Source organism: Streptomyces sp. NPDC005775, from assembly GCF_042871565.1.
Taxonomy (GTDB): Bacteria; Actinomycetota; Actinomycetes; order Streptomycetales; family Streptomycetaceae; genus Streptomyces.
This window is the reverse complement of record NZ_JBIAIU010000005.1, coordinates 399,174-452,168: the sequence shown is the minus strand read 5'-3', so window position 1 is coordinate 452,168 and position 52,995 is coordinate 399,174. Positions and strand designations below refer to the sequence as shown.

Genomic DNA, 52,995 nt, shown 5'->3' with positions numbered 1-52,995 from the left:
CCCCGCCCACCACACCAACCACCCCACACACCCCCGGCGCCCCCCCCCCCCCCCCGCCCCCCCCCGGGCCCCCCCGGGGGGGGGGGGGGCCGCCGCGGGCGCCCCCCCCCCCCCCTTCTCCGTTCCCCGTGGAGGGCCCGGCAACCCCTTGCGCGGCGTTCGGAGAGGCGTTCACCCGCCGCCGTGGCGACCAGGACGAGCGCGTGCGACCGGCCGCGCTGTTCGAATACGCGCGAGGACACGGCTGTTCTCCACAGATCTGGGAAGAATTTTCCCTCCACAGCCTGGGGATCCAAAAGTTGTCCATACTGCATCCACAGGCGCGACAGCCGATACTCCATCAGGCCAGCTCAGAGGCCTGGGGATTTGTGGTCAACAATGATCCACAGCCTGTGGACAAGTTTTTCGTCCACAGGGGCCGATCCGCGTTGTCCACCGTCGGCCCACAGGCAGGGGGCTGTTTTCCCCAGATCGGGAGGGCTTCTCCACACCGCTGTCCACTGTTCGGCAACGTGACACCCGCTTTCACCGCCCCGAGTGAAAGCCGTCACACCGAGAGGGTCGGTTGGGCTGTGGGGAACGTGGGTAAAGCTGGGGACAGTCCTGGGGAGAAACCCCCCTGCCCTGTGTATCGGGTGTGCACAACTTTCGGGTGTCCACAGAAACACCAAGTTGTCCACCGGTGCCACCCACAGGGTCGGTGGACAAAAAACCGGGTCTGACCTGCGAAAACGACGTTATCCACCGTTTCCACAGGCCCTACTACTACTGCCACCTATAGTTAGCCCGGAATCCGCTTCGAAGTGGGGCCTGTGCACAACTCGGCGCCGGAGCTCCCCGGACCTCTCGTCGCGACTTGACCCCGAGCAGCACCGAGTGTCGGTGCCGTACGTCAGACTGGTCCCGGCGTCCTCCCCCCGGCATCGGTGGAGCGACCCGACCAGACGACGAAGGCCAGCAGGGCGAGCGAGCAACAGCAGGAGGCGGTTCCGGTGAAGATCCGGGTGGAGCGCGATGTACTCGCGGAGGCTGTGGCCTGGGTGGCCCGTAGCCTCCCGGCCCGTCCGCCGGCGCCCGTTCTCGCGGGCCTTCTGCTGAAGGCCGAGGACGGTGCCCTCAGCTTCTCGAGCTTCGACTACGAGGTCTCGGCCCGGGTCTCGGTGGACGCCGAGATCGAGGAGGACGGCACGGTGCTCGTCTCCGGCCGGCTGCTCGCCGACATCTGCCGCGCCCTGCCCAACCGGCCGGTGGAGATTTCCACAGACGGTGTACGGGCGACGGTGTCCTGCGGCTCCTCGCGGTTCACACTCCACACCCTTCCTGTGGAGGAGTACCCCGCGCTTCCGCAGATGCCGACCGCGACCGGCACCGTCCCCGGTGAGGTCTTCGCCTCGGCGGCCGCTCAGGTCGCCATCGCCGCCGGCCGCGACGACACGCTGCCCGTGCTGACCGGTGTGCGCATCGAGATCGAGGGCGACACCGTCACCCTCGCCTCCACCGACCGCTACCGCTTCGCGGTCCGCGAGTTCCTCTGGAAGCCGGAGAACGCCGACGCCTCGGCCGTCGCGCTGGTGCCCGCCAAGACGCTGCTGGACACCGCCAAGGCGCTGACGAGCGGTGACACCGTGACGCTCGCCCTGTCGGGCTCCGGCGCCGGGGAAGGGCTCATCGGCTTCGAGGGCGCGGGCCGGCGGACGACGACCCGGCTGCTCGAAGGCGACCTGCCGAAGTACCGCACGCTGTTCCCCACCGAGTTCAACTCGGTCGCCGTCATCGAGACCGCCCCGTTCGTCGAGGCCGTCAAGCGCGTGGCCCTGGTGGCCGAGCGGAACACCCCGGTGCGGCTCAGCTTCGAGCAGGGCGTCCTGATCCTCGAAGCGGGTTCGAGCGACGACGCACAGGCTGTGGAGCGCGTCGACTCCGTGCTGGAGGGCGACGACATCTCGATCGCCTTCAACCCGACCTTCCTGCTGGACGGCCTGAGCGCCATCGACTCGCCGGTCGCCCAGCTCTCCTTCACGACGTCCACCAAGCCCGCGCTGCTCAGCGGTCGGCCCGCCGTGGACGCCGAGGCGGACGACGCGTACAAGTACCTGATCATGCCGGTCCGCCTCTCCGGCTGATCCGGTCACCGGTCCTGCCGACGCTCGAGGAAGCGCGGCAGGACCCGACGGGCACGTTCAGCGCCGAGCATGCCCGGCGTCCTGTCCCCTGCCGGGCGTAGGCTCGGTCCTGGGTACGAATCGGCACAACGCTTAAGGAATCTCTGATGGAGATCGGTCTCGTCGGCCTCGGCAAGATGGGCGGCAACATGCGCGAGCGCATCCGCCGCGCTGGCCACACCGTCATCGGTTACGACCGCAACCCGGACGTCGCCGATGTCCACAGCCTCGAAGAGCTTGTGGGCAAGCTGAAGGGCCCGCGCGTCGTGTGGGTCATGGTCCCGGCCGGTGCCGCGACCCAGTCCACGGTCGACGAGCTGTCCGAACTGCTCTCGCCCGGCGACGTCGTCGTGGACGGCGGGAACTCCCGCTGGACGGACGACGAGAAGCACGCGGTCGAGCTGGGCATCAAGGGCATCGGCTTCGTCGACTGCGGAGTCTCCGGCGGCGTCTGGGGCCTGGAGAACGGCTACGCGCTGATGTACGGCGGCGACGCCGAGAACGTCGCGAAGGTCCAGCCGGTCTTCGACGCCCTGAAGCCCGAGGGCGAGTTCGGTTCCGTCCACGCGGGCAAGGTCGGCGCCGGCCACTTCGCGAAGATGGTTCACAACGGCATCGAGTACGCCATGATGCAGGCCTACGCCGAGGGCTGGGAGCTGCTGGAGAAGGTCGACTCCGTCACCGACGTGCGCGAGGTCTTCCGTTCCTGGCAGGAGGGCACGGTCATCCGTTCCTGGCTGCTCGACCTGGCGGTCAACGCGCTGGACGACGACGAGCACCTGGACCAGCTCCGTGGCTTCGCCGCGGACTCCGGTGAGGGCCGCTGGACCGTGGAGGCGGCGATCGACAACGCCGTGCCGCTGCCCGCGATCACCGCGTCGCTCTTCGCGCGCTTCGCGTCGCGCCAGGACGACTCCCCGCAGATGAAGATGATCGCCGCGCTGCGCAACCAGTTCGGTGGCCACGCGGTCGAGAACAAGAAGTAGCGGTCGGGAACACGAAGTAACCGCGACGTGGTGCGGGCCTGACCGGACGGTCCGTCCCGCACCACGGAGCAGGAAGCCGGGAAGGTCGGCGTACACCATGCACGTCACGCATCTGTCGCTGGCCGACTTCCGCTCGTACGCCCGGGTCGAGGTGCCTCTCGACCCGGGCGTCACCGCGTTCGTGGGGGCCAACGGCCAGGGCAAGACGAATCTCGTCGAGGCCGTCGGTTACCTCGCGACGCTCAACAGCCACCGCGTCTCCTCGGACGCCCCCCTGGTGCGCATGGGCGCCGACCGGGCCGTCATCAGAGCCGCCGTCACCCAGGGCGAGCGGTCCCAACTGGTCGAGCTGGAGCTGAATCCGGGCAAGGCCAACCGAGCCAGGATCAACAGATCGTCGCAGGTCAGGCCTCGTGACGTCCTGGGGATAGTGCGTACGGTGCTGTTCGCCCCGGAGGACCTGGCGCTGGTCAAGGGAGACCCCGGCGAGCGTCGGCGGTTCCTCGACGAGCTGGTCACGGCGCGCTCGCCGCGGATGGCCGGGGTGCGTTCCGACTACGAGCGGGTGCTGAAACAGCGCAACACGCTGCTGAAGTCCGCGGCGATGGCGCGCCGGCACGGCGGGCGTTCCATGGACCTGTCGACGCTCGATGTGTGGGACCAGCATCTGGGCCGGGTGGGCGCCGAGCTGCTGGCACAGCGGCTGGACCTGATCGCGACGCTTCAGCCCCTGGCCGACAAGGCGTACGCGGACGTGGCGCCGGGCGGCGGGCCGGTGACGCTGGAGTACCGGAGCTCGGTGGGCCCGGATGTGGAGCCCGCGCGCACGCGCGAGGAGCTGTACGCGCAGCTGATCGCCGCCCTCGCCGAGGTACGCAAGCAGGAGATCGAGCGGGGTGTGACGCTGGTCGGCCCGCACCGCGACGACCTGGTCCTCGGTCTGCGCGGAATGCCGGCCAAGGGGTACGCGAGCCATGGGGAGTCCTGGTCGTACGCGCTGGCCCTGCGGCTGGCCTCGTACGATCTGCTGCGCTCCGAGGGGAACGAGCCGGTGCTGGTGCTGGACGACGTCTTCGCCGAGCTCGACGCACGGCGCCGGGAGCGGCTGGCCGAGCTGGTGGCCCCCGGTGAGCAGGTGCTGGTGACGGCCGCGGTGGACGACGACGTCCCCGGAGTGCTCGCGGGGACGCGGTACGCGGTGTCGGCCGGCGAGGTGGAGCGGCTGTGAGCGGCGGGGACGGCAAGGACCCGGCCGGGGATCCGGCGAGGCAGCCCGAGCCCTCGGGGGTCGACCTGGCGCGGGTGGCCCTGCGCGCGGCGAAGGAGCAGGCGAAGGCGCGGGGTGCGGCCGCACAGCAGAAGAAGCAGGCGCGGAGGGGCGGCGGGCTGCGCTCCGGGGCGCGCGCGGACGGCAGGGACCCGTTGCCGCTGGGGGCCGCGATCAACCGTCTGATCACCGAGCGGGGCTGGGAGACGCCGGCCGCGGTGGGCGGTGTGATGGGCCGCTGGCCGCAGATCGTGGGTGACGATCTGGCCAATCACTGTGTGCCGTTGCGCTACGACGAGGACCCCGACGAGCGGGTGCTGACGGTGCAGTGCGACTCCACGGCATGGGCGACGCAGCTGAGGCTCCTGGCCCCGCAGCTCGTGGCCCGGCTGAACGCGGATCTGGGGCACGGCACGGTCCGGTTGATCAAGGTGATGGGGCCGGGCGGCCCGCCCCGCCGCTACGGGCCGCTGCGGGCGCCGGGGAGCACCGGCCCGGGCGACACCTACGGCTGACCTGCTCCGACCTGGCCTTTTCCTCCTGCCGTACGACGGTCCCGGCGCTGCGCGCGAGGGGCCCGGGCAGCGGTGTGCCCCTGTTGTCGCCGATGACCGCGGTACCCGTGTTGTGGGGGTGTGCGGGGGTTGAAACCGTACGGCGGGGAGTACGCGTCCCTCACCGTAGTGGGAGGCTGACAGGCCGAAGCGCTCAACGCCCGTGTGAGCCTCTTGAGGCCCCTTCCTGGATATGGGGAGTCGTCAGGCGCTCATTCAGGGCGGCACATGCGGACTCAGGTACCCGCAAACCCCCATTCGGGTCGGCGCTACCGGTAGACTGGTGGACAATCCCGCGTCCCTGCGGGATTCGTCGATACAAGCCGAACGACGCAGCCGCTCCCGCCTGCCCGGAGAACGGCCTGTGCTGTGCCAGAAAGGGCGCTTCGTGGCCGATTCCGGCAACCCCAACGAGAACATTCCGTCCACCCCCGGTGAGAGCAGCGTCGCTCCCGCCTCGGGCGAGGTGAAAGCCTCGTACGACGCCAGCGCGATCACCGTGCTCGAGGGTCTGGACGCGGTCCGCAAGCGACCTGGCATGTACATCGGCTCGACCGGTGAGCGCGGTCTCCATCACCTCGTCCAAGAGGTCGTCGACAACTCGGTCGACGAGGCCATGGCCGGGCACGCGGACACCATCGACGTCACGATCCTCGCCGACGGCGGGGTGCGCGTGATCGACAACGGCCGCGGTATCCCGGTCGGCATCGTGCCGTCCGAGGGCAAGCCGGCCGTCGAGGTCGTCCTCACCGTCCTGCACGCGGGCGGAAAGTTCGGCGGCGGCGGTTACGCCGTCTCCGGTGGTCTGCACGGCGTCGGTGTGTCCGTCGTCAACGCCCTGTCCACCCGGGTCGCCGTCGAGGTCAGGACGGACGGCTACCGCTGGACCCAGGACTACAAGTTCGGCGTCCCGACCGCCCCGCTGGCCCGCAACGAGGCCACCGACGAGACGGGCACGACCGTCACCTTCTGGGCCGACGGCGACATCTTCGAGACGACCGAGTACTCCTTCGAGACGCTCTCGCGCCGCTTCCAGGAGATGGCCTTCCTCAACAAGGGCCTCACCCTCAAGCTCACGGACGAGCGGGAGTCGGCGAAGGCGACCGCGGGCGCGGACAGCGCCGAGGCGGTCGACGTTCCCGAGGAGGAGCCGGCCCGGACGGTCACGTACCACTACGAAAACGGCATCGTCGACTTCGTGAAGTACCTGAACTCCCGCAAGGGCGACGTCATCCACCAGTCGGTGATCGACATCGAGGCCGAGGACAAGGACCGTCTCCTCTCGGCCGAGATCGCCATGCAGTGGAACACGCAGTACAGCGAGGGTGTCTACTCCTTCGCCAACGCGATCCACACGCACGAGGGCGGTACGCACGAGGAGGGCTTCCGTGCGGCGCTGACCTCGCTGGTCAACCGGTACGCGCGCGACAAGAAGCTGCTGCGCGAGAAGGACGACAACCTCACCGGTGAGGACGTCCGCGAGGGTCTGACGGCCATCATCTCGGTGAAGCTCGGCGAGCCGCAGTTCGAGGGCCAGACGAAGACCAAGCTGGGCAACACGGAGGCCAAGACCTTCGTGCAGAAGGTCGTCCACGAGCAGCTGACCGACTGGTTCGACCGGAACCCGAACGAGGCCGCCGACATCATCCGCAAGGGCATCGCCGCCTCGACCGCCCGCGTGGCGGCCCGTAAGGCGCGTGACCTGACCCGTCGCAAGGGGCTCCTGGAGAGCGCCTCGCTGCCGGGCAAGCTGAGCGACTGCCAGTCCAACGATCCGACGAAGTGCGAGATCTTCATCGTCGAGGGTGACTCCGCCGGTGGTTCTGCGAAGTCCGGCCGTAACCCGATGTACCAGGCCATCCTGCCGATCCGCGGCAAGATCCTGAACGTCGAGAAGGCCCGGATCGACAAGATCCTGCAGAACACCGAGGTCCAGGCCCTGATCTCGGCCTTCGGCACCGGGGTCCACGAGGACTTCGACATCGAGAAGCTCCGCTATCACAAGATCATTCTGATGGCGGACGCCGACGTCGACGGCCAGCACATCAACACCCTGCTGCTCACGTTCCTCTTCCGCTTCATGCGACCGCTGGTCGAGGCCGGGCACGTCTACCTCTCGCGCCCGCCGCTCTACAAGATCAAGTGGGGCCGGGACGACTTCGAGTACGCGTACTCGGACCGCGAGCGCGACGCCCTCGTGACCCTGGGCAAGCAGAACGGCAAGCGGATCAAGGAAGACTCGATCCAGCGCTTCAAGGGCCTCGGTGAGATGAACGCCGAGGAACTGCGTGTCACGACGATGGACGTCGACCACCGTGTCCTGGGCCAGGTCACGCTCGACGACGCGGCGCAGGCCGACGACCTGTTCTCGGTGCTGATGGGCGAGGACGTCGAGGCGCGGCGCTCGTTCATCCAGCGCAACGCCAAGGACGTCCGCTTCCTCGACATCTGAGTCGGCCCGTTAAGCAAGCCGCAGCGCGAAAGGACTTTGACCAGCAATGGCCGACGAGAACACCCCTGTCCCCGTGACGCCCGAAGAGGTTCCGCCCGTCGAGGGTGTGGGCATGCGTGTCGAGCCCGTGGGGCTCGAGACGGAGATGCAGCGCTCCTACCTCGACTACGCGATGTCCGTCATCGTGTCGCGCGCCCTGCCCGACGTGAGGGACGGCCTCAAGCCCGTCCACCGCCGGGTTCTGTACGCGATGTACGACGGCGGCTACCGGCCCGAGAAGGGCTTCTACAAGTGCGCCCGCGTCGTCGGTGACGTCATGGGTACGTACCACCCCCACGGCGACTCCTCGATCTACGACGCCCTGGTGCGCCTCGCGCAGCACTGGTCGATGCGCATGCCGCTGGTGGACTCCAACGGCAACTTCGGTTCCCCGGGCAACGACCCGGCCGCCGCCATGCGGTACACCGAGTGCAAGATGATGCCGCTGTCCATGGAGATGGTCCGGGACATCGACGAGGAGACCGTCGATTTCAAGGACAACTACGACGGCCGCAACCAGGAGCCGGTGGTTCTCCCGGCTCGCTTCCCGAACCTGCTGATCAACGGTTCGGCGGGCATCGCGGTCGGCATGGCGACCAACATCCCCCCGCACAACCTCCGCGAGGTCGCGGCCGGTGCGCAGTGGTACCTGGAGCACCCCGAGGCGTCGCCCGAGGAGCTCCTGGACGCACTGCTGGAGCGCATCAAGGGCCCGGACTTCCCGACGGGCGCGCTCGTCGTGGGCCGCAAGGGCATCGAGGAGGCGTACCGCACGGGCCGCGGCTCGATCACGATGCGCGCGGTCGTGGCGGTCGAGGAGATCCAGAACCGCCAGTGCCTGGTCGTGACGGAGCTCCCGTACCAGACCAACCCCGACAACCTCGCGCAGAAGATCGCCGACCTGGTCAAGGACGGCAAGGTCGGCGGCATCGCGGACGTCCGTGACGAGACCTCGTCGCGTACGGGTCAGCGCCTGGTCGTCGTGCTGAAGCGGGACGCGGTCGCCAAGGTCGTACTGAACAACCTGTACAAGCACACCGATCTGCAGACCAACTTCGGCGCCAACATGCTGGCGCTGGTGGACGGGGTGCCGCGCACCCTGTCGATCGACGCGTTCATCCGTCACTGGGTGACGCACCAGATCGAGGTCATCGTCCGGCGTACGAAGTTCCGGCTGCGCAAGGCCGAGGAGCGCGCGCACATCCTGCGCGGCCTGCTCAAGGCCCTGGACGCCATCGACGAGGTCATCGCCCTCATCCGGCGCAGCAACACCGTGGAGATCGCGCGCGAGGGCCTGATGGGCCTCCTGGAGATCGACGAGATCCAGGCGAACGCGATCCTGGAGATGCAGCTGCGCCGGCTGGCCGCGCTGGAGCACCAGAAGATCACCGCCGAGCACGACGAGCTCCAGGCGAAGATCAACGAGTACAACGCGATCCTCGCCTCGCCCGAGCGGCAGCGGCAGATCGTCAGCGAGGAGCTGGCGGCGATCGTCGACAAGTTCGGCGACGACCGGCGCTCCAAGCTGGTGCCCTTCGACGGTGACATGTCCATCGAGGACCTGATCGCCGAGGAGGACATCGTCGTCACGATCTCCCGCAGCGGTTACGTGAAGCGCACGAAGACGGACGACTACCGCTCGCAGAAGCGCGGCGGCAAGGGTGTGCGCGGCACGAAGCTCAGGGAAGACGACATCGTCGACCACTTCTTCGTGTCGACGACGCACCACTGGCTGCTGTTCTTCACCAACAAGGGCCGGGTCTACCGGGCTAAGGCCTACGAGCTCCCGGACGCCGGCCGTGACGCCCGCGGTCAGCACGTGGCGAACCTGCTGGCCTTCCAGCCGGACGAGCAGATCGCGCAGATCCTGGCGATCCGCGACTACGACGCCGCGCCGTATCTGATCCTGGCCACGAAGGGCGGTCTGGTGAAGAAGACCGCGCTGAAGGACTACGACTCGCCGCGTTCCGGTGGCGTCATCGCCATCAACCTGCGTGAGACGGCCGACGGCTCCGACGACGAGCTGATCGGTGCGGAGCTGGTGTCGTCCGAGGACGATCTGCTGCTCATCAGCAGGAAGGCCCAGTCGATCAGGTTCACTGCGACGGACGACGCGCTGCGCCCGATGGGCCGCGCCACTTCGGGTGTCAAGGGCATGAGTTTCCGCGAGGGAGACGAACTGCTCTCGATGAATGTCGTCAGGCCCGGTACTTTCGTGTTCACTGCCACTGACGGCGGGTACGCGAAGCGGACCCCCGTCGACGAGTACCGCGTCCAGGGTCGCGGCGGCCTGGGCATCAAGGCCGCCAAGATCGTGGAGGACCGGGGCTCGCTGGTCGGTGCGCTGGTGGTCGAGGAGACGGACGAGATCCTCGCCATCACGCTCGGCGGTGGTGTGATTCGTACGCGAGTCAATGAAGTCAGGGAGACGGGCCGTGACACCATGGGCGTCCAACTGATCAATCTGGGCAAGCGCGATGCCGTTGTCGGTATCGCTCGCAACGCCGAGGCAGGTCGCGAGGCCGAAGAGGTCGACGGGGTCGAGGACGCCGAAGGCGAGGCGGCCGAGGCGGTTTCGGCCGAGGCCACCACGGCCGACGCGGCTGCCGAGAGCACGGTCGACGGAGTCGAGGGCACCACGTCCTCGACCGGGGAGCACGAGGAGTAGAGCGTGAGTGGAGCCACGGGCGCAGGTTCGGCCGCTTCCGGAGCCGGCGGCAACGGCGCCCGTGGCCCTGCCACGGACTCCCAAGGGGGCACTGTGACGGATACCCGGGGCCCTCAGCCCCAGTACGAGGGTTACGCGACCGGGCCGTTGCCCGGTGAGCGGGAACCCGCACCGGGCCAGGCGGGCCCGTACCACCCGCCGCAGGCCTACCCCTCGCCTCCGGGCGGGACCCAGGGTGGCGGGCGGTCCTACGGAGGCCAGCAGGGCGCCGTGCCGGGCGCGGGGACGGCCCAGGCGGCCCGCAGACCGCGGACGGGGGCGCGGACGACTCCGCGTACCCGTAAGGCGCGTCTGCGCGTTGCCAAGGCGGACCCGTGGTCGGTGATGAAGGTCAGCTTCCTGCTGTCCATCGCGCTCGGCATCTGCACGGTGGTCGCGTCGGCGGTGCTGTGGATGGTCATGGACGCGATGGGCGTCTTCGAGACCGTCGGCGGCACGATCAGCGAGGCGACCGGCTCGAACGAGGGCAACGGCTTCGACCTGCAGTCGTTCCTCTCGCTGCCGCGGGTGCTGATCTTCACCTCGGTCATCGCGGTGATCGACGTGGTCCTGGCGACCGCGCTGGCGACGCTGGGTGCCTTCATCTACAACTTGTCGGCCGGCTTCGTGGGCGGTGTCGAGCTCACGCTGGCCGAGGACGAGTAGCGACGCAGGTATCGATTTTGGGACTGGCCCCGACGTGCGCTAATCTTCTTCACGTCAGCGCGACACAAAAGCGCGGCGGGGCTATAGCTCAGTTGGTTAGAGCGCATCCCTGATAAGGATGAGGCCACAGGTTCAAATCCTGTTAGCCCCACAGCAAGAAGCAGCGAAGTCGGAAGGCCGGTAGATCTCAGGATCTACCGGCCTTCCGCGTGTGTGCGGCCACGGGTCGCGTGTCGGTACGGGAGGCGCCTCCTCGGGGATCGCGGTGGGGGTGGCTCTGTGGGCCGGGGTTGTTCTCTCCGGCCGGCCTGGCGGTCTGTCTGCTTCCGTCGCTGATCGCCTTCCACCGCGCGGGACGGACCGCCGGCGGCTCGATCTGGGCGTCGACGTCCTCTTCGGTGGCGCGATGTTCCCGGGCTGGGTGGTGGCCCCTGTGCCCTGCGTGAGCCCTTGGGGCGTGAGGCCCGCCGCGACGTACGTTTCCTGCCCGGGCGGGCCGTCCCGTGGGCATGAAGAAGGCCCCTGCCGGGGAATCCCGGTCCAGGGGCCTCGCGGTGTCAGGCGCTGGGCGCTCAGGGTGGCAGGGGGACGCCGTCCCGGGCCTGTGCGTTGCCGAGGGTGGTGCGGGCTCCGTGCGTGGTGCGGGCGGTGTCGACGGTGTCGGGGGCGAGCGTCCGGGAGGCGGGCGAGGAGCCGTGCGCCTCGGCGCGGATGCGCTGCTTCATCGTGGGAGGCAGTGCCCGGTCACGCGGAAGGGTCCATCGCACCGACGGGGCGGCCGGAGTTGCGGCGGTCGCGGCCCTGTGTTCGTGGCTCGTGGCCGCCGGCTCCGTGACCGTGGCTTCCGTGGCCGCCGCTGCGGAGCTTGCGAGGCCCAGCGACGCGAGGAGTGCGAAGAACGCGGTGATGAAGGCGGTCCAGATGCTCTTGGCCTTGAAGGTGCTCATGGCCCCTCACTTTCAGGTGGTCCGGTTTGCTTACCTTCCTGATGATGTGGATCCGGCTCGCGATTTCGGGGACCGACGCCACCGATAGACCGTTCTTCAGATGAACACCACTCGTATGGTTCAACCGGCCCCGAGATGCTGTGTCCGGGAGGCGGTGCGGAGGGCTGCCGGCACCGTCCGCCGCCGATGCACAGTCCGGCGACGATCGCTCGTCCGCAGGCGCCAGTTGGGTTGCGGGGAGGTCACCGGTCGATATCGGCCGATGTGTATAGTCGGGCAGCAGAACTCCCCAATGCCAAGGAAAGACGAGGTAGCGCGGTGAAGAAGCTTCTCCTGGTCGCACTGGCCGCCATCGGCGGGCTCCTCGTGTACCGCCAGATCCAGGCGGATCGCGCCGAGCAGGATCTGTGGACGGAGGCGACTGACTCCGTGCCCGCAGGTTCGGGTGTGTGAGGCAGAACAAGCCTGTCGCGGGCCCCGGTCGCTGATGCGGCCGGGGCTTCGTGCTGTTGCGGGACCGTGACACCTGTGCCCTTGAGTTCCCTTAAGCAAATCAATAGGTTGCTTGAGCAAAGAACTTGGGGTTCGGGTCGAGGGGGCACGGGTGAAGGCACGCAGTCAGCACCGCACCGCGCGGGTGGGCGCAATGATCGGCGGAGCGCTGTTCGCCCTGGTGGCGGGCGCCCTGCCGGCCCTGGCGGACCCTCAGAGCGCTCCTGCCGTACCGGAGGCGGTCCGGTCCGGCGGAGGCGGCAGTCTGGTCATGGTCCTCGACTCGTCCGGCTCGATGGAGGACGACGACGGCACGGGGCGCACCAGGATGGAGAGCGCCCGCACGGCCGTGGGCACGGTCGTGGACGGCCTTCCCGACGGCTATCCGACCGGCCTGCGCGTGTACGGCGCCGATCACCCGCAGGGCTGCGCCGACACCAGGCTCGTACGCCCGGTGCGGAAGCTCGACCGGGCGGCGATGAAGCGGGCCGTGGCGTCCGTACGGCCCCGAGGGGACACCCCCATCGGTCTGTCGCTCCGGAAGGCGGCGCAGGACCTGCCGCGACCCGCGGGCGGTGCCATCGGTACGCGCACGATCCTGCTGATCTCCGACGGCGAGGACAACTGCGGTGCGCCGCAGCCCTGCGAGGTCGCCGAGCAGCTGGTGAAGGAGGGGATCGGGCTGCGGATCGACACCGTCGGTTTCCAGGTGAGGGGCGCGGCCCGCGAGCAGCTGGAATGTGTCGCGAACGCCGGCAACGGCCGCTACTACGACGCGCCGGACGCCAAGGCCCTGGCCCGTCAGCTGCAGAGGGCCGCCCAGCTCTCCGCCGACGGCTACCGCCTCCGGGGCGAGCGGGTGGCCGGCGCGGCCACCGCCGGCGGGGCGCCCGTGCTCGTACCCGGGCAGTACCTGGACACCATCGGGCCGGGCGAGAAGCGGTACTACGCGGTCGACCTGGACGCCGTGTCCACAGCGGACTTCGCGGCGACGGCGGTGCCGCAACCCGGCGCGGCCGTGGACACGTTCGACGCGCTGAGCACCCGGATCGAGTACGACGACCACGGTTCCTGCGGGACGGACACCGCGCGCTTCCTGCAGAAGGAGGGTGCGGTCCCGCTGACTTCGGCTGTCGCCCGCATCCGCTCGGAGGCGGGCACCCGCACCTGCGACCGGGCCGGCCGGTACCGCCTGGTGGTGGAGCGGGAGAGCAAGCGGGGCTCCGACGCGGCGCGTTGGCCCCTTGAGCTGCTGTACGGGGTGGAGGCACCGCTGGCCGAGGGCGTGACGCCCGCCCAGTCGCAGACGGAGTACGGCCCCGGCGGCAAGGAGGCCACGCTGCCGGCGGGCGATCCCCGCGACGTGCGCGGTGGCACGGGGTTCAACGACGCCGAGACGATCGGCCAGGGCGTGTGGCGCGACCGGATCCTGCCGTCGCAGACGCTCTGGTACCGGGTCCAGGCGGGCTGGGGCCAGCAGGTGCGCTACGACGTGGAGTTCGCGAACGAGCCCACGGTGGAGGGCTCCACGGGCACGTACTCCTACGGTGCGACCCAGCTCTACACGCCGGCGCGCCACCCGCTCACGGGGGGAGGCGAGTTCAACCCGCGCACGCTGTACAGCGGGCGTCCTTCCGCGGTGGCGATGGGCGGCGTTCCGGTCGCCTGGACCAATCGGTTCGAGGACCGGACCGATGTCCGGCCGGTGCACGCCGGGGGCGGCTTCTACATCGCGGTGACGCTGGGCGCGCAGGCCGCCGAGATCGCGGAGAACCCGCAGATCGGTGTGGTGCTGCGGGTGTCGGTGCTCGGCGACGCGCGGACCGGTCCGGAGCACGGCGCCCCCGTGGCCGAGGCAGGCGGGGCCGCTGGCCAGGAGGGGGACGAGGGGGGTGGTTCGATCGCGTCCGCAGACAGCGGTGGGGCGCACGGGGCAGGATGGACCGGCATCGCGGCTGCCGCCGGGGCTGCCGTCATGGCCGCGCTGGTCGCCGTGTTCGTATATGTACGCAGCCGCCGCGGGGCAGCCGCACGGACGACGAGGGGAAGCGCGTGATGAGGCAGCGCAGCAGGGGCCGGGTGGCGCTGGCCGCGGTCGCGGCGATGTGCGCGGTGGCGGCGCTGCCGGGACCGGCGTACGCGGACGGGGAGGCCGCTGCCTACACCTTCGACCCGGGCGCGAAGGCGGTGACGGGGACCGAGGTCAACACCGATGCGGCGGAGCTCGAAGCCGGTTGGGTCTACAGGAGCAAAATCAAGGCCGGCCAGAAGCTGTACTACCGCCTGAACCTGGACGCGACGACGAACGCGTACGTCTCCGCCGTCGCCGTGCCGGAGGGCGGCGGGAAGGTCGCCTACGGGGACGGCATCACCGTCAGCGTCCGGGACTCCTCGGACCTGCGGTGCAGCTCGGAGGACGCCCACTTCGAGTCGGCGGAGTACCCGCGTCCGATCGCCGCGTACGCCTACCGGGTCGTGGAGAAGGACAGCAGCACCTGTCAGGGCCCCGGTACGTACAACGTCCTCGTCGAGCGGGAGAGCAAGGCCACCTCGGGGCCGGAGGACTGGGACCTGGAGCTGCGGTACGCGTCGGAGCCGCAGCTCGCCGATGACGCCGCGATGCCGACCGGGGCGCCGGAGAACTGGCCGTCCACGTCGCCCGCGCCGCCCACGCCCGCCGGCGACAACCGCAGGCACGGCGGGACCGCCTACTACGACGCCACGAGCCTGGAGACCGGCGAGTGGAAGGACGAGATCGTGCCGGGGCAGACCCTCTTCTACCGGGTACCGGTGGACTGGGGGCAGCAGATCTTCGCCACGGCCGGCCTCGGCAACAGCACGGCCTCCGACGAGTTCGTCGGCAGCGCGCTCGCGATGTCCCTGGACAACCCGGCCCAGGGTCATGTCGACGACGTCTCGCCCCTGTCGTATTCGGGCAAGCCGGCCTCCGTCTCCCTGGACCCGGTGCCTCCGGTCGCGTACCGGAACAGGTTCGACTCGAGCAGCAGCGTCAGCGCCATGCGCTTCGCGGGCTGGTACTACCTGTCCGTCACGCTGAGCCCGGAGCTCGAGAAGGCGTACGGCGCCAAGCCGTTCCCGCTGACCCTGGCGGTCAAGGTCCGGGGCAAGGCCGAAGGGTCCCCGTACGCGGGTGACGCCGGGATCTTCGCCGTCACGGACCAGGACAAGGACCTGGCCAGGAGCGGTCGGAGCGGCCCGCAGGCGGCCGAGAGCGAGAGCGACACCATGAAGCTGGTCGGAGCGGCCGGGATCGGTGCGGGAGCCGTGCTGGTGCTCGCGCTGGGTGTGTGGACGCTGCTCGCGCGGCGCCGCGCCGCCGCCGCCCAGGCGGCCGGACAGCCCCCGTACGGAGGCCCGCCGCAGGCGTGGTGACGGGCCCTCCGCTCAGGCCTGGGTCAGCGCCCAGATGCCCACGGCGAAGCAGACCAGCGCCACCAGCAGCACCGGGATCGCCACCTTCGGGGGCGGTCCCGGACGCGTTCTCGGCCCGTTCGGGGTCGCCGCCGGGGCGGGCGAGGGCGCGTGGGGAGCCGCCACCGGGGCGTGCGGGTGCTGGGCGGTGTAGGCGCGGGTGAGCTGCTGTTCGTGCCGCACCGCGGAGGTGGGGGCCTGCGAGGGGTCCGGTACGGCTGCGGCGAACGGTGCCGTCGTGTGGGTCGCCGGGTGCGGGGTGAGGGGATGCGCGGGCTGGGGCGCGGGAGGGGCGGCGGTGTGCTGCGGGGGCGGCGGGAGGTGGAAGCTGCCCGTCTCCGACATGGCGGCCGGGGGCTGTGCGTACGGCTGCCGGCCCGTGTCCTGCGGTCCCGTCACCGGTTGCCCGGCGGGCTGGGCTGTCTGCGGGGTCTGCGGGGTCTGTGGGGGCTGCGGGGTCTGTGGGGGCTGCGGGGTCTGTACGGGCCCGGTGGGGCCGAATCCGGCCGGCAGCGGGCCGATCTGGTCGAAGACCTCGACCGGCTCGTCGGCGGGCCCCGGCTCGGGCAGCATCTCCACGGCGGCCGTCAGGGCCTTGCGCGCGCCCGTGGCCGTACGGAAACGGGCCTGCGGGTCCGGCTGCAGCAGGCCCGCGAGGACCTGCCACAGGGGCTCGGGGATGCCCTGCGGGGCGCTGGGCGTGCCGTACGAGGCGAAGTGCTCCACGAGCGCCTGGGAGTCGGGCTTCTGACCCTGGAGCAGATACAGGGCGACGAGCCCGACCGCGAAGAGGTCCGCGGGGAAGTCCGGCTCGGCGCCCATCATCTGCTCAGGGGCGAAGTAACCCGGCGTCCCCACCACGTAGTTCGTCTCGGTGAGGCGGGGCTCGCCCTTGCGCATGGAGATCCCGAAGTCGGACAGCCGCAGATGCGGCCGGCCCGTGCCGTTGGCCTCCATCAGGATGTTGGCGGGCTTGATGTCCCGGTGCACGACCCCCTCGGCGTGCACCGTCGAAAGACCCGACAGCAGCTGATCGAGCAGCGTGCAGACGAACCGTGGGGGCAACGGACCGTAGTCACCGATGACATGGGCCAGCGAACCGCCGCTGACCAGGTCCATGGTGAACAGGACCTTGTCGTCGTCCGCCGCCCAGCTCGCCGGAGCGAGGACATGGGGGTGTTCGATGCGCAGCGCCTGCTCGCGGACGAAGCGCAGCAGCGTGTGCGCGTCGCTCTGCTGGAGGACCTTGGCCGCCACGTAGCGGCGGCGCCGGTGATCCCAGGCACGCCAGACAGCACCGACCCCACCGCGTCCGATCGGATCGATCAGTTCGTACCGACCAGCGAAGACCTCACCCATTGCGCTGCGCCCGCTCCCGTTCCCGTCTTGGCCCGTGCGTGTCTCTGTGCCTGCGCCCGGTCTAGTTCTGGTGGCCCTCGTAGTGCGCCACCGCGTCCGCGGTGCGCCCGGCGCCGTACACCCTGAGGAACTCTGCCAGTTCCGGGTGGGCCGGGGCGAGGGAGTCGGCGGCATCGATGATCTCACCGGCCGCGGCGACGGACCGCAGCAAGGACTGGATCTCACGCACCACTCGGCGCACGGTGGGGGCACCGCCGGTCGTCGTGGTCTGTCCGGTGCCGGTGAGCACGGAGCCTCCCTGGGACTTCTTGATCTCTTCCATGCGGTCCGTCGCCTCTCCCGCGCTGACGCTGCCGTCGGCCACCTGACTGGCCAGTTCCTGGAGCGCCTGGACACGCTGGACGACCGCGGGGTTGCCGATCTTCGCCCGTTGGCCGCTCATGAGCTGGGAGAGCATGGGAGCGGACAGCCCGAGTACCGCGGCGAGCCGGGCCTGGTTCAGCCCGAGGTCATCTATCAGCCGTCGGAAGAGCGCGCCGAGCGGCTCCCCGTACCAGCTGCGCTGAAGGTCTCTGGCTCTGGCCGTGGCCTCTTGCTGCGCTGCATCCATGGCGTCTCCCCTTCGCTGCGGCTTCGCTGCTGCGAACCTCGACGTGCATCTTACGGAGAGTGGTTGCCGACCGGGAGTCCCTATCTTTTTGGAGGATTCAGGGGGTCACCCGGTACTCTGGTCTGCGGCGGTGACCCACGACGCCGAGCGTCGGGGGCTGCCCGCTTTTCGGGGCCTTAGCTCAGTTGGTAGAGCGCTGCCTTTGCAAGGCAGATGTCAGGAGTTCGAATCTCCTAGGCTCCACGGCACGAGACCCCTCTGAACTGCGAAAACGCAGCCAGAGGGGTCTTTTTGTTCCGATTTTCGGTGTTGACGTGTCAAGGCCTGGGCCAGCCCCCGTCTTCGTCGTCGCGGTGCGCCGAGTGCGACGAGGCGGCGCTTCGCGTCCAGGGCGGCGGCGCAGCCGGAACCCGCGGCGGTGATGGCCTGCCGGTAGGCGTGGTCCGCGACGCCGCCTGCGCCGACGATGCTCGGCAGGCTCGTACGGGTGGAGGGGAATCGGCGGTGCGGTAAGGCTTCGGGCGCCGTGATGTGTTGCCACGCATCGACCCGGACCACCGTGTCGCCGTCCAGGTGGCTTTCAGCGATGGGCGGTTACTCGGCGAGCAGTGCGACCGGGATGTTGCCGCGCGTGGCGTTGGAGTACGGGCACACCTGATGGGTGGCCTCGATGAGTTCGCGACCTGCTTCCCGGGACAGGCTGTCCGGCAGCTTCGTCCGCAGGCTGACGTCCAGCTGGAAGCCGCCCTGCCCGTTGGGGACGAGGCCGACTTCGGCGGTGACCGACATGCCCGCGACGTCGATCTTCTTTTTCTGCGCCACCAGTTGCATGGAGGTGGCGAAACAGGCGGCGTAGCCCGCCGCGAAGAGTTGCTCGGGGTTGGTGCCGTCGCCGGTGCCGCCCAACTCTTTCTGGAGGGTCAGCTCGACGTCCAACTTGCCGTCCGAACTGAAGGCGCGGCCGTCGCGGCCGGTGGCGGTCGCGACGGCGGTGTACAGGCTCATGTCCTGCCCTTCTGGTGGTGGACCCATCGGTCATGTGGCTGGCGCCCTCAGCCTATGGAGGTCAGGAGGCGCTCCCCATGGCTCACCGTCTTCGTTTCCTGTCTGATCGTCTCGCGTGTAGCGGGCTCGCGATACGGTCTGGCAATGGACGTGCTCAGCGATGCGATCGGCGTCATGCGTACGGGGCGCCCGCATTCCACTGAAATCCGCAAGCACGCTCCGTGGGGAGTGCGGTCCGAGCCGTTCTCCGGGGCCGGCTTCCATGTGGTGCTGGAAGGGACATGCTGGCTGATCCCGCCGACGGGCGCCGCGATCGCCCTGCGCGTGGGCGATGTGGTGTGCCTTCCGCACGGCTGCGGGCACGCTCTGGCCGATAGCCCGTCGACGTCCCTGACCGGCGCACACTCGGCCTCCCTGCGGGAGATGGCGCCCAGTGCCGACGACGGCGCGGGGGCTACGACGGTCCTGCTGTGCGGCGCGTACACGCTCGACCGGACCCGGCCGCACCCACTGTTCGAAGAGCTGCCCGAAGTCATCCACCTTCCGTCACGTCTCGGCCACCGGACACCGCTGCATGTTGCCGTCAACCTGCTCGGCGACGAGATCGCCAACCCCGACCACGGAACCGAAGCGGTCGTATCGGCCGTGCTGGACATCATGCTGCTGTACATCCTGCGGGCATGGCTCGACGAGCAGGCCGACGACGGTCTGGCCACCGGGTGGGCCGCGACGCTGCGCGATCCGGCAATCAGCGCAGCACTGCGCCATATCCACCAGGAACCCGCCGGGCCGTGGACGGTCGAAGCGCTGGGCGCGAAAGCCGGACTTTCGCGCGCGGCCTTCTCCCGCCGGTTCACCTCGCTGGTCGGCAAACCGCCGCTGGGCTACCTGACCTGGTGGCGGATGACGCTGGCGGCGCGACTGCTGAGCGACAGCGACAAGCCCTTACAGACTGTCGCGCAGTCCACCGGATACGCCTCCGAGTTCGCCTTCGCCAAAGCCTTCAAACGAGAGTACGGTCTGGCCCCCGGTCGGTACCGCCAGCAGTCGCGGAGGTAGTCCGGTCAGCGCGCCGTGGCGACAACGGCCCCTGTCGGAAGCCATCCTGATCTACCGCTGACCGCTCGAAGTCCGTCATCGATCGACGCCGGTCTCCCCGGATTCGTTTCTCTCTGCTACGTCGCCACTGGAATCGCGGTGCTGCTCCGCGACTACCGGGGGTCTCCACGCCACGGCCGCAATGAGGAGGCCATCGCCCGGTTCGCTGGGACCTTGGGGCCGAGGCGGACGAGTTGGTAGTAGCCGTTCGTTGAACGCGTTGATGGCGGGTTGCCTGGCCGTGCTGCCGGGAGTGCTCCTGGCGTCGATCACGGAAACCAGGTACCGCATCTGAAGATCATCTCCTGTGGTGTGGACAGAACAGCGTCGTTCGGTGGTCGGGGGGCGTCAGGCTTTTGGGGATGCAGGGGGATGGAAACAGGGGCCTATGTCCCGGTGCTCTGGTGTTTCCGCAGGTCAGAGACGTAACGGTTTTGGGTTCGAATCTCCTGGGCTCCACACGCAAAGACCCCCTGGCCTGCTGAAGCGCAGGTCAGGGGGTCTTTTTTTCGCTTGTTCCGCTCCGCCCGTGTCAGGGGCGCTCGTCCGGGTCCTGTCCGTCCAGGCCCTCCGCCTCCGCGTCGGCCTGCTTGGCCTCCACCTCGGGGTCCAGGAGCGCCCGGTCGCTGCCGTCGACCGAGGTCAGCGGGTCACGGTCGTCGACCTCGGTGGGGGCGGGGGGCTCGACCAGCCAGTCGGGGTTGGCCTGCTTGTCCCACCAACGCCATGCGGCGTAGGCGCCGCCGGCCAGGATTCCGGCCACGGCCAGCCCCTTGAACGCCCGGCCGCACTTGGCCCGCCGTTCGTGCCTGCGGGCCAGCTTCCTGATCTCCTTCGCCGTGACCTGCCCGCGCAGGGCGGCCAGTGCGGCCGCGCTGCGAGCCGTGGCCTCCTCGGCGACGGGCTGGGCGGTGGCGACGGCGTGCTCGAAGCGGGGGACGGTGTAGTCCGCGGCGCTCCGGGCTGCCTGGCGGGTGCGCAGCGCGGCGCGCTGAGCCGCCTCGTCGACCTTCGGGGGGACGTGTGCGAGGGCGAGTTCGAGACGTGGGGCGAGGTGTGCGCCGTACTGGACGCGGGCCTGCTGAGCTGCCTTGGACACCTTCGGCGCGAGCAGTGTGCGGGCCTCGTGCGCATAGTGGACGGCCTGTTCCTTGGCCGAGTCGGCGTAGGGCGCCACCACTACCGCGGCGTGCTGCACGCTGTCCCTCGCCGAGTCGGTTGCGGCACGCACGCTGTCGATGCGGGTCACGGGATCCTCCTCCTTGGTGGCGGGTAGATACTCCGCCTTTCCACCCAGTTCGAGATCATGCCTGCAGAGGACCTGTGCGGCACGCGGGGCGGGCATCCGGGTCATTCAGGCCATCAGTGGATGCCTCGGGGCAAGCAGGTGCAAGGGGAGCCTGCCGACGACAATGCCACGGTTCGGTCCGCCGCGCGCCGGTTCGTCACGCACTTGGCCGCATGTGTTCCCCCGCCGCCGCCCTCGCGGGTGAGGTCGCAGGGGGCGCAACGGTGCACGGGCAGGGGGTGCTGCGGCCGGGCCGGGCGCCGGGCGGGGTGGACCGTGCGAGGATCGGCTGACGTCAGATCAGACATACGGAAGGCAGATCGTGGCCGAGCAGCTTTACGCCACCTTGAAGACCAATCAGGGCGACATCGAGATCCGGCTTCTGCCGAACCACGCGCCCAAGACGGTCAAGAACTTCGTCGAGCTCGCCACCGGTGAGCGCGAGTGGACCCACCCCGCGACCGGTGCCAAGTCCAAGGACCGGCTGTACGACGGCACCGTCTTCCACCGGGTCATCAGCGGTTTCATGATCCAGGGCGGCGACCCGCTGGGCAACGGCACGGGCGGTCCGGGGTACGAGTTCGGTGACGAGTTCCACCCCGACCTCGGCTTCACCAAGCCGTACCTGCTGGCGATGGCCAATGCCGGCCCGGGCACCAATGGCTCGCAGTTCTTCCTGACGGTGTCGCCGACCGCCTGGCTGACCCGCAAGCACACGATCTTCGGCGAGGTGGTGGACCCGGCGAGCCAGAAGGTGGTGGACGCCATCGCGGCCACCCCGACCAACGGCCGCACCGACCGCCCGGTGCAGGACGTGGTCATCGAGTCGGTCGTCGTCGCGAAGCGCTGATCGCCCACCGTCACCGTCCGGTCACTCTCCGGTCCTCCCGTCGGGAACCAACCGCCCTGTCCGTCCGTATGTGTAAGAGAGCGGACGCACAGGGCGGTGCCGTGCGCGCTGCCGCCACGACGAGGACCGAGGGGACCGGGATGATGGGACCGATGGACCAGCAGCCGCCGGGCGGCCAGGACCCGACCCCACCCGTCGACGGCCCGGTCGGCTGCTACCGCCACCCCGGCCGGGAGACGGCGATCCGCTGCACCCGCTGCGAACGGCCGATCTGTCCGGACTGCATGGTCAGCGCGTCGGTCGGCTTCCAGTGCCCGGACTGCGTGCGCCAGGGCTCCGGTACGGGCCACCATCCGGCAGCCGCCCGGCCGCGCACGGTCGCCGGTGGTGCGGTCGCGGCCGACCCCCGGCTGATCACCAAGATCCTGCTGGGGATCAACCTCGCGGTGTTCGTCGCCGGGCTGGCCAACAGCGCGCTGATCGACGACCTGGTGTTGCTGGGCCGGGCCAACTTCTACTACGGCGGTCCGCCCGAGGGCGTCGCCGAAGGCCAGTGGTACCGGCTGGTGACGTCGATGTTCCTGCACCAGGAGGTGTGGCACATCGCCTTCAACATGCTGGGGCTGTGGTGGCTCGGCGGGCCCCTCGAGGCCGTGCTCGGCCGGGTCCGCTATCTGGCGCTCTATCTGCTCTCGGGGCTGGCGGGCGGTGCCCTGACCTATTGGCTCGCCGCGGAGAACCAGCCCTCGCTGGGCGCTTCGGGCGCCATCTTCGGCCTGCTGGGCGCCACTGTGGTCCTGATGCGCCGGCTGAACTACGACATGCGCCCGGTGTTCGTGCTCCTGGCGATCAACCTGGTCATCACCTTCAACCCCTGGGGCGGAATCGCCTGGCAGGCGCATGTGGGCGGACTGGTCGCGGGCGTGCTGATCGGGATCGGCATGATGCACGCGCCACGTGAGCGGCGGAGTCTCGTGCAGTTCGGCACCTGTGCGGTGGTGCTGGTCGCGGTGATCCTGATCGTGGTCGCGAGAACGGCTTCGCTGACGTAAGGGGCGAGGCCTCGAACACCGTAAGCCCGATATGGACTGTTTGTGATCGAAGTTGTCCACAGCGTGCAGCTGATCTTGTGCATTCTGCGGGTATAACTGTGCCCCTTGCCGCTGAGCTGGCTTTTTCCAGCTAGGACAAGGGGCATGCCGCCCGCTTCAAGGGTGGCTGTAGTCACACCGGCGTCAACGGCCGAGGAGTTATCCACAGATCGTCTGACCTTTTCCCCCGCCTGTGGATAACGCTGTGGGTAACTCAGGGCAGGGGTTGCGGAACGGGGTCCCGCTGTGGTCCTACGTAGTCCGGGGAACTACTTCCACTGGGTCGACACGCCGAAGCCGCCGGCGATGAAGCCGAAGCCGACGACGATGTTCCAGTTCCCCAGTGACGTGATCGGCAGATCGCCGTCGGTCACGTAGAAAACGACGATCCAGGCCAGACCGATCAGGAACAGCGCCAGCATCACCGGCGCCACCCAGCTGCGATTGGTCAGCTTTATGTTGGTTGCCTGCTTCGCCGGAGGGGGCGTGAAGTCGGCCTTCTTGCGGATACGTGACTTCGGCACGAGGAACTCTCCTGTCGATGCGCTGCGTGACCGCGCAGGGAACTGTGGCTGGCGCCGGGGCGGGCGCGAGGGGGAATGCTGCCTCCCCGGGGCGTCCGTTAGCGTAGTGCTTCCGTGGCACCGAAGGAGATAAGGGTACGTTGAGCAATTCTGCCGACTCTCCCCCCGGCCCGGTCCGGCGCACCTTCCGGCATCCGGCCAAAGTGCTCACGGCTGCCGTTTTCGCCCTGGCCGGCCTCATCTTCGTCACCAGCGCCAATACCGCCAAGGGCACCAATATCCGTACGGACTCCTCGCTGCTGAAACTCTCCGATCTCATTCAGCAGCGCAGCGACAAGAACGCCGTCCTGGACGAGTCGGCCGCCTCCGTACGCGACGACATCGACACCCTCGCCCAGCGCGACGACGGCAGCACCAAGGCGGAGGACGCCAGGCTCAAGGCGCTGGAGCGCGCCGCCGGCACGGCGAAGCTCTCCGGCCGCGCCGTCTCCGTCACGCTCGACGACGCCCCGCAGAACGCCACCGCGAGCCCCGGTTACCCCGATCCGCAACCCAATGACCTGGTCATTCACCAGCAGGACCTGCAAGCCGTCGTCAACGCCCTGTGGCAGGGCGGCGCGCAGGGCATCAAGGTCATGGACCAGCGGCTGATCTCCACCAGCGCGGTGCGCTGCGTCGGGAACACCCTGATCCTCCAGGGGCGGGTCTACTCGCCGCCGTACAAGATCACCGCCGTCGGGGATCCCGGAAAGCTAAAGCGGGCCCTCGACGACTCCCCGGCGATCCAGAACTACCTGCTGTACGTGAAGGCGTACGGGCTCGGCTGGAAAGTCGACGAGCGCGGGGCGGTGACTCTTCCCGGTTACTCGGGCACAGTGGATCTCCACTATGCGGAGCCGGTGAAGTAGCGAGCAGCTGCGGGGAGGCCGACCGGTGTCGGTGCGACTGATCGTCAGGACGTTCAGCGAGCTGTGCATCACGGTCGGCGCCCTGATCATCCTCTTCGTGGTCTACGTCCTGTTCTGGACCGGGGTGAAGGCCGCGGGCGCGACCGAGGGGCAGATCGACGACCTGCAGAACCAGTGGGCGCAGGGGGCGGTGATCGCGCCCGTGCCCGCCCCGTCCGCGTCGTTGCTGCCGTCCGATCCGAAGCCCTCCGTTCCGGCGCCGGCCCCGAAGGCGTACCGCGACGGGAAGCCCTTCGCGATGCTCTACATACCCCGCTTCGGGAAGGACTGGGAGTGGCCCGTCCTGGAGAACACGAAGGTCAAGACCTTGCAGAAGGGTCTCGGCCATTACCGGGGCACCGCGGCGGCCGGCGCGACGGGCAACTTCGCGGTGGCCGGGCACCGGCGCACGTACGGCGACCCGTTCAAGGACTTCCCGAAGCTGCGCCCCGGTGACGCGGTGATCGTGACGGACGGGACGACGTGGTTCACGTACCGCGTCGACAGGAAGCCCTACCGGACCGTGCCCAGCGACGTCGGCGTCATCGACCCGGTGCCCCGCAAGTCCGGCTTCGACGGGCCCGGCCGCTATCTGACGCTGACCACCTGTGAGCCCGAGTGGGGCAGCAGCCACCGGCTGATCGCCTGGGCGCACCTGGACGCGACCCAGCCCGTGACCGACGGCAGGCCGGCAGCTTTCCACAGCTGACCCACGGCTCTCGGGGCAGGCTCTAGTCTGGTCCCGTACCGAATGGAGGGGTCAGCATGTACGGCTGGATCTGGCGGCATCTGCCGGGCAACGCGTGGGTGCGCGGGGTCATTTCGCTCGTGCTCGCCCTGGCGGTCGTCTACGCCCTGTTCCAGTACGTCTTCCCGTGGGCGGAGCCACTGCTTCCGTTCGGCGACGTGACGGTGGACGGCGACGGCACGAACGCGATGGGGGCCGTGCGATGAGCGCCCGGATCCTGGTCGTCGACAACTACGACAGCTTCGTCTTCAACCTCGTCCAGTACCTCTACCAGCTCGGCGCCGAGTGCGAGGTGCTGCGCAACGACGAGGTGACCACGGCCCACGCCCAGGACGGCTTCGACGGCGTCCTGCTCTCACCCGGCCCCGGCACGCCCGAGCACGCGGGCGTCTGTGTCGACATGGTGCGGCACTGCGCGGCGACCGGAGTTCCGGTCTTCGGTGTCTGTTTGGGCATGCAGTCGATGGCGGTGGCGTACGGCGGTGTCGTGGACCGAGCCCCGGAGCTGCTGCACGGCAAGACGTCTCCGGTGCTCCACGAGGGCGGGGGCGTCTTCGCCGGTCTGCCCTCCCCCTTCACGGCGACCCGCTACCACTCGCTCGCCGCCGAACCGGACACGGTCCCCGCGGAGCTGGAGGTCACCGCGCGGACGGCCGACGGCATCATCATGGGGCTGCGCCACCGGGAGCTGGCGGTCGAAGGAGTGCAGTTCCATCCGGAGTCGGTGCTCACCGAGCACGGCCATCTCATGCTGGCGAACTGGCTGGCGCAGTGCGGTGACGCCGGAGTTGTCGAGAGGTCGGCGGGACTCGCGCCGGTGGTGGGCAAGGCCGTCGCGTGACGCCACCCCGCCACGGATCCGACGCCGGACAGGACGGCCCGTACGAACCGGGTACGCCCGAGGCCGCAGGCGCGTTCGAGGCGGGCGGCTTCGAGGCGGCGGTGGACCACTTGGCGGACCCGCTGAACGACCCGCTGCCGGGGCGGCACGCCTCGCCGTGGTTCCGGTCGCAGGACATTCCCGAGCCGCGGGCGGCCGCGGACAGCGCTGGGGCGGTGGAGCGCGGCTCGGGGACGGCGTCGACGCAGGCGTCACAGGGGCCGCAGGCGGCCCAGGAACCCCCGCGCGAGTGGTACGACCCCGAGGGCTACGAACGGGACTGGTACGGCCGTCAGGAGCCCGCGCAAGCTCTGCCCGCCGCGGTGCCGCCCGCTCCGGTGCCGCCCGTGCCGCCCGCCGCGCCCGCCGAGCCGCTTCCCCGCCACGACGAGACCGTCGCGCTGCGGAAGGCGGAACCCCGACGCGTGGTCGTCGCCGATCAGGAGGCGACGGCAGTCCTGCCGGTGACGGTCCCCAGCCCGGGACCGGAGCGGAATTCCGGGGATGACGACGAAGCGGACGTCTCAGCTCCGGCCACCGGCGGCCGGGCCGAGCGGCGCCGGGCGGCGAAGGGCCGGGGCCGCAAGCGCGGCGACGGGTCGCCGGAAGGCGCGGCGGCGGGAGCCGGCGGCGCGGACGGCACACCTGCGAAGCCGATGTCGCGCGTCGAGGCGCGACGGGCTGCCAAGGCGGCCAAGGACAGCCCCGCGGTCGTCGTCAGCCGGGTGGTCGGAGAGCTGTTCATCTCGCTGGGCGTGCTGATGCTGCTGTTCGTCACGTACCAGCTGTGGTGGACCAACGTGCGTGCCGACCAGATCGCCGGCAAGGAGACGCACAAGATCCAGGACGACTGGGCGAAGGGCAAGCGCAACCCCGGTGTCTTCGCTCCGGGCCAGGGCTTCGCCATCATCCACATCCCGAAACTCGACGTGGTCACCCCGATCGCCGAGGGCATCAGCAAGGAGAAGGTCCTCGACCGGGGGATGGTCGGGCACTACGGCGAGGAACCGCTGCGTACGGCCATGCCCTCGGACAAGCAGGGCAACTTCGCCCTGGCCGGTCACCGCAACACCCACGGCGAGCCCTTCCGCTACGTCAACAGGCTGAGCCCCGGTGACCCGATCGTGGTGGAGACGCAGGACGCCTACTACACGTACGAGATGACGAGCGTGCTTCCCCAGACCTCGCCGTCCAACGTGTCGGTCATCGGCGCGGTGCCACCGCAGTCGGGGTTCAAGAAGCCCGGCCGCTACATCACCCTGACGACCTGTACGCCCGAATTCACGAGTACGTACCGTTTGATCGTCTGGGGCAAGATGGTCGACGAACGGCCGCGCAGCAAGGGCAAGCCCGACGCGCTCCTGAACTGAGCGGACCGAGCGGGCCGAACGACATCACGACAGGGGCGGTGCGGTGGCAGCGAGGACCGAGGACGAAGAGCAGACCGGCGAGTCCGCGCCCCCGGTGCGCACCGGGGGCCGTCACCCCGTCGCGACCGCCGTCAGCGTCTTCGGTGAACTGCTGATCACCGCGGGCCTGGTACTCGGGCTCTTCGTCGTCTATTCCCTCTGGTGGACGAACGTGCTCGCCGACCGCGAGGCCACCAAGCAGAGCCACACGGTCCGCGACCGCTGGGCCGGTGGACCGGGCGCGCTGGACACCAAGGACGGCATCGGCTTCCTGCACGTCCCGTCGATGAACAACGGCGAGGTGCTCGTGAAGAAGGGCACCGACACCGAGAACCTCAACGACGGCATCGCCGGCTACTACACCGATCCGGTGAAGTCGGCGCTCCCCTCGGACAAGGAGGGCAACTTCACCCTGGCCGCCCACCGAGACGGCCACGGGGCGAAGTTCCACAACATCGACAAGGTGCGGACCGGGGACGCGATCGTCTTCGAGACCAAGGACACCTGGTACGTCTACAAGGTCTTCGAGGAGCTCCCCGAGACGTCGAAGTACAACGTCGACGTGCTGCAGGCGGTGCCGAAGGGGTCCGGTGCGGAGAAGGCCGGCCGCTACATCACGCTGACGACGTGCACCCCCGTCTTCACGTCGAAGTACCGCTACGTCGTGTGGGGCGAGCTGGTGCGTACGGAGAAGGTCGACCGCGACCGCACGAGGCCGGCGGAGCTGCGCTGAGCCGAGCACCGACAAGCACAGGGCCCCGGTCACCGCTGAGGTGACCGGGGCCCTGTGCTTGTGCCGTGCGCGCTAGTGGCCGCGGTTCCCGCCGAGGAGGCCGTTCCCGTTTCCGCCGATGGTGGTGAGCGTGATCACGGTGGTGGCCGGGTCGGCCTGGGTGCCGGGCTGCGGGTCCATGTTGGAGACCAGGGCGTTGCCGTCCTGCGAGCTGCCCTCCGCGAACTGGATCTGCGTGAAGCCCTGATCGGCCAGCTTCTGCTGGGCGTCGGACACCTTTCCGCCCCTGACCTCGGGGACGGCGACCGTCGGGGGCTGCGTCGGGCCCTTGGACACCTTGAGGACGATCGAGGTGTCCTTGCCCACCTTCTCTTCGGCTGCCGGGTTCTGTTCGACGACCTCGCCCGCGGGCTTGTCGCTGTCGACCTCGGACTTGCCGATGTTCGTGAAGCCGTTTCCGGTGAGCTGAGCGACCGCGTTGTCGTATGAACGGCCGGTCACAGGCGGCACCGAGATCAGCTTCTCCGTGGCGACCGAGAGCTTCACCTCGGAGTTCTTCTCGGCCTTCTCGTTGCCCTTCGGCGTCTGGTCCAGGACGGTGCCCGGATCGGCGTCGCCGGACTCGACCGAGTTGACCGTGACCGTGAAGCCCTTCTCCTCAAGGAGCTTGCGGGCGCTGTCCTCGGACTTCTCCGTGACGTCCGGCACCTCGACCTTCGGCGCCCCGCTGGAGACGAAGACCGTGATGGTGTCGCCTTCCGCGACCATCTGGTCCTTCGTCGGGGTCTGCCGGCAGATCTTGCCCGCGGGCTGTTCCTCGCACTCTTCCTTCGGGCCCTGCTTGAGGACGGTGTTGGTGTTGTCCGCGAGCAGTTTCGCTTCCTTGATTGTCGAACCGACCATGTAGGGAGCCTTGAAGGTGCCGTCGCCGCTGTCGCCGTCGCCGCCGAAGACGGACTTGCCGATGAGGACCGCGCCGATCAGCACCAGGATGCCCGCGATGACCAGCAGGATCGTCGAGGTGTTGCCCTTCTTCTGCCGGCGGCGGTCGGGACGGTCGTCGTAGCCGTAGCCGCCGTCGTCCGGGTTGACCGGCGGCAGCATCGACGTCTGGGCGCCGTACTGGTCCGCGGGGCGCAGAGCGGTGGTGGGCTGGTCGTTGTCGTAACCGCCGTAGCCGCCGTAACCGGCCGCGCCCATCGCCGCGGTCGCCGCGACCGGCTGACCGTCGAGGCAGGCCTCGATGTCGGCGCGCATCTCGTCGGCCGACTGGTAGCGGTAGTCGGGGTCCTTGGTGAGGGCCTTCAGCACGATCGCGTCCATCTCGGGCGTGATCTCGGGGTCGAAGTTGCTCGGCGGCTGCGGCTCTTCCCGTACGTGCTGGTAGGCCACCGCGACGGGTGAGTCCCCGACGAACGGCGGTCTGACGGCCAGCAGCTCGTAGAGCAGGCAGCCGGTGGAGTACAGGTCGGAGCGCGCGTCGACCTGCTCGCCCTTGGCCTGCTCCGGGGAGAGGTACTGGGCGGTGCCGATGACGGCCGCGGTCTGGGTCATCGTCATGCCGGAGTCGCCCATGGCGCGGGCGATGCCGAAGTCCATGACCTTGACCTGGCCGGTGCGCGTCAGCATGACGTTCGCCGGCTTGATGTCGCGGTGGACGATCTGGGCGCGGTGCGAGTACTCCAGCGCCTGGAGGATCCCGACGGTCATCTCGAGGGTGCGCTCGGGCAGCAGTCTGCGACCGGAGTGCAGGAGTTCCCTGAGCGTCGACCCGTCGACGTACTCCATGACGATGTACGGGATCGAGACCCCGTCGACGTAGTCCTCGCCGGTGTCGTAGACCGCGACGATCGCCGGATGGTTGAGCGAGGCGGCGGACTGGGCCTCACGGCGGAACCGGGCCTGGAAGGACGGGTCGCGGGCGAGGTCCGCCCGGAGCGTCTTCACAGCTACGGTGCGGCCGAGCCGGGTGTCGTGAGCGAGGTAGACCTCGGCCATGCCACCACGGCCGAGCACCGAGCCCAGCTCGTACCGGCCGCCGAGGCGACGCGGCTCTTCCATAACTGTTCCAGCCCTCTCCGTCAGTCCTGACCGCACCGGTGTGCGGTCCGGCGGTGTGCTGTTCGCGCATACGCTACCGGCCGCGCACTAGCTGATCGGCCCGCGGGCGATACCTGATATCCGACCGGTATCCACAGCGGCGGATTTGCGGCCCGGTGTGAGCGGTATCACTTCTTGCTGTCGATGACGGCCTTCATGACGTCCTTCGCGATGGGCGCGGCCAGCCCGCCACCGGAGATGTCGTCACGGTTGGCGTTGCTGTCCTCGACGACCACGGCGACGGCCACGGGTGAGCCGTCGTCGGTCTTCGCGTACGAGATGAACCAGGCGTACGGGTTCTCGCTGTTCTTGAGACCGTGCTGAGCGGTACCCGTCTTGCCGCCGACGGTGACGCCGCTGATCTTGGCGCTCGTGCCCGTGCCCTTGTCGACGACGGTTTCCATCATCTGCTGGAGCTTCTGGGCGTTCTCGCCGGAGAGGGGCTGGCTGAGCTGCTCCGGTTCGTGGGTGTAGATGTCGTCCAGGCTGGGCGACTGCCGTTTGGCGACCATGTACGGCTGCATCAGCTTGCCGTCGTTGGCGACCGCCGAGGCCACCATGGCCATCTGGAGCGGGGTGGCACGGTTGGAGGCCTGGCCGATGCCCGCCATGGCGTTCTGCGGACGGTTGTCCTTGGGGTAGACGCTCGCCGCGGCGCGGGTCGGAGTGAAGATCTCCTTGTTGAAGCCGAACTTGTCGGCCTCGTCGATCATCTTCTGGTTGCCGAGGTCATCGCTGATCTTGCCGAAGACGGTGTTGCAGGACATCCGCAGCGCTTCCCGGAGCGAGGCGTTCTCGCACGGGATGTTGCCTTCGTTGGGCAGGGGCTGTCCGGTGGTCAGCGGAAGCCGCCAGGGCAGCGGCGACTTCGTGTCCGCGTCGATGTCCGTGTAGAGCCCGTTCTCCAGGGCGGCGGCGGCGGTGACGACCTTGAAGGTCGATCCGGGCGGGTAGGTCTCGCGCAATGCCCGGTTGAGCATCGGCTTGTCCTTGTCCTTCTGGAGCTGCTGCCAGGCCTTGGAGTCCTTGGAGGAGTTGCCCGCGAAGGTCGAGGGGTCGTACGAGGGGGTGCTGGCGAGCGCCAGGATGGCGCCGGTCTGCGGGTCGAGGGCGGCGACGGCGCCCTTCTTGTCGCCCAGTCCCTCGAAGGCGGCCTTCTGGGCGGCGCTGTTGAGCGTCGTGACGACGTTGCCGCCCTGCTTCTCGTCACCGGTGAACATCGACATCGTGTTGTCGAAGAAGAGCTGGTCATCGTTGCCGGTGAGGATGCCGTCCTCGATGCTCTCGAGCTGCGTGGCGCCGAATGCCTGCGAGGAGTAACCGGTGACGGGGGCCCACATGGGGCCGTCCTTCCAGACCCGCTTGTACTTGAAGTCGCTGTCCTTGGTCTCGGCGGACCCGGTGATGGCGGTGCCGCCGTCGACGATGATGTTGCCGCGCTCGTGGGCGTAACGCTCGATGCGGACCCGGCGGTTCTCGTCGCGGGTGTTGAGCTCGTCGGCCTTCACGTACTGGAGGTAGTTGGTCCGTGCGAGCAGGGCGAAGATGAGGACGCCGCAGAAGATCGCGATCCGGCGCAGGGGCTTGTTCACGGTCGGACCACCTGGGTCATCTCGGCGTCGGAAGTAGGCGCGGGGGCCGGTGCGGGGCGGCGGGCGGTGTCGCTGATCCGGATCAGGATCCCGATCAGCGCCCAGTTGGCGATCACGGACGAACCACCGGCGGCGAGGAAGGGCATCGTCATACCGGTCAGCGGGATGAGGCCCATGACACCGCCGGCGACCACGAAGACCTGGATCGCGAAGGCACCGGAGAGGCCGATCGCGAGGAGCTTGCCGAAGGGGTCGCGCGCGGCGAGGGCCGTACGGACGCCGCGCTCGACGATGAGGCCGTAGATCAGCAGGACGGCCATCATTCCGGCCAGCCCGAGCTCCTCACCGACGGTGGAGAGGATGAAGTCGGCGTTGGCGGCGAAGCCGATCAGGTCGGAGTGGCCCTGGCCCCAGCCGGTGCCCAGGGTGCCGCCGGACCCGAAGGACATGATGGCGTTGCCGATCTGTTCACACGCGCCGTCCTTGGCATAGCAGGCGAACGGGTCCATCCAGGCGTTCACACGCTGCTGCACATGCGACTCGAAGGTGGAGACACCCACCGCTCCGGCCGCCGACATCAGCAGGCCGAAGACGATCCAGCTGGTCCGCTCCGTAGCGACGTACAGCATGATCACGAAGAGGCCGAAGAACAGCAGGGACGTACCGAGGTCGGTCTCGAAGACGAGGATCAGGATCGACAGCGCCCAGATGACGAGGATCGGGCCGAGGTCTCGTCCGCGGGGGAGGTACATGCCCATGAAGCGACGGCTGGCCAGTGCCAGGGCGTCACGCTTCACCATGAGGTAGCCGGAGAAGAAGATCGCGATGATGATCTTCGCGAACTCACCGGGCTGGATGGAGAAGGGGCCCAGGCTGACCCAGATCTTCGCGCCGTTCACCGCGGGGAAGAACATCGGCATGATCAGCAGGATCAGCGCCGCGACCATCGAGATGTAGGTGTACCGCTGCAGGATGCGGTGGTCCTTGAGGACCACCAGCACTCCGACCATCAGCGCTACGCCGATCGCCGAGTACATCAGCTGCTTGGGGGCGTCCGGGGTGTACGCCCCGTACGCGTTCTCGGCCCGCTGGATCAGTCGTTGCGACTGGTCCAGCCGCCAGATCAGCACGAGGCCCAGCCCGTTGAGCAGCGTGGCCAGGGGCAGCAGCAGCGGGTCCGCGTACGGGGCGAACTTGCGCACCACGAGGTGGGCCACGCCGCCGAGCAGGATCAGGCCGAGGCTGTATCCGAACATGCCGGAGGGCAGCGAGCCGTCGATGGCGAGGCCCACGTTGGCGTAGGCGAACACCGAGATGCCGATGGCGAAGACCATCATCATCAGTTCGGTGTTGCGCCGGCTCGGCGCGTCGATCGCGCCGATCGTGGTCGTGTTGGTGACAACGCTCATGGTGCTGAAGGCCCCCTACGGCTTTACTGCTTACCGCACTGCGGGACCAGCTTCTTCTCTTCCTCCGAGAGGCTGGGACCCGGAGTGGGAGTCGTTGAAGTCTGCTTGGTCGTGGTGGTGCCGGACGGCGTGGACGTCTTGGTGGCGTCCGTGTCCGTACCGCCGGCCTGGCCCTCGTCGCTGGGCGCGTTCTTCGCGGCTGCGCGGCGCTGTGCGTCCTTCTTGCAGGCGGTGGCCTGGGCGGCGAGCTCGGTGATCTTCTCGCGGGCGTCGGCCAGGCTGCCCTCGGCGATGGTCGCCTCGACCCGCTTGCGCTGGTAGGGCGGAAGGTACTTGAGTTCGATCTCGGGGTGGTCCTTCTCGACCTTCGAGAGCGAGACCCACGCGAGGTCCTGGCTGATGCCCCGGTACAGCGCGACGTTGTCGCTCTTCGCGCCGACGAAGTACTGGGTCTGGGTCCAGCGGTAGCCGCCGTACGCGCCGCCGCCGATGACGGCGAGGGCGAGCACGATGTAGAGGGACCGCTTGAGCCACTTGCGCCCGCCGGGCTTCGCGAAGTCGTCGTCGGAGTAGGACCCGAAGGCGCCGCTGTCCGGCGGTCCGTCGTAGCCGACGTCGTCACCGCTGCCGGGAGGTCCGAAGCCGCCCGAGGGCGGCGGGACGGTGCGGCCGAGGCCGGCCGCGCGTCCGGCGGGGGTCTCCATGGCGCCGCCGTCGTTCAGCTGGGCGGCCTGGTTCTCCGCGACGGCTCCGACGATGACCGGGGTGTCGTTGAGCCGGCCGGCCAGGGTGTCGTTGCTGTCGACGTCGAGGACGTCGGCGACGATGCAGGTGATGTTGTCCGGACCGCCGCCGCGCAGGGCGAGCTGGATGAGGTCCTGGATGGTCTCCTGGGGGCCCTGGTAGCTGGCGAGCGTCTCTTCCATCGTCTGGTGGGAGACGACGCCGGAGAGCCCGTCGGAGCAGATCAGATAGCGGTCGCCGGCCCGGACCTCACGGATGGAGAGATCGGGTTCGACGTGGTCGCCACTGCCCAGCGCGCGCATCAGCAGGGAGCGCTGCGGGTGGGTGGTGGCCTCCTCCTCGGTGATCCGGCCCTCGTCGACCAGCCGCTGGACCCACGTGTGGTCCTGCGTGATCTGCGTCAGGACGCCGTCCCGCAGCAGATAGGCGCGCGAGTCGCCGACGTGGACGAGGCCGAGCCGCTGCCCCGTCCACAGGAGCGCGGTGAGCGTGGTGCCCATGCCCTCCAGCTGGGGGTCCTCCTCGACCATCATGCGCAGCTGGTCGTTGGCCCGCTGGACCGCCGTACCGAGCGAGGTGAGGATGTCGGAGCCGGGCACGTCGTCGTCGAGCTGGACGAGCGTGGAGATCACCTCGGAGCTGGCGACCTCACCGGCTGCCTGGCCGCCCATGCCGTCGGCGATGGCGAGCAGGCGTGGTCCGGCATAGCCGGAGTCCTCGTTGCCCTCCCGGATCATGCCCTTGTGCGATCCGGCGGCGAAGCGCAGGGAAAGACTCATGCGCACCTCGCCCGTCGGTTCGGGGTACAGCCGGTCTCGAGCCACACTGCCCACCCTCCGGTCGGGAGCCTGGCCGGGTCCGATGCCCGGGCCGCTGCGGCTCGCTCGCTCCGCTCGCTCATTGTCGTACTACTTCCGCAGCTCGATGACGGTCTTGCCGATCCGGATCGGCGCGCCCAGCGGAACAGGCGTCGGGGTGGTGAGACGGGTCCGGTCCAGATACGTGCCGTTGGTGGACCCGAGATCCTCGACGATCCACTGGCCGTCACGGTCGGGGTAGATCCTGGCATGCCTGCTGGACGCGTAGTCGTCGTCCAGCACGATCGTTGAGTCATGGGCGCGGCCCAACGTGATGGTCTGGCCCTGGAGCGCCACCGTGGTGCCGGTGAGCGTCCCCTCGGACACGACCAGCTTTGTCGGTGCCCCCCGGCGCTGGCGGCCGGGCTGCTGGCGTTGCTGCGGCGGCGCCGCAGCGGTCTGGCGTGCCTGTGGAGGCCGTGCGTCGGCAGCATTGCGGCGTGAGCCGCGCTGCGTGACGCGCGTTCCGAACAGGTCACTTCGAATGACCTGGACGGCCACGATCACGAACAGCCACAGAACAGCCAGGAAACCTAGCCGCATGACCGTCAGGGTCAGCTCTGACATTGCCCCCGCTTCACCCTTCGGCTTGCCGGTAAACGATGGTGGTGTTGCCCACGACGATCCGCGAGCCGTCGCGGAGCGTAGCGCGGGTTGTGTGCTGCCCGTCTACCACGATGCCGTTGGTAGACCCGAGATCCTGGATCGTCGAGGGCGTTCCGGTCCTGATCTCACAGTGCCGCCGGGAGACGCCGGGATCGTCGATCCGCACGTCGGCGTCGGTGCTGCGTCCCATCACGAGCGTCGGCCGGGAGATCTGGTGGCGGGTGCCGTTGATCTCGATCCAGCGTCGCACCTGCGCGTTCGGCAGGGGGCTGGGGGTGGCCGGCGGACGTCGGTCGGGTCCGGGGGATCCGCCGTGCCTGGAGGCCGGCGGCGGGGCCGCGGGCATGGGCGGGGCGGAGGTGGGAGGGTAGCCGTAGCCGCCCGGAGCCTGGGGGCGTCCGTGCCCGGGATGGGCGGGCGGCGCGGCCTGCTGGCCCGGCTGGTTCTGGAACGGCTGGTGGCCCGGCTGGTCCTGCTGTGACGAACTCGACGCCAAGGTGCGGCTGCGCACCCGGTACAGGCCGGTGTCGAGGTCGTCCGCCTTCTCCAGGTGGACCTTGATGGGCCCCATGAAGGTGTACCGCTGCTGCTTGGCGTAGTCCCTGACCAGTCCGGAGAGCTCGTCGCCCAGCTGGCCGGAGTACGGGCTGAGCCGCTCGTAGTCCGGAGCGCTGAGTTCGACGATGAAGTCGTTGGGGACGACGGTCCGCTCACGGTTCCAGATGGTGGCGTTGTTGTCGCACTCGCGCTGGAGGGCGCCGGCGATCTCCACCGGCTGGACCTCGGATTTGAAGACCTTGGCGAAGGTGCCGTTGACCAGACCTTCGAGACGCTGCTCGAAACGCTTCATGACTCCCATGGGGCACCTCCTCCGTCGTCGTCATCCCTGTACTGCTTACTGATCGTATCCACGCGTCGGGAAATCGGCTGGTTCCCCTTGTCTGCCCTGTGGAGGAGTGTCCCCCCTCACACGGATCGTAAAGGCGGCCTCCAGACAGTGTCCCGCACCTTGGGTGCACTCAGGAGGAGTGGGGGGCGGCGGCTCCGGGTTCCCGGTTCCCTCCGGACGTTCGGCGAAACAAACGGATGTGAATCCACCCTGTCCAGCGTGCTAATCTTCCGTTTGTCGCCAGGCGCTCGCAGCACAAGCGAGAGTCTGGAAACACCACTCATGCGCGAGTGGCGGAACGGCAGACGCGCTGGCTTCAGGTGCCAGTGTCCTTAGGGACGTGGGGGTTCAAATCCCCCCTCGCGCACAAGAGAGAAGCCCCACAAGCCATTGGCTTGTGGGGCTTCTTCGGTTCTGGCCCCGGATGCCCGCCGGGGGCGCTCTCCCGGGTGTTTGGTTTCACGTGAAACGCCCGATTAGATCCCTCGGGTGGGGGTGCCCGGTTCGGGACTGCCGCGCGTGAGGGGCCGGGGCCCGCGGGCCCCGGCCCCTCACGTCTGCCGTACTCCGGGCCTTCAGGCGGCGAGGCGCGACGCCAGGGCCTTGGCCTTCTCCGCGGCGTCGGTGAACGCCTTGGCGCGGGAGGACTCCGCGAGCGGGATGAGCTCGGCCATCTCCGGCTTGCTGTGGGCCAGGGTGAGCTCCGGGACGATGAAGTCGACCTCGGCGGCGAACATGGACGTCAGCAGCGTCGCCAGGTAGTTCTGCACAAACTCGGCGCTCTCGCGCGGGGTGCCCGCGGCGTACGAGCCGCCACGGCTGGCGACGACGGTGATCGGGGTGCCGGCCACCGGGCTGTCGGGGCCGGTGTTGTGGCCCGCGATGATCGCGTGGTCGAGCCAGGCCTTGAGCGTCGACGGAATCGAGAAGTTGTACATCGGGGCGCCGATCAGGACCGCGTCCGCGGCGGCGAGTTCCGCGGCGAGTTCGCCGCGCAGCGGGTGTGCGGCGCCGGCTGCGGCGGCCTCGGCGTCCAGGTGCGGCAGGGGCTCGGCGGCGAGGTCGCGGTAGACGACCTGCCCGTCGGGGTGCTGCTCGCGCCAGGTCTGCACGAAGGCGGCCGTGACCTCGCGCGACGCGGAGCCCTGGGGGAAGAGGGCGGAATCGAGGTGCAGGAGGGTGGCCATGAGGGTCTCCATGGTTCGGTGAGGGGTGGGTCTGTGGGTGGTGGTTCGTGAGGGGTGGGCCGACAAGCGGTCCGATATTTCGTTCGTACCTAGTAATAACATAGTGGCTTACAAATAGTAAGCTCCTCACGTCCGGGCAGTACCCTGGACGGATGGCGGATCACAGCGAGCAGGCGTGCAGGCGGGTGGACGTGGGCATCAGCCGCGTCTTCGAGCTGTTCGGTAAGCGCTGGACCGGGCCGATCGTCTCCGTACTGATGCAGCAGCCGGTGCACTTCGCCGACCTGCGGCGGGCCATTCCCGGCATCAGTGAGCGCATGCTCTCGGACCGGCTGACCGAACTGGGGGCGGCGGGGCTGGTGGTCCGAGAGGTCGACGAAGGGCCGCCGCTGCGGGTGTCGTACCGCCTGACGCAGGCCGGCGCCGCGATGGAACCCGCGCTCAAGGAACTGGGCAGCTGGGCCGAGACCCATCTGAAGGACGACCTCGGCGGCTGTTAGACCGATCCTCCGGCCTTCCGGCCGGTCCGGGCGCCCGACCGTCCGGGCGGGTGACCGGCGGACGGCGGTACCGTCTTCGCCAGTTGACAGGGGACCGGTACACCGGACGCCGACGGCGGCTCCGGGTGCGGTCGGGGGAGGCTGTGCGCCATGAGCGAGACCGAAGCGACCGTGCCGGTACAGCGGGCCGCGGAGGACGGTTCACGCATTCCGGTCGTGCCCGGGTTCGCCCGGCGGGCGGATCCGGAGGACCGGAACGCACCGCTGTCCCCGAGAGGGGCCGGAAAGGCGCTGCGCCGGCGTGTGCCCCGCTCCTCGCACGCCTCTCTGGTACTGCCCGAGGGGCGGCCGGACGCGGTGCGGGCGGTCGAGGAGTCGAATCTGGGCCGGGTGCCCGGCCTCACACCGATACGCGTGGGACGGATGGCGGCCACTCCCTTCGCGTTTTTGCGGGGTTCGGCGGGCCTGATGGCCCATGACCTGGTGGGGACGCCCGTCACCGGTGTCGCCGCCCAGCTCTGCGGCGACGCCCACGCGGCGAACTTCGGGCTGTACGGCGACGCCCGGGGCAGCCTCGTCATCGACCTGAACGACTTCGACGAGACCGTGGTGGGCCCCTGGGAGTGGGACCTCAAGCGTCTCGCCACCTCGCTGGTGCTCGCGGGCCGGGAGGCCGGTGCGGACGAGGACACCTGCCGGCGGGGTGCGTACGACACGGTGGGTGCCTACCGGCGGACGATGCGGCTGCTGGCCCGGCTGCCCGCGCTCGACGCGTGGAACGCCATCGCCGACGAGGAACTGGTCTCCCACACGGACGCGCGGGATCTGCTGGGCACCCTGGAGCGGGTCTCGGAGAAGGCGCGCAACAACACCAGTGCGCGCTTCGCCGCGAAGTCCACGGAGGACTGCGGGGACGGCGGGCGCCGGTTCGTCGACGCGCCGCCGGTGCTGCGCCGGGTGCCGGACGCGGAGGCCGCGGCGGTGGCGGCGGGGCTCGGTGACTACCTGGGCACCGTCTCGGAGGACCGGGTGCCGTTGCTGGTCCGGTACGCGATCCACGATGTGGCGTTCCGGGTGGTCGGCACGGGGAGCGTGGGCACCCGGTCGTACGTGGTGCTGCTGCTGGATCACCGTGGTGAGCCGCTCGTCCTGCAGGTGAAGGAGGCCCGGCCCTCGGTCCTGGCGCCCCATCTGCCCGCCGTGGGCTTCGACGTGCCGGAGGTGGCGCACGAGGGACGACGCGTGGTGCTCGGGCAGAAGCGGATGCAGGTCGTCAGCGACATCCTCCTCGGCTGGGCGACCGTGGAGGGCCGGCCCTTCCAGGTGCGGCAGTTCAGGAACCGTAAGGGCAGCGTCGACCCGGCGGCACTGGCGGCCGGCCAGGTCGACGACTACGGCCGGATGACCGGTGCGCTGCTGGCGCGGGCCCATGCGCACAGCGCCGATCCACGGCTGATCGCGGGGTACTGCGGGAAGAACGAGGAGCTGGACGAGGCGGTGGCGGCGTTCGCGGTGACGTACGCGGACCGTACCGAGGCGGACCACGCGGATCTGGTGCGGGCCATCGGAGCGGGACGGGTGGCCGCCGAGCCGGGGGTGTGACGCCCCGCTGAAGCGGACCGTGCGTCCTCGGCACCCCGGCCGTGGCCATACGCTGGACGGGTGACCCACGAAGCCGCCGGGGTGCCGACCACCCGGAACGACGATGCCCGGCAGGACGACGCCCTGCAGGACGAGCAGCCCGGCTCCCAGGCCGGGGAGCGAGCGGACGGCCCCGCCGCGGGCTCAGGTCCCGCCGCGGGCTCAGGCCCCGCCGCGGAGAGCGATGCCGGTGCGCCCGCTGACGGCGGTGGCGGCGGTGCGGATGCCGGTACGGATACGACCGCGGGCGGCGCGACCGCTGGGCAGGCGCGCCCCGAGGCGCGGCTGGCGCATGCGGTGCGGGTGGCCGAGCAGGCACTGATCGAGTTCGAGATCGCGGTGGAGACGTTCCGCGTCGAGGTCGAGAACTTCTCCCGGTTGCATCACCAGCGTCTGGGCCCGATGTACGCCCGGCTCGACGAGCTCGACGCGCAGATCGCGGAGGCGCGGGCGGCGAGGACAGGCGATCCGGAGGATCTGCGCAAGGCGCAGGACGCACGGGCGATGGTCATGCCCATGCCCGGGGTTGACGAGCTGTTCCACGACTGGATCGACTCCGACGGTCTGTCGCCGGAGGCCGCGGCCATGCTGACCGAGCAGCCGGTCAGGCCCCCGAAGCGGGTCCGGCCGACCGACGAGGCACGCAAGCTGTACCGCGAACTCGCGCGCAAGGCCCATCCGGACCTGGCCCAGGACGAGACCGAGCGGGCCCGCAGGGACGAGTTCATCACGCGCGTCAACGCCGCCTACGGGCGCGGGGACGAGGCACTGCTCAAGGAACTGGCCCAGGAGTGGGCGGCCGGCCCGGTCGTGCCCGAGGCAGAGCTCGGCGAGGCCGATGAGCTCTACGCCCGGCTGAACTGGCTGACCCAGCGCAAGGAGCTGCTGACGGTCCTCGCCAAGGAGCTGGAGGAGAGCGCGATCGGCGCGATGCTGCGGATGGCTCCGGACGATCCGGATCACCTGCTGGAAGAGATCGCCGAGCAGTTGCTGGGCGAGGTCTCGCAGCGTGAGACCGAGCTGGCGGGCCTGGTGCAGTAGCGTTTCCGGCAAGCCTCTCCGGTGACGGTTTCCGGGGCGGCTTCCGATGATTTCGGCACGCGTTCACGAGAGAAGGCATGACCCATGAATTTCGCCCCGCTTCCCGCGGTCGACGTCACGGCGGTGCCGGCGGACGGCTTCGTGCTGGACGTCCGGGAGGACGAAGAATGGGCGGGCGGGCACGTCGACGGCGCCCTGCACATTCCGATGAGCGACTTCGTGGGCCGGTTCGGTGAGCTGACCGAGGCGGTGGAGGACGGCCGGCGCGTGCACGTGATGTGCCGGGTCGGTGGCCGGTCCGCCCAGGTCACCCAGTACCTGGTGCAGCAGGGCATCGACGCCGTGAACATCGACGGCGGCATGCTGGCGTGGGACGGCGCGGGACGGCCGATGGTCACCGACAACGGCGCCCCCGCCTTCGTGGTCTGACCTCGTCGCCCGACTTGCCGGGCGCGGGAGGCCGGGCCTGGGCGCGGCCTCGGCGCGTCGCGGCTGTCCGGTGGGGCCTCGGGTGGTGTCAGTCGAGGCGGTGAGCGGCCAGCAGGTCGCCCAGAGCCTCCTCGTGGGCCGCTGCCGGGCCGAGGGAGAGCTCGATCTGCTTGGCCCAGGCATGGAAGCGGTGCAGCGGGTAGTCGGTGTCCGCGCCGAAGCCGCCGTGCAGGTGCTGCGCCGTCTGCACGACCCGGCGGACCCCGTCGGATGCCCAGATCTTCGCCACAGCGACATCGCCTGCCGGTGGCAGGTCGCCCCTCCCTCCGACGGCGATCCTCCAGGCCGCCTGCCACAGGGTCACCTCCATGGCGCGCAGGTCGATGTAGCGGTCCGCGGCCTGCACGGCCACTGCCTGGAAGGTCGCGACGGGGAAGCCGAACTGTTCACGCTTGCCGGTGTACTGGCTCGTCATGGCCAGGACCGCCTCGCCGAGGCCCAGCGCGAGCGCGCACGTTCCGGTGGTGAGTACGGAGCGCAGCCATTCCCAGGCATCGGCGGCGTCGATCAGCCGGCGTGCCTCGATCCGGACCGCGCTCAGTCCTACCTCGCCGAAGAGCTCGCCGTTGGTGGAGACCTGATCGGCGATGGTGACACCGTCGTCGTCGCGGCGGACCAAGGCCAGTACCGCGCGGCCGTCCCCGGTGTGGGCGGGTACCGCGATCCAGTCCGCCGCCTGTGCCCACGGCACCCCCGACTGCACGCCGTCGAGTACCCAGCGGGTCCCGGCGCCGTTCCTGTCGCTGTCGCTGTCGCTGTCGCTGTCGCTGTCGCTGTCGCTGTCGCTCGCGCCGTCCGGCCGTGCGGTGACGGCGAGTTCGGCAGGATCGTGGCCGGTGCGGCCGTTGGCGCCGACCGTGAGGAGGAGGTCCCCCCGGCCGATGCGTGGCAGCAGTTCGGCCGCAAGGCCCCGGTCACCGTAACGCTGGAGCGCCATCGCGACCGCGCACGTCTCCAGCAGCGGAACCCGGGCCAGAACCTTCGCGGACTCGCGCAGCACCAGGCACAGCGCGACCAGATCGAGGCCGGCCCCGCCGTGCTCCGGCTCCAGCGTGAGGCTCAGCAGATCGCCGGTGGCCAGCCCGGCCCACAGCGGCCGGTCGATGTCCTCGGCCACCGCTCCCGGAACGAGCGCGGGGCTGGGCACCGCATCGGGCGCGACGCCCGAGAAGACCGCCCGAGCCGCCTCGGTGGCTGCCTGCTGTTCCTCGGTGAAGGTGAAGTCCACTGTCCTGGCCTCCCGCGAACCGCTGCGCCCGTACCCGGACCTGACGGAGCGTCAAGATAGAACAGGTTCTACAAGAAGGGAACAGTCCGGGCGGAGTACGGGGCGCCGGCGCCAGGGAGCCGCCGCCACGGATCAGCGGTCGAAGTCGAGCTCCACCTCCCCGGTCACCGGATGGGACTGGCAGGCCAGCACATACCCGGCGTCCGTCTCCTCAGGCTCCAGCGCGAAGTTGCGGTCCATTCGCACCTCGCCCGAGACCAGGAAGGCGCGGCAGGTGCCGCACACTCCGCCCTTGCAGGCGTACGGCGCGTCGGCACGGCTCCGCAGCACCGTCTCCAGCAGGGACTCGCCCTCCTGCACCGGCCATTCGCCCGAACGGCCGTCCAGGGTGGCCGTGAGCGTGCTGTGCGACGAGGCCTCGACCCGGGGCCGGGCGGATGCGTCCGGGCTGTCCGCGACGTGGAAGATCTCCTGGTGGATACGGGCGCGGTCGACACCCAGACCGTTCAGCGCCCCCTCGGCGGCCCGGACCAGGCCGAGCGGACCGCACAGGTACCAGCCCTGGATCTCGGCCACCGGGAGGAGCGCGGGCAGCAGTCCGGTGAGCCTTTCGCGATCGAGCCGGCCGGAGGGGAGGCCCGCCTGCTGTTCCTCCCGGGAGAGCGCCGTGACCAGCTGGAACCGGTCCGGGTACCGGTCCTTGAGGTCGGCGACCTCGTCCAGGAACATGGTCGAGGCGGCGGTCCGGTCGCTGCGGATCAGGCAGAACGAGGCGTTCGCCTCCCGGGCCAGCAGGGTCGCCGCGATGGACAGCACCGGGGTGATGCCGCTCCCGCCGACGATCGCCGCGAACTGCCCGGCGCGCGGTGCGAGCACGAAGCGGCCCATCGGCGGCATCGCCTCCACCTGGTCGCCGACCGCCAGTTCCTTGAGCGCGTACGTGGAGAACGCGCCGCCGTCGACGAGCCGGATGCCCACCCGGAGCGCGGGGTCGGCCGGCTGCTCGGTGGCCGGTGCGCAGATCGAGTACGAGCGCCGGATCTCTTCGCCGCCCACGGTGTAGCGGACATTGAGATGCTGGCCGGGTGTGTGGCGGAAGACTTCCCGGAGCTGCGGCGGCACGGCGAAGGTGACGGCCACCGCATCGTCCGTGAGCCGCTCGATCGCGCTGACCCGCAGCGGATGGAACATCTACAACTCCTTGAAGTGGTCGAACGGTTCGCGGCACGACACACAGCGGCGCAGTGCCTTGCAGGCGGTCGACGAGAAGCGGCTCAGAAGCTCCGTGTCGGTCGAGCCGCAGTGCGGACAGCGCACGGACAGGGCGAGGGGCACGGGCCCCGCGGAGGGTCCGGCCGAGGGCCCCGCGGCGTCGTGCGGCCGCGGGGGCGCTATGCCGAACTCGGCGAGCTTGCGCCGTCCTTCCGCACTGATGTCGTCCGTGGACCAGGCCGGGGCGAGGACGGTGACCACGGAGACCTCGGTCATGCCGTGGTCGTAAAGAACCCGCTCGATGTCCGCGGACATGGCACCTATCGCCGGGCAGCCGGTGTACGTCGGCGTGAGCCGCACCCTGACGCGGCCCGGTGCGAGCACCTCGACGCCCCGGAGAACGCCCAGCTCCTCCAAGGTCAGGACGGGCAGCTCCGGATCGGGGACGGCTCCCGCGAGGCTCCGCAGCTCCTCCTCCAACGGCGTCCAGGTCACCATGACGCCCCCGGATGGCTGCGGTGCAGGTGCTGCATCTCGGCGATCATCCGGCCGAAGGGCTCCGTGTGGATGCCCTGCCGTCCGACCCCGGCGGTCCAGGCACCGGTCTGCGGACCTGTGGGGACGGTCAGCGTGGCCCGTTCCAGCACGGTGGTGATGGAGTCCAGCCAGCGGCTGTGCAGGGCCTGCCAGTCCACGTCCACGCCTTCGACGGGCTGGAACAGCTCGCCGGTGTAGCGCCACAGGGCATCCACCCCTCGCTGCATGCGCTCGTGGCTGTCGGGCGTGCCGTCACCGAGGCGCAGGGTCCACTGCTCGGCGTGGTCCCGGTGGTAGGCGACCTCCTTGACGGCCTTGGCCGCCAGACCGGCGAATTCGCCGTCCCCCGCCGCCAGCTGTTCGTAGAGGCCGTGCTGGTGGACCGAGAAGTACAGCTGACGGGCGATGGTGTGGGCGAAGTCCCCGTTGGGCTGCTCGACCAGCTGGACGTTGCGGAAGGCGCGCTCCTCGCGCAGATACGCCAGCTCGTCCTCGTCGCCTGCCAGGGAGAGCAGGATCCGCGCCTGGCCCAGCAGGTCCAGGGCGATGTTGGCGAGGGCCACCTCCTCCTCCAGCACGGGGGCGTGGCCCGCCCACTCCCCCAGCCGGTGCGACAGCACCAGCGCGTCGTCGCCGAGGGCGAGGGCGGCGGTCACAGGTGCTTCACCCCGTCCGGGATCGCGTAGAACGTCGGGTGCCGGTAGGGCTTGTCACCCGCCGGTTCGAAGAACGTGTCCTTCTCGTCCGGTGAGGACGCCGTGATCTGGCTGGACGGCACCACCCAGAGGGAGACACCCTCGGAACGGCGCGTGTACAGGTCGCGTGCGTTGCGCAGGGCCATCTCGGCGTCCGGGGCGTGCAGACTGCCGGCGTGGGTGTGGGAGAGCCCGCGGCGGGAGCGCACGAACACCTCCCACAGCGGCCAGTCGGTCGAGCTGCTCATGCTGTCGCCTCCCCGTTCGGTACAGCCGTGTTCGCTGCGGCCGTGTTCGGTGCGTCGGTGCGGTCATCGGTGTGCTCGGCGGCGTGCTTCCGCGCGTATGCGGCGGCTGCGTCCCTGACCCAGGCGCCTTCCTCGTGCGCCCGGCGGCGCCGGCTGAGCCGTTCTTCGTTGCACGGCCCGTTGCCCTTCAGGACCTCCTGGAACTCCGTCCAGTCGATCGCCCCGAAATCGTGCTGACCGCGCTCCTCGTTCCACCGGAGGTCCGGGTCGGGGAGGGTGAGGCCGAGGACCTCGGCCTGCGGCACGCAGATGTCCACGAAGCGCTGCCGCAGCTCGTCGTTGGAATGCCGCTTGATCTTCCAGGTCATCGACTGGGCCGAATGCGACGAGGCGTCGTCCGGGGGGCCGAACATCATCAGGGACGGCCACCACCACCGGTCCACGGCGTCCTGGGCCATCTCGTGCTGCGCCGGTGTCCCCCGGCTGAGCGCGAGCAGCAGTTCGTAGCCCTGGCGCTGGTGGAAGGACTCCTCCTTGCAGATGCGGACCATGGCCCGGGCGTAGGGACCGTAGGAGCAGCGGCAGAGCGGGACCTGATTGGTGATCGCGGCGCCGTCCACGAGCCAGCCGATGGCGCCGACGTCCGCCCAGGTCAGGGTCGGGTAGTTGAAGATCGATGAATACCGCTGGCGGCCCGCGTGCAGCTTGTCGAGCAGTTCCTCGCGGCTCGTACCGAGGGTCTCCGCCGCGCTGTACAGATACAGCCCGTGGCCCGCCTCGTCCTGCACCTTGGCCATCAGGATGGCCTTGCGGCGCAGCGAGGGGGCGCGGGTGATCCAGTTGGCCTCCGGCTGCATGCCGATGATCTCGGAGTGCGCGTGCTGCGCCATTTGCCTGACCAGCGAGGCGCGGTAGGCGTCGGGCATCCAGTCGCGTGGCTCGATGCGCTCGTCGGCCGCCACCGCCGCGTCGAAGGCCGCCTCCAGGGCCCCGTCCGCCCCATCGGTCCTGCCTGCTGTCGCCTGCGCTGTCTGGCTCGCAGTCACTGCCGCCATCCCGGACTCCCTACCGACCGATCGTTCGGTTCAATGTCTTCAATGGTGAGTCTGCGGCCCGTAGGGTGTCAACCCTGTGGATAACTGACCGGGATCGACGGGGATCGGGGCGGGATGGATTCGTACGACGACGAGGGCGTCGGCGGTGGCGTCGGTGAGAGCGTCAGTGCGGGGGTCGAGAACGTCGGCGAGGGGGCCAGGAGCGAGGCAGTCCCCCCTACCAGGACGGTCCCCGAGCCCCGCGGCCATTCGGATTCCGATCCCGGGGGCGATTCCGGTGCCAGTGCAGTCGCCGTCGCCGGCGCCCGTGCCGGTGCCGATGTGGCCCCCGGCACGGATCCGGCTCCCCGTACAACTCCTGAGCCCTTTACCGGTCCTGGGCCCGGTACCGGTCCTGGGCCGCGCGTCGGTATGGCCGGGCTCTCGTACCCGTACCAGGTCGTCGCCGCTGTGGCGCTGTCGGTGATCGGCCTGATCGCCTGCGTCCAGCTGGCCATGGTGTTCCTGCACGTCGCCCCCTCCAACACGCTGACCAAGCAGCACGGCGAGGCGGTCGACCGATGGATCTACCCCGAGTTCGAGCAGAACTGGAAGCTCTTCGCGCCCAATCCCCTGCAGCAGAACATCGCCGTGCACGTCCGCGCCGAGATATCCGGTCCGGACAAGCGACGGACCACCCCCTGGATGAGTCTCTCCGGCGAGGACGGCAAGGCGATACGCGGCAATCTGCTGCCCAGCCACGTCCAGCAGAACGAACTCCGCCGGGGCTGGGACTTCTACCTCGGCTCGCACGACACCCAGAACCGTGCCAACGGACTGCGCGGCGAACTCTCCGAGCAGTACGTCCGGCGCATCGTGATGCTGCGCCTCAGTGAGCACGACTACGGTGGCGACGTCCTGAGGATCCAGGTCCGGTCCGAGACCCGGTCCGTGGCGGCCCCCGAGTGGAGCGGCGAGAAGATCAGCACCAAACCGTCCTACCGGGTGCTGCCCTGGTGGACGATCACCGCCGCCGACCTGCCCGAGGGCTCGGCCACCTCCGAGGAGGCCGACCAGTGAGCACACCTGGCTCCGACCGCACGCTCGCCCGCGGCATCCAGCGCGTCACGGCCGCCTCCCTGGGCCCGTACCAGAGCGCAGTCGTCCGGATCGGCTTCGCCGCCACGTACCTCCTGTTCCTGCTGCGCGAGATTCCGCACCGGCACGAGATGTACGGCCCCGACGCCCCGTGGCGCTGGGACATGGCGCAGCAGCTCATCTCCGGCAACCAGGCCTTCACCACGCTGATGTGGTCGGACAGCACCATCTGGTTCGAGATCGTGTACGCGCTCGCGCTGGTCGCCGCCGCGCTGCTGATGGTGGGCTGGCACACCCGGGCCATGTCCGTCCTCTTCATGGCCGGTGTGCTGTCCCTGCAGAACCGCAGCATCTTCATGGGGGACGGCGGCGACAACGTCATCCACCTCATGGCGATCTACCTGGTGCTGACCCGGTGCGGGCAGGTCTGGTCCCTGGACGCCCGCCGTGCACGGCGTTCGGCCGATGGAGAATCCCGCGCGGGCGCTGTCGTCGGTCCGCTGCTGTGGGTGGCCCTCGGCGCGGTCCTCTTCGGGGCCACGGTGACGGACAGCCTGGGCGGCACCACCTGGCTGCCGGTCTTCTTCTGGGTCCTGTGGATCGGCCATGGTGTCTGGTGGGCCGTGAACCGGTACGCACCGGACAGCGAGCCGCGCACCCTGCTCGACGTCATAGCCAACCTCGCTCACAACGCCACGCTCGTCGTGATCATGGCCGAGGTCTGTCTGATCTACGCCACCGCGGGCTGGTACAAGATCCAGGGTTCACGCTGGCAGGACGGCACCGCGCTGTACTACCCGCTCAACCTCGACTACTTCACGCCCTGGCCCGGCCTCTCGGCCCTTCTCGCGTCGAGCGGGCTGATGGTGATGGTGCTGACGTACGCCACGGTCATCGTGCAGGTCGCCTTCCCGTTCACCCTGTTCAACCGGCGCGTCAAGAACGTGCTGCTCGTCGTGATGATCTGCGAGCACGCGGGCATCGCCCTGCTGCTGGGACTTCCCTTCTTCTCGATGGCCATGATCGCCGCGGACGCCGTCTTCCTGCCGACCGTCTTCCTGGTGTGGCTCGGAGGCAGGACGGTGCTCGGGCGGGATCTGCTGCTCAGGCGGGGCAAGGTGCCGGGGCCGCGGGATGGCGCGGCTGCGGATGCGGCTGCTGCCGGCGCGGATGGTGCGGGTGCGGAGGCCGGTGCGGGCAGGGTTGCCGGTGCCGGTGCCGGTGCTGAGGACCGGGAGCCACCGCAGCGCCGTGACGACGAGGGCCATACGCTCGTCGGGTGAGCAGCGAGACAGGCACTACAGGCAGCAGCACCGATGGTGCGGGCGTGGCGGCGGACCCGCCCGCGGCGTCGGCGACGGGCGAGCCGGCGCAGTACGACGAGGGATTCGGTACGGAGATCGGCGTCGGGCCGCACCCGCTGCCCTGGCCGGAGGGCGGGCGGTACGACCCCGAGCTGCTCGCCCACGGCGACCGGCGCAACGTGGGCGATGAGTACCGCTACTGGGCCCGGGAAGCGATCGTCGCCGATCTCGATCTGCGACGGCACGACTTTCATGTGGCGGTGGAGAACTGGGGCCACGACTTCAACATCGGCTCCGTCGTACGCACCGCGAACGCCTTCCTCGCCAAGGAGGTGCACATCGTGGGGCGGCGGCGCTGGAATCGCCGCGGAGCGATGGTCACCGACCGCTACCAGCACGTCCGTCACCACTCGGACACCGCGGAGCTGACGGCCTGGGCGGCGGCCGAAGGGCTGCCGATCATCGGCATCGACAATCTGCCGGGCGCGGTGCCGCTGGAGCGGACCGAGCTGCCGCGGCGGTGTGTGCTGCTCTTCGGTCAGGAGGGGCCCGGGCTGACCGAGGAGGCCCGCGAGCACGCCTCGATGGTGTGTTCGATCGCGCAGTTCGGGTCCACACGGTCGATCAACGCGGGAGCTGCGGCGGCGATCGCGATGCATGCGTGGGTGCAGCGGTATGCGGAGATTTCCGGGGGCCGGGCGTAGCGGTGCAGCGGCGGAGTGGGGGCGGGCGGGGGCGCCTGCGGCGAGCTCGTCCCCTGCCCGCCCCTTTCCCGTGACGTGAGCGGGGGCTCCGCCCCCGAGGGGTGTCAGCGTTGGCGGCGGACTTCTACCGTGCGGAAGCGGTTGGAGACGAAAGCGCCGTCGCACAGTGCCGCGTTCGCCGCCGGGTTCCCTCCCGAGCCGTGGAAGTCGGAGAAGGCCGCCGTCTGGTTGACGTACACCCCGCCGGTCAGATTGAGAGAGAGCTGGGCCGACTCGTCCAGGCAGACGTCCTCCACCGCGCGTTCCACCTCCGGTGAGGTGGTGTAGGCGCCGACCGTCATCGCCCCCTTGTCGCGGATGGTGCGACGCAGCAGCTCCACCGCGTCCGCCGTCGAATCGACCGCGACCGCGAACGAGACCGGGCCGAAGCACTCCGAGAGGTAGGGCGCGTCCTCGTCCGGCTTGCTGCCGTCGAGCTTGACGATCAGCGGCGTACGCACGACCGCCTCGGGGAAGTCGGGATGGGTCACCTCCCGCGACGGCAGAGCCACCTCACCCAGTTGCGCGGCCGACTCCAGGCGGGCCCTCACGTCGGGGTTGACCAGGGCGCCGAGCAGGCCGTTCGCCCGGGCGTCGTCGCCCAGGAGTCCGGTGACGGCGGCGGCGATGTCGGTGACCACGTCGTCGTACGACTTGTCGCCGACGTCCGTCGTGATGCCGTCCCGGGGGATCAGGAGGTTCTGCGGGGTGGTGCACATCTGGCCGCTGTAGAGGGAGAACGAGAACGCCAGGTTCCCCAGCATGCCGCGGTAGTCGTCCGTGGAGTCGAGGACGATCGTGTTGACCCCGGCCTTCTCCGTGTACACCTGCGCCTGGCGGGCGTTGGCCTCCAGCCAGTCACCGAACGCGGTGGAGCCGGTGTAGTCGATGATCCTGATCTCCGGGCGGACCGCCAGGGTCTTGGCGATGCCCTCGCCCGGACGCTCGGCGGCCAGGGCGACCAGGTTGGGGTCGAAGCCCGCTTCGACGAGCACCTCACGTGCCAGCTGAACGGTGAGGGCCAGCGGGAGAACCGCCCGGGGGTGCGGCTTGACCAGGACCGGGTTGCCTGTGGCGAGGGAGGCGAAGAGGCCCGGGTAGCCGTTCCAGGTGGGGAAGGTGTTGCAGCCGATCAGCAGTGAGATGCCGCGTCCGGCCGCGGTGAACGTCTTGTGCAGGTCGATCGGATCGCGCTTGCCCTGCGGCTTGGACCAGTCGGCGGTCCGGGGCGCGCGCATCTGCTCCTCGTACGCATACGCCACCGCCTCCAGGCCGCGGTCCTGGGCGTGCGGGCCGCCAGCCTGGAACGCCATCATGAAGGCCTGCCCGCTGGTGTGCATCACCGCGTGGCCGAACTCATGGGTGCGGGCGCTGATCCGCGCCAGGATCTCCAGGCAGACCAGGGCCCTGGTCTCCGGGCCGGCCTCGCGCCAGGCGGGGATGGCCGCGCGCATCGCCGGAAGCAGCACGTCGAGATCGGCGTGCGGATACTCGACGGCCAGCTCCGGACCGTACGGAGAGATCTCGCCGCCCGTCCAGCCGTCGGTTCCCGGCTGGTCCAGGTCCAGGCGGGTGTGCAGCACGGCGTCGAAGGCCGCCTTGCCCTCGGCGGCGCCCAGACTGCCGGGCGCGCCACCCTCGCCGTACGCCTTCGGGTGCTCGGGATGCGGCGACCAGTAGGCACGCGTACGGATCGCGTCGAGGGCCCGGTCGAGCGTGGGGCGGTGCTTCTCGGACAGCTGGTGCGGGGAGAGCTCGGCGGCCATGACGGACCAACTCCTCATCGAGCTGGGCAGGGACGGGCGGACAGAGTTAGAGTAACCGAACGATCGGTCGGGACAAGGGGGCCCACGAAACCTGTGGATAAGACCCGCCCCCCATTTGCCGGTCGGTCCGACTCGTAGGGGAGGATCGCGGGCATGACCACGGCCAAGCGGGACACGTATACCCCGGAGACTCTGCTCACCGTCGCTGTCCGTGTCTTCAACGAGCGAGGCTACGACGGCACCTCGATGGAGCACCTGTCGAAGGCGGCGGGTATCTCGAAATCGTCCATCTACCACCATGTCGCCGGCAAGGAAGAACTGCTGCGGCGGGCGGTGAGCCGGGCGCTGGACGGGCTCTTCGGCATCCTCGACGAGCCGGGCGCGACGCGGGGCCGTGCGATCGAGCGCGTCGAATACGTCACGCGTCGCACCGTCGAGGTGCTGATAGCCGAACTGCCCTACGTCACGCTGCTGCTGCGCGTGCGGGGCAACACGAAGACCGAGCGCTGGGCCCTGGAGCGGCGGCGCGAGTTCGACCAGCGCGTGGCCGACCTGCTCAAGGCGGCGGTCGCGGACGGTGACCTCCGCTCCGACGTGGACATACGGCTTGCGACGCGGCTGCTGTTCGGGATGGTCAATTCGCTCGTGGAGTGGTTCCGTCCGCTGCCGGACGGCGGCGCGGAGGGCGAGCGGCTCGCCGACACCGTCGTGCAGCTGGCGTTCGACGGTATGAAGTCCAGCCGCTGAGCCGACGGCCGACGGTCGGGGCATACCCGCTCAGGTGAGTTCCGGGGGCCGGTCGGAGCCCGGGGCCAGGTCCGTCTCCTCGAACACCAGCAGGGTACGCGTGGACAGCACCTCCGGAATGGCCTGGATCCTGGTCAGGACCAGCTCGCGCAGCGACCGGTTGTCCGGGGTGTGCACCAGCAGCAGTACGTCGAAATCGCCGCTGACCAGCGCGATGTGCGTCGCTCCGGGCAGCGCCTGGAGCTGCTCCCGCACGGTGCGCCAGGAATTCTGGACGATCTTGAGCGTGATGTACGCGGAGGCGCCCTGCCCCGCACGCTCATGGTTCACCCGTGCGCTGAAGCCGCGGATCACGCCGTCCTCGATGAGCCGGTTGATCCGGGCGTAGGCGTTGGCCCGCGATACGTGGACGCGGTCGGCCACCGACCGTATCGAGGCGCGGCCGTCCGTCTGGAGCAGTCGGAGGATGGCGAGGTCGATGGAGTCGAGCGGGCGTGCCGGGGGAATCCGGCCGGGCTCCTCGCCCCCCTCGGCCATTTGTTCAGCTGCCATGTTCCCGTGCCTCCCCGTCCTGGACGACCTGTCCCCATCCCAGGCTGTGGAGAACCGTTTGTCCACAGGCTGACGGTGCCTGTAGCCAAAATGCGCTCGCGACCGAACAATCGGTAGGTGAGACGCACCACATGTGGCGCCTCGCACGGCTTTCGCTGTTTCGACACATATCAACACCCCTCGGCACCGGGCACCCCGGTGCCGCCAGATGTCGCTCGATACCCCTCGACGCCAGGAGGTGCTTGTCATGACGGTCCAAGAGCTGCCCGGCGCGGCCGCCTACCGGCCCACGCCGCCCCCGGCCTGGAAGCCGCTCACCGATCCCGCGCCCCTGCTCCCGGACCCCGAGCCGTACCGCGTGCTCGGTACGGACGCCGTGGCCGACGCGGACCCCGAGCTGCTGCTGCGGCTCTACGCCCAGCTCGTGCGCGGCCGGCGGTACAACGCACAGGCGACGGCGCTCACCAAGCAGGGCCGGCTCGCCGTCTATCCGTCGAGCACCGGGCAGGAGGCCTGCGAGATCGCGGCCG

The 52,995-nt window shown here is 69.6% G+C and carries 49 protein-coding genes, 3 tRNA genes and 1 pseudogene (1 of these 53 cut by a window edge); 31 read left to right on the top strand and 22 right to left on the bottom strand.

Annotated features, from left to right (window positions below):
- Positions 1 to 992: 992 nt before the first annotated feature.
- The 8 genes from dnaN (at position 993) to ACFYPA_RS15505 (ending at position 10,984) form a co-directional block, all read left to right on the top strand.
- Positions 993 to 2,123 carry a DNA polymerase III subunit beta gene (gene dnaN, locus ACFYPA_RS15540; protein WP_359082713.1) on the top strand — a complete coding sequence of 377 codons (1,131 nt, stop codon included), beginning with the start codon at positions 993 to 995 and terminating at the stop codon, positions 2,121 to 2,123.
- 146 nt (positions 2,124 to 2,269) lie between these two features.
- Positions 2,270 to 3,148, top strand: coding sequence for a phosphogluconate dehydrogenase (NAD(+)-dependent, decarboxylating) (gnd, locus tag ACFYPA_RS15535; RefSeq protein ID WP_359082579.1), 879 nt, complete (start codon positions 2,270 to 2,272; stop codon positions 3,146 to 3,148).
- Positions 3,149 to 3,245: 97 nt separating this feature from the next.
- Positions 3,246 to 4,376 (top strand): DNA replication/repair protein RecF, encoded by a 1,131-nt coding sequence (gene recF, locus ACFYPA_RS15530; RefSeq protein ID WP_359312899.1) that lies wholly within the window; start codon positions 3,246 to 3,248, stop codon positions 4,374 to 4,376.
- Entirely contained in the window at positions 4,373 to 4,930 is a 558-nt protein-coding gene (locus ACFYPA_RS15525) for a DciA family protein (RefSeq protein WP_359082577.1), read from the top strand. Before recF ends, ACFYPA_RS15525 begins: the two co-directional genes overlap by 4 nt.
- A gap of 403 nt (positions 4,931 to 5,333) precedes the next feature.
- Positions 5,334 to 7,421, top strand: a complete 2,088-nt coding sequence (gene gyrB / locus ACFYPA_RS15520; RefSeq protein ID WP_359082576.1) for a DNA topoisomerase (ATP-hydrolyzing) subunit B — start codon at positions 5,334 to 5,336, stop codon at positions 7,419 to 7,421.
- 46 nt (positions 7,422 to 7,467) lie between these two features.
- Positions 7,468 to 10,128, top strand: a complete 2,661-nt coding sequence (gene gyrA, locus ACFYPA_RS15515) for a DNA gyrase subunit A (protein ID WP_359312897.1) — start codon at positions 7,468 to 7,470, stop codon at positions 10,126 to 10,128.
- 93 nt (positions 10,129 to 10,221) lie between these two features.
- Positions 10,222 to 10,833: a DUF3566 domain-containing protein gene (locus ACFYPA_RS15510; protein ID WP_359082574.1), complete on the top strand. Its 612-nt coding sequence runs from the start codon at positions 10,222 to 10,224 to the stop codon at positions 10,831 to 10,833.
- A gap of 77 nt (positions 10,834 to 10,910) precedes the next feature.
- Positions 10,911 to 10,984 (top strand) — tRNA-Ile (locus ACFYPA_RS15505).
- Positions 10,985 to 11,405: 421 nt separating this feature from the next.
- Here ACFYPA_RS15505 and ACFYPA_RS15500 read toward each other — a convergent pair.
- A complete protein-coding gene (locus ACFYPA_RS15500) occupies positions 11,406 to 11,780 on the bottom strand; it encodes a DUF6344 domain-containing protein (protein WP_359082573.1) in 375 nt (124 codons plus the stop codon).
- Positions 11,781 to 12,098: 318 nt separating this feature from the next.
- Here ACFYPA_RS15500 and ACFYPA_RS15495 point away from each other — a divergent pair, with 318 nt between their 5' ends.
- The 3 genes from ACFYPA_RS15495 to ACFYPA_RS15485 all read left to right on the top strand — a co-directional run bounded on the left by ACFYPA_RS15495 (position 12,099) and on the right by ACFYPA_RS15485 (position 15,665).
- On the top strand, positions 12,099 to 12,233 hold the full coding sequence (locus ACFYPA_RS15495) for a DLW-39 family protein (protein ID WP_003958712.1): 135 nt from the start codon (positions 12,099 to 12,101) through the stop codon (positions 12,231 to 12,233).
- Positions 12,234 to 12,426: 193 nt separating this feature from the next.
- Positions 12,427 to 14,328, top strand: a complete 1,902-nt coding sequence (locus tag ACFYPA_RS15490; protein ID WP_389132156.1) for a VWA domain-containing protein — start codon at positions 12,427 to 12,429, stop codon at positions 14,326 to 14,328.
- Positions 14,328 to 15,665: a hypothetical protein gene (locus ACFYPA_RS15485; RefSeq protein WP_389132123.1), complete on the top strand. Its 1,338-nt coding sequence runs from the start codon at positions 14,328 to 14,330 to the stop codon at positions 15,663 to 15,665. Before ACFYPA_RS15490 ends, ACFYPA_RS15485 begins: the two co-directional genes overlap by 1 nt.
- A gap of 12 nt (positions 15,666 to 15,677) precedes the next feature.
- Here the strand turns inward: ACFYPA_RS15485 and ACFYPA_RS15480 are convergent, their stop codons facing one another.
- Complete coding sequence (locus ACFYPA_RS15480; protein ID WP_389132120.1) at positions 15,678 to 17,063, bottom strand: serine/threonine-protein kinase; 1,386 nt, start codon at positions 17,061 to 17,063, stop codon at positions 15,678 to 15,680.
- A 61-nt stretch (positions 17,064 to 17,124) separates the two neighbouring features.
- Positions 17,125 to 17,673: a DNA-binding protein gene (locus ACFYPA_RS15475; protein WP_359082570.1), complete on the bottom strand. Its 549-nt coding sequence runs from the start codon at positions 17,671 to 17,673 to the stop codon at positions 17,125 to 17,127.
- 170 nt (positions 17,674 to 17,843) lie between these two features.
- Here ACFYPA_RS15475 and ACFYPA_RS15470 point away from each other — a divergent pair.
- Positions 17,844 to 17,916 (top strand) — tRNA-Ala (locus ACFYPA_RS15470).
- A 117-nt stretch (positions 17,917 to 18,033) separates the two neighbouring features.
- Here ACFYPA_RS15470 and ACFYPA_RS15465 read toward each other — a convergent pair.
- Both ACFYPA_RS15465 and ACFYPA_RS15460 read right to left on the bottom strand, forming a co-directional pair.
- Positions 18,034 to 18,246: pseudogene (locus tag ACFYPA_RS15465) on the bottom strand (hypothetical protein); the annotation flags it as partial.
- Positions 18,247 to 18,267: 21 nt separating this feature from the next.
- Positions 18,268 to 18,678, bottom strand: a complete 411-nt coding sequence (locus ACFYPA_RS15460; protein WP_359312890.1) for an organic hydroperoxide resistance protein — start codon at positions 18,676 to 18,678, stop codon at positions 18,268 to 18,270.
- Between the two features lie 144 nt (positions 18,679 to 18,822).
- On the opposite strand from ACFYPA_RS15460, the gene ACFYPA_RS15455 reads away from it, so the two are divergent.
- A complete protein-coding gene (locus tag ACFYPA_RS15455; protein ID WP_389132117.1) occupies positions 18,823 to 19,737 on the top strand; it encodes an AraC family transcriptional regulator in 915 nt (304 codons plus the stop codon).
- 571 nt (positions 19,738 to 20,308) lie between these two features.
- Here the strand turns inward: ACFYPA_RS15455 and ACFYPA_RS15450 are convergent.
- Entirely contained in the window at positions 20,309 to 21,025 is a 717-nt protein-coding gene (locus ACFYPA_RS15450; protein WP_359082567.1) for a DUF5324 family protein, read from the bottom strand.
- A 361-nt stretch (positions 21,026 to 21,386) separates the two neighbouring features.
- Between ACFYPA_RS15450 and ACFYPA_RS15445 the strand changes: the two genes are divergently transcribed.
- Both ACFYPA_RS15445 and ACFYPA_RS15440 read left to right on the top strand, forming a co-directional pair.
- A complete protein-coding gene (locus ACFYPA_RS15445; protein ID WP_359082566.1) occupies positions 21,387 to 21,914 on the top strand; it encodes a peptidylprolyl isomerase in 528 nt (175 codons plus the stop codon).
- Between the two features lie 152 nt (positions 21,915 to 22,066).
- Entirely contained in the window at positions 22,067 to 22,966 is a 900-nt protein-coding gene (locus tag ACFYPA_RS15440) for a rhomboid family intramembrane serine protease (RefSeq protein ID WP_359082565.1), read from the top strand.
- A 308-nt stretch (positions 22,967 to 23,274) separates the two neighbouring features.
- Here ACFYPA_RS15440 and crgA read toward each other — a convergent pair whose 3' ends face one another.
- A complete protein-coding gene (gene crgA / locus ACFYPA_RS15435; protein WP_359082564.1) occupies positions 23,275 to 23,529 on the bottom strand; it encodes a cell division protein CrgA in 255 nt (84 codons plus the stop codon).
- Positions 23,530 to 23,669: 140 nt separating this feature from the next.
- Between crgA and ACFYPA_RS15430 the strand changes: the two genes are divergently transcribed.
- From ACFYPA_RS15430 to ACFYPA_RS15405, 6 genes are read left to right on the top strand one after another with little or no spacing between them, the layout of a single operon-like run.
- Entirely contained in the window at positions 23,670 to 24,437 is a 768-nt protein-coding gene (locus ACFYPA_RS15430; RefSeq protein ID WP_389132113.1) for a DUF881 domain-containing protein, read from the top strand.
- Positions 24,438 to 24,462: 25 nt separating this feature from the next.
- Complete coding sequence (locus tag ACFYPA_RS15425) at positions 24,463 to 25,185, top strand: class E sortase (protein WP_359312884.1); 723 nt, start codon at positions 24,463 to 24,465, stop codon at positions 25,183 to 25,185.
- A gap of 56 nt (positions 25,186 to 25,241) precedes the next feature.
- Entirely contained in the window at positions 25,242 to 25,430 is a 189-nt protein-coding gene (locus ACFYPA_RS15420) for a hypothetical protein (protein ID WP_359082561.1), read from the top strand.
- A complete protein-coding gene (locus ACFYPA_RS15415) occupies positions 25,427 to 26,065 on the top strand; it encodes an aminodeoxychorismate/anthranilate synthase component II (RefSeq protein ID WP_359312882.1) in 639 nt (212 codons plus the stop codon). Before ACFYPA_RS15420 ends, ACFYPA_RS15415 begins: the two co-directional genes overlap by 4 nt.
- Complete coding sequence (locus ACFYPA_RS15410; RefSeq protein ID WP_359312879.1) at positions 26,062 to 27,474, top strand: class E sortase; 1,413 nt, start codon at positions 26,062 to 26,064, stop codon at positions 27,472 to 27,474. Before ACFYPA_RS15415 ends, ACFYPA_RS15410 begins: the two co-directional genes overlap by 4 nt.
- Before the next feature lie 43 nt (positions 27,475 to 27,517).
- Entirely contained in the window at positions 27,518 to 28,246 is a 729-nt protein-coding gene (locus ACFYPA_RS15405; protein ID WP_359082558.1) for a class E sortase, read from the top strand.
- Between the two features lie 72 nt (positions 28,247 to 28,318).
- On the opposite strand, the gene pknB is transcribed toward ACFYPA_RS15405, so the two are convergent.
- From pknB to ACFYPA_RS15375, 6 genes are all read right to left on the bottom strand, one after another.
- Complete coding sequence (gene pknB / locus ACFYPA_RS15400) at positions 28,319 to 30,307, bottom strand: Stk1 family PASTA domain-containing Ser/Thr kinase (RefSeq protein ID WP_359082557.1); 1,989 nt, start codon at positions 30,305 to 30,307, stop codon at positions 28,319 to 28,321.
- Positions 30,308 to 30,474: 167 nt separating this feature from the next.
- Positions 30,475 to 31,938: a penicillin-binding transpeptidase domain-containing protein gene (locus ACFYPA_RS15395; protein WP_359312876.1), complete on the bottom strand. Its 1,464-nt coding sequence runs from the start codon at positions 31,936 to 31,938 to the stop codon at positions 30,475 to 30,477.
- Positions 31,935 to 33,347: an FtsW/RodA/SpoVE family cell cycle protein gene (locus ACFYPA_RS15390; RefSeq protein WP_359082555.1), complete on the bottom strand. Its 1,413-nt coding sequence runs from the start codon at positions 33,345 to 33,347 to the stop codon at positions 31,935 to 31,937. The genes ACFYPA_RS15395 and ACFYPA_RS15390 overlap by 4 nt, the downstream gene beginning before the upstream one ends.
- 23 nt (positions 33,348 to 33,370) lie before the next feature.
- On the bottom strand, positions 33,371 to 34,870 hold the full coding sequence (locus ACFYPA_RS15385; protein WP_359312873.1) for a Stp1/IreP family PP2C-type Ser/Thr phosphatase: 1,500 nt from the start codon (positions 34,868 to 34,870) through the stop codon (positions 33,371 to 33,373).
- 129 nt (positions 34,871 to 34,999) lie between these two features.
- Positions 35,000 to 35,515: an FHA domain-containing protein gene (locus tag ACFYPA_RS15380; protein WP_359082553.1), complete on the bottom strand. Its 516-nt coding sequence runs from the start codon at positions 35,513 to 35,515 to the stop codon at positions 35,000 to 35,002.
- Between the two features lie 10 nt (positions 35,516 to 35,525).
- Complete coding sequence (locus ACFYPA_RS15375) at positions 35,526 to 36,413, bottom strand: DUF3662 and FHA domain-containing protein (protein ID WP_359082552.1); 888 nt, start codon at positions 36,411 to 36,413, stop codon at positions 35,526 to 35,528.
- Between the two features lie 314 nt (positions 36,414 to 36,727).
- On the opposite strand from ACFYPA_RS15375, the gene ACFYPA_RS15370 reads away from it, so the two are divergent.
- Positions 36,728 to 36,810 (top strand) — tRNA-Leu (locus ACFYPA_RS15370).
- 208 nt (positions 36,811 to 37,018) lie between these two features.
- On the opposite strand, the gene ACFYPA_RS15365 is transcribed toward ACFYPA_RS15370, so the two are convergent.
- Positions 37,019 to 37,630, bottom strand: a complete 612-nt coding sequence (locus tag ACFYPA_RS15365; RefSeq protein ID WP_359312870.1) for an NAD(P)H-dependent oxidoreductase — start codon at positions 37,628 to 37,630, stop codon at positions 37,019 to 37,021.
- A 152-nt stretch (positions 37,631 to 37,782) separates the two neighbouring features.
- Here ACFYPA_RS15365 and ACFYPA_RS15360 point away from each other — a divergent pair, with 152 nt between their 5' ends.
- The 4 genes from ACFYPA_RS15360 (at position 37,783) to ACFYPA_RS15345 (ending at position 41,241) form a co-directional block, all read left to right on the top strand.
- Entirely contained in the window at positions 37,783 to 38,130 is a 348-nt protein-coding gene (locus tag ACFYPA_RS15360; RefSeq protein ID WP_326660046.1) for a helix-turn-helix domain-containing protein, read from the top strand.
- A gap of 150 nt (positions 38,131 to 38,280) precedes the next feature.
- Positions 38,281 to 39,732, top strand: coding sequence for a DUF2252 domain-containing protein (locus ACFYPA_RS15355; RefSeq protein WP_389132106.1), 1,452 nt, complete (start codon positions 38,281 to 38,283; stop codon positions 39,730 to 39,732).
- Between the two features lie 60 nt (positions 39,733 to 39,792).
- The gene (locus ACFYPA_RS15350) at positions 39,793 to 40,812 is read left to right on the top strand and encodes a J domain-containing protein (protein WP_359348694.1); all 1,020 of its coding nucleotides are present in this window, start codon (positions 39,793 to 39,795) and stop codon (positions 40,810 to 40,812) included.
- 84 nt (positions 40,813 to 40,896) lie between these two features.
- Positions 40,897 to 41,241, top strand: a complete 345-nt coding sequence (locus ACFYPA_RS15345; RefSeq protein WP_359082548.1) for a rhodanese-like domain-containing protein — start codon at positions 40,897 to 40,899, stop codon at positions 41,239 to 41,241.
- Between the two features lie 88 nt (positions 41,242 to 41,329).
- On the opposite strand, the gene ACFYPA_RS15340 is transcribed toward ACFYPA_RS15345, so the two are convergent.
- From ACFYPA_RS15340 to paaA, 6 genes are all read right to left on the bottom strand, one after another.
- Positions 41,330 to 42,529 (bottom strand): acyl-CoA dehydrogenase family protein, encoded by a 1,200-nt coding sequence (locus ACFYPA_RS15340; RefSeq protein ID WP_389132102.1) that lies wholly within the window; start codon positions 42,527 to 42,529, stop codon positions 41,330 to 41,332.
- Positions 42,530 to 42,661: 132 nt separating this feature from the next.
- Positions 42,662 to 43,720: a 2Fe-2S iron-sulfur cluster-binding protein gene (locus ACFYPA_RS15335; protein ID WP_359312858.1), complete on the bottom strand. Its 1,059-nt coding sequence runs from the start codon at positions 43,718 to 43,720 to the stop codon at positions 42,662 to 42,664.
- Positions 43,721 to 44,239, bottom strand: coding sequence for a 1,2-phenylacetyl-CoA epoxidase subunit PaaD (gene paaD / locus ACFYPA_RS15330; protein ID WP_359348701.1), 519 nt, complete (start codon positions 44,237 to 44,239; stop codon positions 43,721 to 43,723).
- Positions 44,233 to 44,934: a 1,2-phenylacetyl-CoA epoxidase subunit PaaC gene (gene paaC / locus ACFYPA_RS15325; protein ID WP_359312854.1), complete on the bottom strand. Its 702-nt coding sequence runs from the start codon at positions 44,932 to 44,934 to the stop codon at positions 44,233 to 44,235. The genes paaD and paaC overlap by 7 nt, the downstream gene beginning before the upstream one ends.
- Positions 44,931 to 45,221, bottom strand: a complete 291-nt coding sequence (paaB, locus tag ACFYPA_RS15320; RefSeq protein WP_219572877.1) for a 1,2-phenylacetyl-CoA epoxidase subunit PaaB — start codon at positions 45,219 to 45,221, stop codon at positions 44,931 to 44,933. The genes paaC and paaB overlap by 4 nt, the downstream gene beginning before the upstream one ends.
- On the bottom strand, positions 45,218 to 46,276 hold the full coding sequence (paaA, locus tag ACFYPA_RS15315; RefSeq protein WP_359312851.1) for a 1,2-phenylacetyl-CoA epoxidase subunit PaaA: 1,059 nt from the start codon (positions 46,274 to 46,276) through the stop codon (positions 45,218 to 45,220). The genes paaB and paaA overlap by 4 nt, the downstream gene beginning before the upstream one ends.
- Positions 46,277 to 46,390: 114 nt before the next feature.
- On the opposite strand from paaA, the gene ACFYPA_RS15310 reads away from it, so the two are divergent.
- Genes ACFYPA_RS15310 through ACFYPA_RS15300 form a run of 3 tightly spaced genes read left to right on the top strand, consistent with a single transcriptional unit; the run spans position 46,391 to position 49,361 of the window.
- Positions 46,391 to 47,335: a DUF5819 family protein gene (locus ACFYPA_RS15310; RefSeq protein ID WP_389132098.1), complete on the top strand. Its 945-nt coding sequence runs from the start codon at positions 46,391 to 46,393 to the stop codon at positions 47,333 to 47,335.
- Complete coding sequence (locus tag ACFYPA_RS15305) at positions 47,332 to 48,636, top strand: HTTM domain-containing protein (RefSeq protein ID WP_389132095.1); 1,305 nt, start codon at positions 47,332 to 47,334, stop codon at positions 48,634 to 48,636. The genes ACFYPA_RS15310 and ACFYPA_RS15305 overlap by 4 nt, the downstream gene beginning before the upstream one ends.
- Positions 48,633 to 49,361 carry a TrmH family RNA methyltransferase gene (locus ACFYPA_RS15300; protein WP_389132092.1) on the top strand — a complete coding sequence of 243 codons (729 nt, stop codon included), beginning with the start codon at positions 48,633 to 48,635 and terminating at the stop codon, positions 49,359 to 49,361. The genes ACFYPA_RS15305 and ACFYPA_RS15300 overlap by 4 nt, the downstream gene beginning before the upstream one ends.
- Before the next feature lie 104 nt (positions 49,362 to 49,465).
- On the opposite strand, the gene paaN is transcribed toward ACFYPA_RS15300, so the two are convergent.
- Positions 49,466 to 51,166 carry a phenylacetic acid degradation protein PaaN gene (gene paaN, locus ACFYPA_RS15295; RefSeq protein WP_359348710.1) on the bottom strand — a complete coding sequence of 567 codons (1,701 nt, stop codon included), beginning with the start codon at positions 51,164 to 51,166 and terminating at the stop codon, positions 49,466 to 49,468.
- A 153-nt stretch (positions 51,167 to 51,319) separates the two neighbouring features.
- Between paaN and ACFYPA_RS15290 the strand changes: the two genes are divergently transcribed.
- Positions 51,320 to 51,913 carry a TetR/AcrR family transcriptional regulator gene (locus ACFYPA_RS15290; protein ID WP_359082540.1) on the top strand — a complete coding sequence of 198 codons (594 nt, stop codon included), beginning with the start codon at positions 51,320 to 51,322 and terminating at the stop codon, positions 51,911 to 51,913.
- 30 nt (positions 51,914 to 51,943) lie between these two features.
- On the opposite strand, the gene ACFYPA_RS15285 is transcribed toward ACFYPA_RS15290, so the two are convergent.
- Positions 51,944 to 52,450, bottom strand: coding sequence for an Lrp/AsnC family transcriptional regulator (locus ACFYPA_RS15285; protein WP_389132153.1), 507 nt, complete (start codon positions 52,448 to 52,450; stop codon positions 51,944 to 51,946).
- Between the two features lie 262 nt (positions 52,451 to 52,712).
- Between ACFYPA_RS15285 and pdhA the strand changes: the two genes are divergently transcribed.
- Positions 52,713 to 52,995: the 5' portion of a pyruvate dehydrogenase (acetyl-transferring) E1 component subunit alpha gene (pdhA, locus tag ACFYPA_RS15280; RefSeq protein ID WP_359082538.1), read on the top strand. 890 nt of this gene lie beyond the right edge of the window; the window shows 283 of its 1,173 coding nt (coding positions 1-283); it begins with the start codon at positions 52,713 to 52,715; its stop codon lies off the right edge, out of view.

Coding starts and splice junctions, on each gene's coding strand:
- gnd (WP_359082579.1), top strand. CDS start 2,270: ATGGAGATCGGTCTCGTCGGCCTCGGCAAGATGGGCGGCAACATGCGC.
- recF (WP_359312899.1), top strand. CDS start 3,246: ATGCACGTCACGCATCTGTCGCTGGCCGACTTCCGCTCGTACGCCCGG.
- gyrA (WP_359312897.1), top strand. CDS start 7,468: ATGGCCGACGAGAACACCCCTGTCCCCGTGACGCCCGAAGAGGTTCCG.
- ACFYPA_RS15500 (WP_359082573.1), bottom strand. CDS start 11,780: ATGAGCACCTTCAAGGCCAAGAGCATCTGGACCGCCTTCATCACCGCG.
- ACFYPA_RS15490 (WP_389132156.1), top strand. CDS start 12,427: ATGATCGGCGGAGCGCTGTTCGCCCTGGTGGCGGGCGCCCTGCCGGCC.
- ACFYPA_RS15485 (WP_389132123.1), top strand. CDS start 14,328: ATGAGGCAGCGCAGCAGGGGCCGGGTGGCGCTGGCCGCGGTCGCGGCG.
- ACFYPA_RS15480 (WP_389132120.1), bottom strand. CDS start 17,063: ATGGGTGAGGTCTTCGCTGGTCGGTACGAACTGATCGATCCGATCGGA.
- ACFYPA_RS15475 (WP_359082570.1), bottom strand. CDS start 17,673: ATGGATGCAGCGCAGCAAGAGGCCACGGCCAGAGCCAGAGACCTTCAG.
- ACFYPA_RS15460 (WP_359312890.1), bottom strand. CDS start 18,678: ATGAGCCTGTACACCGCCGTCGCGACCGCCACCGGCCGCGACGGCCGC.
- ACFYPA_RS15455 (WP_389132117.1), top strand. CDS start 18,823: ATGGACGTGCTCAGCGATGCGATCGGCGTCATGCGTACGGGGCGCCCG.
- ACFYPA_RS15440 (WP_359082565.1), top strand. CDS start 22,067: ATGGACCAGCAGCCGCCGGGCGGCCAGGACCCGACCCCACCCGTCGAC.
- ACFYPA_RS15420 (WP_359082561.1), top strand. CDS start 25,242: ATGTACGGCTGGATCTGGCGGCATCTGCCGGGCAACGCGTGGGTGCGC.
- ACFYPA_RS15415 (WP_359312882.1), top strand. CDS start 25,427: ATGAGCGCCCGGATCCTGGTCGTCGACAACTACGACAGCTTCGTCTTC.
- pknB (WP_359082557.1), bottom strand. CDS start 30,307: ATGGAAGAGCCGCGTCGCCTCGGCGGCCGGTACGAGCTGGGCTCGGTG.
- ACFYPA_RS15390 (WP_359082555.1), bottom strand. CDS start 33,347: ATGAGCGTTGTCACCAACACGACCACGATCGGCGCGATCGACGCGCCG.
- ACFYPA_RS15385 (WP_359312873.1), bottom strand. CDS start 34,870: ATGAGTCTTTCCCTGCGCTTCGCCGCCGGATCGCACAAGGGCATGATC.
- ACFYPA_RS15380 (WP_359082553.1), bottom strand. CDS start 35,515: ATGTCAGAGCTGACCCTGACGGTCATGCGGCTAGGTTTCCTGGCTGTT.
- ACFYPA_RS15375 (WP_359082552.1), bottom strand. CDS start 36,413: ATGGGAGTCATGAAGCGTTTCGAGCAGCGTCTCGAAGGTCTGGTCAAC.
- ACFYPA_RS15365 (WP_359312870.1), bottom strand. CDS start 37,630: ATGGCCACCCTCCTGCACCTCGATTCCGCCCTCTTCCCCCAGGGCTCC.
- ACFYPA_RS15360 (WP_326660046.1), top strand. CDS start 37,783: ATGGCGGATCACAGCGAGCAGGCGTGCAGGCGGGTGGACGTGGGCATC.
- ACFYPA_RS15355 (WP_389132106.1), top strand. CDS start 38,281: ATGAGCGAGACCGAAGCGACCGTGCCGGTACAGCGGGCCGCGGAGGAC.
- ACFYPA_RS15345 (WP_359082548.1), top strand. CDS start 40,897: ATGAATTTCGCCCCGCTTCCCGCGGTCGACGTCACGGCGGTGCCGGCG.
- ACFYPA_RS15335 (WP_359312858.1), bottom strand. CDS start 43,720: ATGTTCCATCCGCTGCGGGTCAGCGCGATCGAGCGGCTCACGGACGAT.
- paaD (WP_359348701.1), bottom strand. CDS start 44,239: ATGGTGACCTGGACGCCGTTGGAGGAGGAGCTGCGGAGCCTCGCGGGA.
- paaB (WP_219572877.1), bottom strand. CDS start 45,221: ATGAGCAGCTCGACCGACTGGCCGCTGTGGGAGGTGTTCGTGCGCTCC.
- paaA (WP_359312851.1), bottom strand. CDS start 46,276: ATGGCGGCAGTGACTGCGAGCCAGACAGCGCAGGCGACAGCAGGCAGG.
- ACFYPA_RS15310 (WP_389132098.1), top strand. CDS start 46,391: ATGGATTCGTACGACGACGAGGGCGTCGGCGGTGGCGTCGGTGAGAGC.
- paaN (WP_359348710.1), bottom strand. CDS start 51,166: ATGGCCGCCGAGCTCTCCCCGCACCAGCTGTCCGAGAAGCACCGCCCC.
- ACFYPA_RS15290 (WP_359082540.1), top strand. CDS start 51,320: ATGACCACGGCCAAGCGGGACACGTATACCCCGGAGACTCTGCTCACC.
- ACFYPA_RS15285 (WP_389132153.1), bottom strand. CDS start 52,450: ATGGCCGAGGGGGGCGAGGAGCCCGGCCGGATTCCCCCGGCACGCCCG.